Here is a 57671-nt window from a genome sequence, read left to right on the forward strand (position 1 = left end):
AATACCTGCCTGTCACGCAGGGGGTCGCGGGTTCGAGTCCCGTCCGTTCCGCCACCTATTTAAACTAAGCCTGCTATGTTAGCAGGCTTAGTAGTAAGAAATTTAGGGGCGTAGCTCAGTTGGTAGAGCACCGGTCTCCAAAACCGGGTGTCGCGAGTTCGAGTCTCTCCGCCCCTGCCATATAAAGGATCCTTTGCTTCGGCAAAGGATTTTTTTTGCCTGTCAGAAAGCAAATCCCTCCTTTTTTACCATCTTTGCGTTGCGTCCCTGCAACAATTCTCTTATTCCATCACATTGATTTTAAGCAGATCTTTGATTTGTCCTTGCTTGTCGCTGTTCTGAAGCCAGATGGCATACAGCGGTCTCTGAAGCAGGGCTGAATCCGCTACCGTATACAGGCCGGCTTTCTGGTTGGCCCAGCGTTGCGGCAGCCAGGTACAACCTTTTAGCGATGCGAGTTGCTGGCAGGCTATCTCAGCAGAACTGGTGGTGAGGATCGGTACATCATCAATGGCAATCAAACCTGCCTCATGCGGCTGGAAATCGGGCCCCCATTCGAGGCGCAGATAGTTCAGATCGCTTTTCATGGCCGAAGGCTCAGCAGCATAAAGCGCCAGGGTGAACTGCCCGAGGATCTGGCTGCTAAATTCATCCATTTTCGGGGCTTCGGTAGTGATGAGCAGATCCAGCTGTCGTTCATGTAACTGCTTCACCAGCGACTGTCGCTGCGCAATGCGGGCCTCAAACTGTAGCTGCCCATGAGAACGATACAACCGGCTCAGCCAGGGGCTTAGCATGCACTCCCATAGAGAGGCGCTGGCACCGATAGAGAACTCATTATGTTTTGAGGTATGTGCAACCTCTTTACGTGCGGCCTGCCAGGTGTTCATCAAGGTTTCTGCGTACGGCAGAAGTTTTTCACCTGCGGGGGTTAAGCGAATGTTGTTGCGATGGCGGGTGAAAAGGTTCACCCCAAGCTGATTTTCAAGCTGACGAATACGAAAGCTCACCGCCGACTGCGTCAGATAAAGCGCTTCTGCGGCGCGCCCAAAGTGGCGAGTTCTGCTCACTTCGAGGAAAGTTTTTAGCAAGTCCGTATCCACGGTTTTCTCCGCAAAATAATTTGTCGTTATGATTTAAATGTTTTGTTGGACGCTCTGTCAAGCGTAACTAATACTCCGCGCCATAAATAGCTCGGCCAAAGATATAGGAGCGTGTAGGATGGCGGAAAGCTTTACGACGACTAATCGTTTTTTCGACAATAAAAATTATCCACGCGGATTTTCTCGCCATGGTGATTTCACCATCAAAGAAGCACAACTGCTTGAGCGCCACGGTTATGCTTTCAATGAACTGGATTTGGGAAAACGCGAACCCTCCACTGAAGACGAAAAATCGTTTGTTGCCGTCTGCCGTGGCGAGCGTGAGCCGGTAACGGAAGCGGAGCGCGTATGGATCAAGTATATGGCACGTATCAAACGTCCAAAGCGTTTCCATACCCTGTCTGGTGGTAAACCACAGATGGAAGGTGCGGAAGACTACACCGAATCAGACGATTAAGAAGAAGGGGCTACGGCCCCTTTTTTCATGCCAGCATCTTTTGCAGGTGCATTAACAGACGGTCGATAGCGCGATAGCTCAGGGCTTCCTGCAGGTGCCTGCGTTCAATCTTTTCACTCTCTTCCAGATCAGCAATCGTGCGAGCCACCTTCAGTAGCCGTTGCCAGGCTCGTACCGACAGCCCAAATCGAGTAAGGGTCTCTTCCAGCCACCGGGCATCCTCTGCCATGAGCGGGCAAAATCTGCGAATCTCAGCATTATCCAGATGTGCATTGAGTTTATTCTGCCGTACCCGCTGCCGCTCCTGCGCGACGATCACTCTGTTTCGTACGGTGAGACTGGTTTCTCCTGCTCTGTGCGCCTGGCTTAGCAACCCTGGCGGTGGGAGCGGGATCTCAAGTGATAAATCGAAGCGATCGAGAAACGGGCCCGATAAGCGGCCCAGATAGCGCAGCGTCTGTTCGGGCGAACAACGATTATGGTTACCCTGATAGTGTCCCGTTGGGCTGGGGTTCATGGCGGCAATAAGCTGGAAGCGAGCCGGGTAACTGATCTTGGCGCGGGTACGGGAAATATTAATCTGCCCCGATTCGATAGGCTCGCGTAAGGCATCCAACACGCGCCGTTCAAACTCCGGTAGCTCGTCCAGAAAGAGAATGCCGTTATGCGCCAGCGAGATCTCGCCCGGGGCGGGGATTGCACCTCCGCCCACCATGGCCACGAGCGAGGCGCTGTGATGAGGTGCGCGAAAGGGACGCCGACACCACTGCTTATACATTGATGTGGCGTTGACCAGACTGACGATTGCCGCACTCTCCAATGCCTCATGGTTGCTAAGTGGCGGAAGCAGGCCATTGAGTCGGCTCGCAAGCATGGTTTTTCCGGTGCCGGGCGGACCAATCAGCAGCAGATTGTGCGCACCGGCCGCGGTGATCTCCAGCGCCCGTTTACCCTGCTCCTGGCCGATAATATCGCTGATATCCTGGTCGCTGTTTTCTACCACAAACGGCTCCTGAACGGGCGCAGCCAGCTCGTGGCGGCCCTCAAGAAAGGCACATACCTCCTGTAAGTGTTCTGCCACCAGGCAGCCTTTTTGTTCGATAAGGCTGACTTCGGCAGCGTTATCGTTGGCGACAATAATCTCTCTGCCTGCCTGAATGGCCGCCAGGGCACCCGATATCGCGCCAGGAACCCCTCTTAATGCGCCTGTGAGCGCCAGCTCACCTACAAACTCATATGCGCTTAGTCTGGAAGAGGAGAGCTGCTCAGAGGCGGCGAGAAGCGCAATGGCGATAGGTAAATCATATCGCCCGCCTTCCTTGGGTAAATCGGCTGGCGCCAGGTTAATGGTGATCTTTTTTGCCGGAAAGGTATAACCGCTATTGATGATTGCGCTACGTACCCGGTCCCGGGCTTCCTTGACGGTGGTTTCCGGCAGGCCGACCAGCGTTAAGCCCGGCAGGCCGTTACTGAGGTGAACTTCAACGGAAATGAGTGGCGCTTTAACGCCTAACGCAGCGCGGGTATAAACAACCGACAGTGACATAAGAGCCTCCTTGAAGCGCTACTATGTCACCGTGAGGTTTAGATTTTTATCGGCAAATCGCGTTTTTACGCGGCGTGTTCCTTAATATTTCCCCGAAATTGTAAACTTTTCATGGTCATGGAAGGCTGCTCGCAAAGCGTAATAAGCATGACTTCCTGACCTTTGCTGAGTAGCAAAAAAATGAAAATAATTCATTTTCTATTTTTGTCATAAAAAACAATGATTTTTATCTTAACTATTAGCGTAATAAGAAAATGAATTATAAAAAAATGTTGTTTTCGTCTCGATATCTGTGATAACTCTTTAGGTATTCCTTCGAACAAGATGCAAAAAGAACAGAAAATGACAGCCCTTCTACGAGTGATTAGCCTGGTCGTGATTAGCGTGGTGGTGATTATTATCCCACCGTGCGGGGCTGCACTTGGACGAGGAAAGGCTTAGTAATCAAGCCTTAACGAACTAAGACCCCCGCACCGAAAGGTCCGGGGGTTTTTTTATGACCTTAAAACATAAGCGAGGAGCAGACGATGAGTAGTAGCATAAAATTCTGTTTCTCTCGATTTACAGCGGGGAAGTAACTATGAATGGCGCACAGTGGGTAGTACATGCGTTGCGAGCGCAGGGAGTCGATACCATCTTCGGTTACCCGGGCGGCGCAATTATGCCGATTTACGATGCGTTGTATGACGGCGGCGTGGAACATCTGTTGTGCCGACATGAGCAGGGTGCGGCGATGGCGGCCATTGGCTATGCGCGTGCAACCGGGAAAACAGGCGTCTGCATGGCGACCTCCGGCCCGGGTGCAACCAATCTGATCACCGGGCTGGCTGACGCGCTGCTGGATTCCGTTCCCGTTGTGGCCATCACCGGCCAGGTCGCTTCTCCCTTCATCGGAACCGATGCTTTCCAGGAAGTGGACGTTCTCGGTTTGTCACTGGCTTGTACGAAACACAGCTTTCTCGTGCAATCCCTGGAAGAGCTGCCGCGCGTTATGGCGGAAGCCTTTGAGGTGGCAAACTCAGGCCGTCCTGGCCCGGTTCTGGTTGATATCCCGAAAGATATTCAGGTTGCGTTGGGCGATCTTGAACCGCACTTCTCCACCGTTGAGAATGACGAGGCGTTCCCGTTTGCCGAAGTCAGCGAGGCCAGCCAGATGCTGGCCCACGCGCAAAAGCCGATCCTGTATGTGGGCGGCGGGGTGGGGATGGCGCAGGCGGTTCCGGCCCTGCGTGCATTTATCGCGGCCACCCAAATGCCCGCAGCCTGCACGTTGAAAGGATTGGGCGCGGTGGATGCCGACTATCCATACTATCTCGGCATGCTGGGGATGCACGGCACCAAAGCTGCCAACCTCGCCGTGCAGGAGTGTGACCTGCTGATCGCCGTGGGCGCGCGTTTTGATGATCGCGTAACCGGCAAGCTGAATACCTTTGCACCAAATGCCAAAGTCGTTCATATGGATATCGACCCGGCAGAGATGAATAAGCTCCGTCAGGTACACGTGGCCTTGCAGGGCGATCTCAATGCGTTGCTGCCTGCGTTACAGCAGCCCTTAGCGATCGACGCGTGGCGTCAGCACGCGGCAGAAATGCGCCGCGAGCATGCCTGGCGTTACGACCATCCGGGCGACGCGATCTATGCTCCGTTACTGCTGAAGCAGCTGTCGGATCGCAAGCCGGCGGACAGCGTAGTGACCACCGACGTGGGTCAGCATCAGATGTGGTCAGCCCAGCATATGACCTACACGCGCCCGGAAAACTTCATCACCTCAAGCGGCTTAGGCACCATGGGCTTCGGTTTGCCGGCCGCGGTGGGTGCCCAGGTGGCGCGTCCGGACGATACGGTTATCTGTATCTCCGGTGATGGCTCCTTCATGATGAACGTCCAGGAGCTGGGCACCATCAAGCGTAAGCAGCTGCCGGTGAAAATCGTGCTGCTGGATAACCAACGTTTAGGCATGGTGCGCCAGTGGCAGCAGCTCTTCTTCCAGGAGCGTTACAGCGAAACAACCCTGACCGATAACCCCGATTTCCTCGTTCTGGCCAGCGCCTTCGGCATTCCTGGCCAGCACATCACCCGTAAAGACCAGGTTGAAGCGGCACTTGATGAAATGCTGTCAAGCAAGGGGCCTTACCTGCTTCATGTCTCAATCGACGAGCTTGAGAATGTCTGGCCGTTGGTGCCGCCCGGCGCCAGTAACTCACAAATGCTGGAGAAATTATCATGATGCAACATCAGGTCGCCGTACAGGCTCGCTTCAACCCCGAAACCTTAGAACGTGTCTTGCGCGTGGTGCGCCATCGTGGATTCCAGATCTGTTCGATGAACATGGAAACCGCCACCGACGCGCAGAACATAAATATTGAATTGACCGTTGCCAGTCAGCGCCCCGTCGAATTACTGTTTAGCCAGTTGAGCAAACTGGTCGACGTCGCCCGGGTCGATATCCAGCAGCGTGCCGCTACATCGCAAACACAACAAATTCGCGCCTGAGCGCAATAGGAATAAAAATGACGACGAAAAAAGATGATTTCATTTGGTCCAATGGTGAGATGATTCGCTGGGAGGACGCGAAAGTCCACGTGATGTCCCACGCGCTTCACTACGGTACGTCTGTTTTTGAAGGCATCCGTTGCTACGACTCACACAAAGGCCCGGTGGTGTTCCGTCATCGTGAACACATGCAGCGTCTGCGTGATTCAGCCAAAATTTATCGTTTCCCGGTTTCCCAGAGCGTTGACGAGCTGATGGAAGCATGCCGCGCCGTTCTGCGCAAAAACAACCTGACCAGCGCCTATATCCGTCCTCTGGTTTTCGTGGGCGATGTGGGGATGGGCGTTAACCCGCCAGCCGGTTATACCACCGATGTGATCATCGCCGCGTTCCCGTGGGGAGCCTACCTCGGCGCAGAAGCGCTGGAGCAGGGGATCGATGCGATGGTTTCCTCATGGAACCGTGTGGCACCCAACACTATCCCGACCGCAGCGAAAGCGGGCGGTAACTACCTCTCCTCCCTGTTGGTTGGCAGCGAAGCACGTCGCCACGGCTATCAGGAGGGTATTGCTCTGGATGTGAACGGCTACATCTCTGAAGGCGCAGGTGAGAACCTGTTCGAAGTGAAAGATGGCATTCTGTTCACCCCGCCATTCACCTCTTCAGCCCTGCCGGGCATCACTCGTGACGCCATCATCAAGCTGGCGCAGGATCTGGGTATCGAAGTGCGTGAGCAGGTACTGTCCCGCGAATCGCTGTATCTGGCGGATGAAGTCTTTATGTCCGGTACCGCAGCAGAAATTACGCCGGTACGCAGCGTTGACGGCATCCAGGTGGGCGAAGGCCGCCGTGGTCCAGTAACCAAGCGTATCCAGGAAGCATTCTTTGGCCTCTTTACCGGTGAAACCGAAGATAAATGGGGTTGGTTGGATCAGGTTAATCAATAAGCATAACTATGGGACGGCACGCACCGTCCCATTTACCAGATAGACGGGAGTAAATAACGCATGCCTAAGTACCGTTCCGCCACCACCACTCACGGCCGCAACATGGCGGGTGCCCGCGCGCTGTGGCGCGCCACCGGAATGACCGACGCCGACTTCGGGAAACCGATCATCGCCGTGGTCAACTCTTTTACCCAGTTTGTCCCGGGCCACGTGCATCTGCGCGATCTCGGGAAGCTGGTCGCCGAGCAGATTGAAGCCTCCGGCGGCGTGGCGAAAGAGTTCAACACCATCGCCGTGGATGACGGGATCGCAATGGGGCACGGGGGCATGCTTTATTCACTGCCGTCGCGCGAGCTGATTGCCGACTCGGTAGAGTACATGGTTAACGCCCACTGTGCCGATGCGATGGTCTGCATCTCCAACTGCGACAAAATCACCCCGGGGATGCTGATGGCCTCCCTGCGCCTGAACATTCCGGTGATCTTCGTCTCTGGCGGTCCAATGGAAGCGGGTAAAACCAAGCTCTCCGACAAAATCATCAAGCTCGACCTGGTCGATGCGATGATTCAGGGTGCCGACCCGAAAGTCTCCGACGAGCAGAGCGATCAGGTTGAACGTTCCGCCTGTCCGACCTGCGGCTCCTGTTCCGGGATGTTCACCGCCAACTCCATGAACTGCCTGACCGAAGCGCTGGGACTGTCGCAGCCGGGCAACGGCTCGCTGCTGGCGACCCACGCCGATCGTAAAGAGCTGTTTATCAATGCCGGTAAACGCATCGTTGAACTGACCAAACGCTACTACGAGCAGGATGATGCCAGCGCGCTGCCGCGCAATATCGCCAGCAAGGCGGCGTTTGAAAATGCCATGACCCTGGATATCGCCATGGGCGGTTCCACGAACACCGTTCTGCACCTGCTGGCCGCCGCCCAGGAAGCAGAGATCGACTTCACCATGAGTGATATCGACAAGCTGTCCCGCAAGGTGCCGCAGCTGTGTAAGGTTGCGCCGAGCACGCAGAAATACCACATGGAAGACGTTCACCGCGCCGGTGGCGTGCTGGGGATCCTCGGCGAGCTGGATCGCGCCGGGTTGATGAACCGCGAAGTGAAGAACGTGCTGGGCCTGACCCTGCCGCAGTCGCTGGATCAGTACGACGTGATGCTGACCAAAGATGAGTCGGTGAAAAAAATGTTCCGCGCCGGTCCGGCGGGCATTCGCACTACTCAGGCGTTCTCGCAGGATTGTCGCTGGGACACTCTGGATGACGATCGCGCCGAAGGCTGCATCCGTTCGCTGGAAAATGCCTACAGCAAAGATGGCGGCCTGGCGGTTCTGTACGGCAACTTCGCGGAAAACGGCTGTATCGTCAAAACCGCGGGCGTGGACGACAGCATCCTGAAATTTACCGGCCCGGCGAAAGTCTACGAAAGTCAGGACGACGCGGTTGAAGCCATCCTTGGCGGAAAAGTGGTTGCTGGCGATGTGGTGGTGATCCGCTACGAAGGGCCAAAAGGCGGCCCGGGGATGCAGGAGATGCTCTACCCGACCACCTTCCTGAAATCCATGGGCCTCGGTAAAGCCTGTGCGCTGATCACCGACGGCCGTTTCTCCGGCGGCACATCCGGTCTCTCTATCGGCCACGTTTCGCCGGAAGCAGCCAGCGGCGGCAACATTGCGATCATCGAAGATGGCGATCTGATCGAAATCGATATTCCGAATCGCGGTATTCAGCTGAAGCTGAGCCCCCAGGAGATCGCTGCCCGCCGTGAAGCGCAAGAAGCGCGCGGCGACAAAGCCTGGACGCCGAAAGATCGTCAGCGCGAAGTCTCCTTCGCCCTGCGCGCCTACGCCACCCTCGCCACCAGTGCGGATAAAGGCGCGGTGCGCGATAAATCCAAGCTTGGGGGCTAATGATGGCCGAATCCCAACCCTTATCGTCTGCCCCTGAGGGGGCAGAATATCTCCGGGCGGTGCTGCGTGCGCCGGTCTATGAAGCGGTGCAGGTCACGCCGCTGCAAAAAATGGACAAGCTGTCGTCGCGGCTGGATAACGTCATTCTGGTGAAGCGCGAAGACCGTCAGCCGGTGCATAGCTTCAAGCTGCGCGGCGCTTACGCGATGATGGCCGGGCTGACCGACGAACAAAAAGCGCGTGGTGTGATCACGGCGTCTGCGGGCAACCATGCCCAGGGCGTGGCGTTCTCTGCTGCGCGTCTGGGGCTGAAAGCCCTGATCGTGATGCCGGTTGCCACGGCGGATATCAAAGTCGATGCGGTGCGGGGATTTGGCGGCGAAGTGCTGCTCCACGGCGCCAATTTTGACGAAGCGAAAGCCAAAGCCATCGAGCTGGCGCAGCAGCAGGGCTTCACCTGGGTACCGCCGTTCGATCACCCGATGGTGATTGCCGGTCAGGGCACCCTGGCGCTGGAGCTGCTGCAGCAGGATGCGCATCTCGACCGCGTGTTCGTGCCGGTTGGCGGCGGTGGCCTGGCGGCAGGCGTGGCGGTGCTGATCAAGCAGCTGATGCCGCAGATCAAAGTCATTGCCGTAGAAGCGGAAGACTCTGCCTGCCTGAAGGCGGCGCTGGATGCCGGCCATCCGGTGGATCTCCCGCGCGTCGGGCTGTTTGCCGAAGGCGTGGCGGTAAAACGTATCGGGGATGAAACCTTCCGTCTGTGTCAGGAGTATCTTGACGACATCATCACCGTCGACAGCGATGCCATCTGCGCAGCGATGAAAGATCTGTTCGAGGATGTGCGTGCGGTGGCAGAACCCTCCGGCGCGCTGGCGCTGGCAGGGATGAAAAAATACATCGCGCAGCACAACATTCGCGGCGAACGTCTGGCCCATGTGCTGTCCGGCGCTAACGTTAACTTCCACGGCCTGCGCTACGTCTCTGAGCGTTGCGAGTTGGGGGAGCAACGTGAAGCCCTGCTGGCGGTGACCATCCCGGAAGAGAAGGGCAGCTTCCTCAAGTTCTGCCAGCTGCTGGGCGGTCGTTCAGTAACGGAGTTTAACTACCGTTTTGCCGATGCCAAAGATGCCTGCATTTTTGTCGGGGTGCGTCTGAGCCGCGGGCTGGAAGAGCGTAAAGAGATCCTCAACCTGCTGCACCAGGGTGGCTACAGCGTGGTTGATCTCTCCGACGATGAGATGGCGAAACTGCATGTGCGCTACATGGTGGGCGGGCGTCCGTCGAAGCCGCTCCAGGAGCGCCTGTTCAGCTTCGAGTTCCCGGAATCGCCGGGTGCGCTGCTGAAGTTCCTGCATACTCTTGGAACACACTGGAACATCTCCCTGTTCCACTACCGCAGCCACGGTACCGACTATGGTCGCGTGCTGGCGGCATTCGAGCTGGGCGAGCACGAGCCGGATTTCGAAACGCGACTCAACGAGCTGGGCTACGACTGTCATGACGAAACCCACAACCCGGCATTCAGGTTCTTCCTGGCAGGTTAATGGTTCGGCAATAAATTCCAGAACGCATCAATAAGCGGCTCATGCAGCCGCTTTTTTTGTGCGCAGACGCCAAGCTCAAACGGCGTTTTCTCGTCGCTGCGCTCCAGAATCATCACGCGATTGCGCACCGGTTCCGGGCTGTTCTCCAGCACCACTTCCGGCAGCAGCGCCACGCCGCAGCCGAGCGCCACCATCGACACCATCGCCTCATGGCCGCCGACCGTTGCGTAAATGGATGGATTGCTGATTTTCTGCCGACGGAACCACAGCTCGATGCGGCGGCGCACCGGCCCCTGGTCGGCCATGATAAAGGGCACCGTTGACCAGTCTGGTTTTTCCACCGAGACCTGATTACGCACCGGGCAGGGCAGCGCCGGGGCGATCAGCACCACTGCCAGATTTTCCAGCATCGAAAACGCCACCGCCCCCGGCAGGGTTTCCGGCTTGCCGGCAATCGCCAGATCCGCTTCGCCCGTTACCACCTTATCCATCGCATCGGCGGCATCGCCGGTGGTGAGTTTGATCTCAACCGACGGATGTTCAGCGCGGAAGCGATCGAGGATCGGCGGCAGGTGGCTATAGGCGGCGGTCACCGAGCAGAAGATATGGAGTTCACCGGACAGCGACGGCCCCTGCTGGTCGATGGTGTGGCGCAGTTGCTGATACTGCAGCAAGGTTTGCTGGGCAAACGTGCGCAACTCTTCTCCGGCTTCGGTGAGCGTCACCGTGCGGTTATCGCGCACAAAAAGGGGCTGGCCGAGATCCTCCTCAAGGCGCTGGATCTGACGCGAAAGCGTGGAGGGGCTGACGTGCATCGCTCGCGCGCTGCGGCCAAAATGGCGGCTTTCCGCCAGATGCAGGAACATTTTCAGATCGCGTAAATCCACCGATTCCACTCCAGAGTTTTATATTGCAGAAACTGCAACGTGACGTTGTGAATATATCAATTTCCGCAATAAATTTCCTGTCATATAGTAAGTTCATTCTCGCATAAGCGAACCGAACAATAAGCACGACAACACAACATCACGAGGTATCACCATGGCTAACTACTTCAACACACTGAATCTGCGCCAGCAGCTGGCGCAGCTGGGCAAATGCCGCTTCATGGCGCGCGACGAATTTGCCGATGGCGCAAGCTATCTTCAGGGTAAAAAAGTGGTCATCGTCGGCTGTGGCGCACAGGGGCTGAACCAGGGCCTGAACATGCGTGACTCCGGTCTGGATATCTCCTACGCCCTGCGCAAAGAAGCCATTGCTGAGAAACGTGCTTCCTGGCGTAAAGCGACCGAAAACGGCTTCAAAGTCGGTACTTATGAAGAGCTGATCCCGCAGGCGGATCTGGTGGTAAACCTGACGCCAGACAAACAGCACTCTGACGTTGTGCGTTCCGTACAGCCGCTGATGAAAGACGGCGCGGCGCTGGGTTACTCCCACGGCTTCAACATCGTTGAAGTAGGCGAGCAGATCCGTAAAGACATCACCGTGGTGATGGTAGCGCCGAAGTGCCCGGGTACCGAAGTGCGTGAAGAGTACAAACGTGGCTTCGGTGTACCGACGCTGATCGCGGTTCACCCGGAAAACGATCCGAAAGGCGAAGGCATGGCGATTGCCAAAGCATGGGCAGCAGCCACCGGCGGCCACCGTGCAGGCGTTCTGGAGTCTTCCTTCGTTGCGGAAGTGAAATCTGACCTGATGGGTGAGCAGACTATTCTGTGCGGCATGCTGCAGGCGGGTTCTCTGCTGTGCTTCGACAAGCTGGTGGAAGAGGGCACTGACCCGGCATACGCAGAAAAACTGATTCAGTTCGGCTGGGAAACCATCACCGAAGCGCTGAAGCAGGGCGGTATCACCCTGATGATGGACCGTCTGTCCAATCCGGCAAAACTGCGTGCATTCGCGCTGTCCGAGCAGCTGAAAACCATCATGGCGCCGCTGTTCCAGAAACATATGGACGACATCATCTCCGGTGAGTTCTCTTCCGGCATGATGGCTGACTGGGCGAACGACGACAAAAACCTGCTGACCTGGCGTGAAGAGACCGGTAAAACCGCATTCGAAACCGCCGCGCAGTTTGACGGCAAAATCAGCGAGCAGGAGTACTTCGATAAAGGCGTTCTGATGATTGCGATGGTAAAAGCGGGCGTTGAGCTGGCCTTCGAAACCATGGTGGATTCCGGCATCATCGAAGAGTCTGCGTACTACGAATCACTGCACGAGCTGCCGCTGATCGCGAACACCATCGCCCGTAAGCGTCTGTACGAGATGAACGTGGTGATCTCTGATACCGCAGAATACGGTAACTACCTGTTCTCTTACGCTTGCGTACCGCTGCTGAAAGAGTTCATGACTACCCTGCAGACTGGCGACCTGGGCAAAGCGATTACCGAAGGCGCGGTAGATAATGCCCAGCTGCGTGACGTGAACGAAGCGATTCGCAGCCACGAGATCGAGAAAGTGGGTCAGAAGCTGCGTGGTTACATGACCGATATGAAGCGTATTGCTGTAGCGGGTTAATAACCTTGTCGGGTGGCGCTTCGCTTACCCGACCTACAAATGTGCAAAATCGTAGGCCCGGTAAGCGTTAGCGCCACCGGGCTTTTTATTAGTTGCGGTATAACACCTTAATGATGTGGTAACCGAACTGGGTGTGCAGCGGGCCAGTTGGCTCCAGCACCGGGCAGGAGAACACCACTTTATCGAACGCCGGAACCATCTGGCCCTGACGGAATTCACCTAAGTGGCCGCCTTTTTTACCGGATGGGCAGGTAGAGTGCTTTTTCGCCAGCTTCTCGAAGTCGCCGCCGTTCTTGATCTGCTCCAGAAGCTCCAGAGCCAGTTTCTCTTCTTTTACCAGGATGTGCATTGCTGCCGCTGTTTTTGCCATGATCGTGCCTTGAGGGGTTGAGTAAAATCGGGGCGCAATATACCACGCGTTAGCTGCGGTACAGCACCTTAATGATATGGTAGCCAAATTTGGTTTTCACCGGGCCGTAAGGCTTCAGCAGCGGACAGCTAAAGACCGCCTGATCGAAAGGCCCCACCATGGCACCCTGCTTGAATTCCCCTAAATCGCCGCCGTTACGCCCGGAAGGGCATTTTGAGTAGCGCTTCGCCAGATGATCGAAGCTGATGCCGCGTTCCAGTTTGGCGAGGATTTCCTGCGCCAGCTTCTCTTCTTTGACCAGAATGTGCAGGGCCGCTGCGGTCTTTTTCATGGTTCTGCTCTCGGGTTTATCGCGTTTTCTTCACTTTATCATTAGCCGGTAAATCTGCGCCCGGCTTTCTGCTACAATCCCCACCCCGTTCGAAGATTGAGCAATATTCCCATGCGTTTAAACCCTGGACAACAACAAGCGGTCGAATTCGTTACTGGACCATGCCTGGTGCTGGCAGGGGCCGGTTCCGGTAAAACCCGCGTCATCACCAACAAGATTGCCCACCTGATCCGCGGTTGCGGCTATCAGGCTCGCCATATCGCGGCGGTGACCTTTACCAACAAAGCGGCGCGCGAAATGAAAGAGCGTGTCGGGCAGACGTTAGGGCGTAAAGAGGCGCGCGGCCTGATGATCTCCACCTTCCATACCCTGGGGCTGGATATCATTAAACGCGAATATGCAGCGTTGGGGATGAAGTCGAACTTCTCCCTGTTCGACGATACCGATCAGGTGGCGTTGCTGAAAGAGCTGACCGAAGGGCTGATCGAAGACGACAAAACGGTGCTGCAGCAGTTGATCTCCACGATCTCTAACTGGAAAAACGATCTGATGGACCCTGCCCAGGCCGCTGCGAGCGCCAAAGGGGAGCGGGATCGGATCTTCGCCCACTGCTATAGCCTGTACAACGATCATCTCAAAGCCTGTAACGTGCTCGATTTCGACGATCTGATCCTGCTGCCTACGCTGCTGTTGCAGCGTAATGAAGAGGTGCGCGAGCGCTGGCAGAACAAGATCCGCTACCTGCTGGTGGATGAATATCAGGACACCAACACCAGCCAGTATGAGCTGGTGAAACTGCTGGTGGGGCAGCGGGCGCGTTTTACCGTGGTGGGCGACGACGACCAGTCGATCTACTCCTGGCGCGGTGCCCGTCCGCAGAACCTGGTTCTGCTGAGCAAAGACTTCCCGGCGCTGCAGGTGATCAAGCTGGAGCAGAACTACCGCTCATCCGGGCGTATTCTGAAGGCGGCAAATATCCTGATCGCCAACAACCCGCACGTCTTTGAAAAGCGCCTCTTCTCCGAGCTGGGCTATGGTACTGAGCTTAAAGTGCTGAGCGCCAATAACGAAGATCATGAAGCCGAACGCGTGGCGGGGGAGCTGATTGCCCACCACTTCGTGAATAAGACCAACTACAAAGATTACGCCATTCTCTATCGCGGTAATCACCAGTCGCGCGTCTTTGAAAAGATGCTGATGCAGAACCGCATTCCGTACAAAATTTCCGGCGGCACCTCGTTCTTCTCGCGGCCGGAAATCAAGGATCTGCTCGCCTACCTGCGCGTGCTGACCAATCCGGATGATGACAGCGCTTTCCTGCGGATCGTGAATACGCCGAAGCGTGAGATTGGTCCGGCGACGCTGCAAAAACTGGGCGAGTGGGCGATGACCCGCAATAAGAGCCTGCTGAACGCCAGCTTTGATATGGGCCTGAGCCAGACCTTAACCGGGCGTGGCTATGAATCGCTGACCCGCTTTACCCACTGGCTGCGCGAGATCCAGCAGCTGACCGAGCGGGAGCCGATCGCGGCGGTGCGCGATCTGATCCGCGGCATCGACTATGAATCCTGGCTGTATGAAACCTCCGCCAGCCCGAAAGCGGCAGAGATGCGGATGAAGAACGTTAATACACTTTTCACCTGGATGACTGAAATGCTGGAAGGTTCCGACATTGACGAGCCGATGACCCTGACCCAGGTCGTTACCCGCTTTACCTTGCGCGACATGATGGAACGCGGCGAAAGCGAAGAAGAGGCGGATCAGGTACAGCTCATGACCCTTCACGCTTCGAAAGGACTGGAGTTCCCCTATGTCTACCTGGTGGGGATGGAAGAGGGCATCCTGCCGCACCAGAGCAGCATTGATGAAGACAACGTCGATGAAGAGCGACGTCTGGCCTATGTGGGCATCACACGGGCGCAGAAAGAGTTGACCTTCACGCTGTGTAAAGAGCGTCGTCAGTACGGGGAGCTGGTGCGTCCGGAGCCGAGCCGCTTCCTGCTGGAATTACCGCAGGATGATGTGCTCTGGGAGCAGGAGCGCAAAGTGATTACCGCCGAAGAGCGGATGCATAAAGGGCAGGCCAGTATTGCCAATATTCGGGCGATGATGGAGAAAGCAAAAAACCGCTAGTCTGAAGGCCCGGCAAGCGTGGTGCGCCGGGCGTTTAATCGGGGTTATTGTGCTTCAAGGTTCCAGTGCACATAGCTCTGCCACTGACACTCCTGCACCAGCATTTCTGCACCCAGCGGATGATTATCCAGCCATTTTTCCGGCAGGTTCAGCGTCAGCTTTTCACCTTCCGCCGTCAGGGTCATGGCGGGCAGCAAATCGTCGCGCCGACGGCTGGCAAAGAGAATCGCCAGACGCAGCAGACGACAGAGATGTTCCGCCACGCGCGGCGGCACCGCATTTTGCTGATGGAGCGAAGAGAGATCGACAGGGTTGGTCTGGTTTAACAGCAGCGTGGCCAACAGCTTCTTCTGCGCCGGGGTATAGCCGGGCAGATCGAGATTGCGTACCAGGTAGGCGGCATGCAGCGGTGCCTGTTTGAAATCGACGCTCAGGCCGATCTCGTGCAGCTGGCAGGCGCTAACCAGCAGTTCGCGGCTGACAGGCTCAAGATGCCACTCGCTTTCGACCTGATCGAGGAAACTGACCGCCAGGTTCGCCACCCGATGCGCCTGTTCGATATCGACCATAAAGCGGCGCTGGATATTGCGCAGCGTATGGTTACGAATGTCCTGATCGACGGCCAGATGCAGCATGCCGTAGACCAGGCCTTCCCGTAGCGCACCGCCCGCAAGGGTCATGCACTGAATATTCAGTTCGGTGAAAATGGCAATCAGGATCGCCAGCCCACTGGGGAAAACCAGGGCGCGCTCAAGGGTCAACCCTTCAATTTCGAGCTCTTCCAGACGACCACAGAGGATAGCGCGCTGCTTCAACTGCTGCAGTTTCGCCAGCGTAATACGCTCATCCATCCCCTGCGCCATCATGATTTCCTGCAGCGCCTGGACGGTGCCGGACGCGCCAACGCACACTTTCCAGCCGTGATAACGCAGCTCATCCGCCACCGGACGCAGCACCTCGCGTGCGGCTTTTTCCGCATCATCGAAGTTCTCTTGCGCCAGATTGCGATCGGTAAAGTAGCGTTCAAGCCAGGTGACACAGCCCATCGACAGGCTATTCAGGGAAGTTGCCTGAGCACCGATACCGGTGACCAGTTCGGTGCTTGCGCCACCAATATCCACCACCAGGCGACGTTCATCGCCGCCCGTGGTGTGCGCCACGCCCTGATAAATCAGGCGGGCTTCTTCTTCACCGCTGATCACCTGCACCGGGCAGCCGAGGATCTTCTGCGCGGTGGCAATAAACTCCCCGGCATTCACCGCCAGCCGCAGGGTTGCGGTGGCGACAACACGGATTTGCTGGGGGGGAATATCCTGTAGGCGTTCGGCAAAGAGACGCAGGCATTGCCAGCCGCGCTCCATAGCTTCAGGAGAGAGGTGATTATCCGCACTCAGGCCCGCCGCGAGACGGACCTTGCGCTTAATACGCGTCAGCGTCTGTATGCTTCCCGCCACCTCGCGTACAACCAGCATATGAAAACTATTCGAACCTAAATCAATAGCTGCATAGAGCGAGGTGGACCGGAGCATAGTTTTTAGCCTGAACGACGACGATTACGCGGTGCGCTGTTACGGCGCGGACCATTGCCGGAACGGGCGCGGGTCAGGCGCTTCGCTGGCGGCAGTTCGCTTAACAGCGCTTCCGGGTTGTATTTGCTCTGCGGAATCGAGTGCCCGATATAGGTCTCAATCGCCGGCAGGTTCAGCGCGTACTCTTCACAGGCGAGGCTGATAGAGTGACCGCTGGCACCTGCACGACCGGTACGGCCGATACGGTGAACGTAATCTTCGCAATCATCCGGCAGGTCGTAGTTAAAGACGTGCGTCACCGCCGGGATGTGCAGACCGCGTGCGGCGACGTCCGTTGCGACCAGAATATCCAGGTCACCACGGGTGAAATCTTCAAGGATGCGCAGGCGTTTTTTCTGCGCGACGTCGCCGGTCAACAGACCCACACGGTGTCCATCCGCAGCCAAGTGGCCCCAGATATCTTCACAGCGGTGTTTGGTGTTGGCGAAAACGATGGCGCGATCTGGCCACTCTTCTTCGATCAGCGTTTGCAGTAAACGCATTTTTTCTTCGTTCGACGGGTAGAAGAGCTCTTCTTTAATACGGTGGCCGGTTTTCTGTTCCGGTTCCACTTCAACGTATTCGGCGTTGTTCATCTGTTCGAACGCCAGCTCGCGAACGCGATAAGACAGCGTAGCCGAGAACAGCATGTTCAGACGCTGGTTAGCGGCTGGCATACGGCGGAACAGCCAGCGGATATCTTTAATAAAGCCCAGATCGTACATGCGATCGGCTTCATCCAGCACCACAACCTGGATCGCGCCGAGGTTAATGTGGTTCTGTTTGGCGTAATCGATCAGACGGCCGGTGGTGCCGATCAGAATGTCGACACCGCTTTCCAGCACTTTCAACTGTTTGTCGTAACCGTCACCGCCGTAGGCCAGGCCGAGTTTCAGGCCGGTGGTTTGCGCCAGCGGCTCTGCGTCAGCGTGGATCTGTACCGCCAGTTCTCGCGTCGGGGCCATGATCAGCGCGCGCGGCTGGTTAACTTTGCGGTCAGCAATTGCCGGATGAGAAAGTAAATAATGAAACGTTGACGTTAAAAACGCCATCGTTTTGCCGGTACCGGTTTGCGCCTGCCCTGCAACATCGCGACCTGCCAGCGTTAGCGGGAGGGCGAGAGCCTGAATAGGCGTGCAGTTATGAAACCCTTTATTTTCAAGGGCTTCGATGACTTTTGGGTGCAGGGCGAAGTCGGAAAACTTCTGTTCTGTTAAATGTGTTTTGCTCATAGTGTGGTAGAATATCAGCTATCTATTGCTTTACGAAAGCGTATCCGGTGAAATAAAGTCAACCTTTAGTTGGTTAATGCTACATCAACAGGTCGTTGATGGAAGCGAGATCAACGCACCAGGCTTATTCCTGTGGAGTTATATATGAGCGATAAAATTATTCACCTGACTGACGACAGTTTTGACACGGACGTACTTAAAGCTGACGGGCTGACCCTCGTCGATTTCTGGGCTGAATGGTGTGGTCCTTGCAAAATGATCGCCCCGATTCTGGATGAGATCGCTGACGAATATCAGGGCAAACTGACCGTAGCGAAACTGAACATCGACCAGAACCCGGGCACCGCACCTAAGTACGGCATCCGTGGTATCCCAACCCTGCTGCTGTTCAAAAACGGTGAAGTTGCGGCGACCAAAGTGGGCGCACTGTCCAAAGGTCAACTGAAAGAGTTCCTGGACGCCAACCTGGCGTAAGGTTCTCGTCTGTGCGTCCAGGGTTTCTAAATTGTTTGGATCTCTGGACGCCCGGCTTGAGTCGTGCTAAGTTACCTATGACTTCGTTTTAAACATACCTTGTTGTTTGAATCTTGTTTTACCCGATACTTCCCGTTGTTTCCTTTTAAACAGTGCGTGAAGTGGATAGATTCCGGGCTTGTCACTCAATCCGTCTTGTCGTTTCAGTTCTGTGCTTTCCCTGTGACCAGACAGCGAACAGACATGAGTTGATGGCCGCTAACAGGCATGGATGACCCTGCCATACCATTCACAAATTAAGTTCGAGTATCACCCCGAGTTTAAGAACCCACACCATTATGAATCTTACCGAATTAAAGAATACGCCGGTTTCTGAGCTGATCACTCTCGGCGAAAATATGGGGCTGGAAAACCAGGCTCGTATGCGCAAGCAGGACATTATTTTTGCCATCCTGAAGCAGCACGCAAAGAGTGGCGAAGATATCTTTGGCGACGGTGTGCTGGAGATATTGCAGGACGGATTTGGTTTCCTCCGCTCTGCAGACAGCTCCTACCTCGCCGGTCCTGATGATATCTACGTTTCCCCCAGCCAAATCCGCCGTTTCAACCTCCGCACTGGTGACACCATTTCAGGTAAGATTCGTCCTCCTAAAGAGGGTGAACGCTACTTTGCGCTGTTGAAAGTTAACGAAGTTAACTACGACAAACCAGAAAACTCGCGCAATAAGATCCTGTTTGAAAACTTAACGCCGCTGCACGCGAACTCTCGCCTGCGCATGGAGCGTGGTAACGGTTCTACCGAAGACCTGACGGCTCGCGTTCTGGATCTGGCGTCTCCGATTGGTCGTGGCCAGCGTGGTCTGATTGTGGCACCGCCGAAAGCCGGTAAAACCATGCTGCTGCAGAACATCGCCCAGAGCATCGCTTACAACCACCCAGACTGCGTGCTGATGGTGCTGCTGATTGACGAACGTCCGGAAGAAGTGACCGAGATGCAGCGTCTGGTGAAAGGTGAAGTTGTCGCCTCTACCTTCGACGAACCAGCATCCCGCCACGTTCAGGTTGCGGAAATGGTTATCGAGAAGGCGAAGCGTCTGGTTGAGCATAAAAAAGACGTTATCATCCTGCTCGACTCCATTACCCGTCTGGCGCGTGCCTACAACACCGTAGTACCGGCTTCCGGTAAAGTATTGACCGGTGGTGTGGATGCCAACGCCCTGCACCGTCCGAAGCGTTTCTTCGGTGCTGCGCGTAACGTGGAAGAGGGCGGTAGCCTGACCATCATCGCCACCGCGCTGATCGACACCGGTTCGAAGATGGATGAAGTTATCTACGAAGAGTTTAAAGGTACAGGCAACATGGAACTGCACCTCTCTCGTAAAATCGCTGAAAAACGCGTCTTCCCGGCTATCGACTACAACCGTTCCGGTACCCGTAAAGAAGAGCTGCTCACCACTCAGGAAGAGCTGCAGAAAATGTGGATCCTGCGCAAAATTATCCATCCAATGGGTGAAATCGACGCAATGGAGTTCCTCATTAACAAACTGGCGATGACCAAAACTAACGACGATTTCTTCGATATGATGAAGCGCTCGTAAAGCAAATAAAGCGCCAAAACGCCACGTTTTTACGTGGCGTTTTTCTTTTCTGACTTATACGCTGTAACAGGGCGCTGTAGAATTATTCTGCCGGAGACGAAAATCGGAATGTTCGTCAAAGCAGGTAAGTAATTGTATGAAAAATATACAAAGGGACTTGGATGAGGCCTGCTTTTTCCTTCTGGAGCCGAGCCTTCAAGGTTATACTTCCGGGATTAACATTTGTTGAGAGTATCCATAGTGAATCTACTCACCGCGGTGACTGAGCTAATCAGTATTTTTCTTTTCACCACCTGCTTTTTATTTCTCGCCCGCAAGGCGGCGAAAAGAGTCGGTCTGGTGGATAAGCCCAATTATCGTAAACGCCATCAAGGCTTGATTCCGTTGGTTGGCGGGATCTCTGTTTATGCGGGCATCTGCTTCACCTTCAGTATTGCGGATTACTATATTCCGCATGCGGCGCTCTATCTGTCATGTGCCGGTGTGCTGGTGCTGGTAGGGGCGCTGGACGACAGGTTCGATATTAGCGTGAAATTCCGCGCTGCGGTTCAGGCGGCGATCGGCGTCATCATGATGGTCGTCGGGAAACTCTATCTCAGCAGCCTGGGCTACATCTTTGGCACCTGGGAGATGGTACTGGGGCCGTTCGGCTACTTCCTGACGCTGTTTGCCGTGTGGGCGGCGATAAACGCCTTTAACATGGTGGACGGCATCGACGGCCTGCTGGGCGGTCTCTCCAGCGTTTCGTTCGCCGCTATCGGCATCATCCTGTGGTTCGACGGTCAATACAGCCTGTCGATGTGGTGCTTTGCGATGATTGCCGCCATTCTGCCTTATATCCTCCTTAACCTCGGGGTGCTGGGGCGTCGCTATAAAGTCTTTATGGGCGATGCCGGGAGTACGCTGATTGGTTTTACCGTTATCTGGATCCTGCTGGAAACTACTCAGGGTAATACCCACCCGATCAGTCCGGTGACGGCTCTGTGGATTATTGCCATTCCGCTAATGGATATGGTGGCGATCATGTACCGCCGTCTGCGTAAAGGGATGAGCCCGTTCTCGCCAGACCGTCAACATATTCACCATCTCATTATGCGCGCCGGTTTCACCTCTCGTCAGGCATTTGTCTTAATTACCCTGGCCGCTGCGCTGCTGGCGGGTATTGGTGTCGCCGCAGAATACGCACATTTCATCCCTGAATGGGTAATGTTGGTATTATTCTTGCTCGCATTTTTCCTGTACGGCTATTGTATTAAGCGTGCATGGAAAGTGGCGCGATTCATTAAACGCGTGAAACGCCGGATGCGTCGAAATAATGGCAATAACCCAACTTTAACCAAGTAAATCGGGACTGTAATGACTCAACCGTTGGCGGGAGCAAAATCAGTGGTAACTGAGAATGAGCTGGATGTTCGTGGCTTGTTCCGCGTGTTGTGGGCGGGCAAGTTTTGGATTGCAGGAATTGCGCTGGGCTTTGCACTTATCGCTCTGGCCTATACCTTTTTCGCCAGACAAGAGTGGAGCGCGACGGCGATTACCGACCGTCCGACGGTGAACATGCTCGGGGGTTTTTACTCCCAGCAACAGTTTTTGCGTAACCTGGATGTGAAAGCGAACCCGACCTCCGGTGAGCAACCCTCGGTGATGGACGAGTCCTACAAAGAGTTCATCATGCAGCTCGCCTCCTGGGATACGCGTCGTGATTTCTGGAACCAGACCGACTATTTCAAACAGCGGATGGTAGGCAACAGCAAGGCGGATGCCGCCCTGCTGGATGAGCTGATCAACAATATCCAGTTCATGGCGGGCGACCCGCTACGCAACATCAACGACAGCGTCAAACTGATCGCAGAAACCGCGCCGGATGCCAACAACCTGCTGCGTCAGTACGTGGCTTTCGCCAGCCAGCGAGCGGCAAGCCATCTGAATGATGAACTGAAAGGGGCCTGGGCGGCGCGCACCGTGCAGATGAAAGCGCAGGTCAAACGTCAGGAAGAAGTGGCGCAAGCGATCTTCACTCGCCGGGTTCATAATATTGAACAGGCGCTGAAGATTGCGGAGAAGAGCAATATCTCCCGCAGCGAAACCGACGTGCCGGCAGATGAACTGCCAGATTCTGAAATGTTCCTGCTGGGCCGCCCGATGCTGCAGGCGCGCCTGGAAAACCTGCAGGCCGTCGGGCCGGATGTCGACCTCGACTACGACCAAAACCGCGCCATGCTCACAACCCTCAACGTAGGTCCGACCCTGGACCCACGTTTTCAGACCTATCGTTATTTGCGAACACCTGAAGAACCTGTAAAACGCGATAGTCCACGTCGCGCATTCCTGATGATTATGTGGGGGATTGTGGGTGCTTTAATTGGCGCTGGCGTGGCATTAACCCGTCGTCGCAAGATTTAAGAACGCCATCTACGATGAAGGCTTATGGCCTTCATCGCCTAATCGAAGAGAATCGATGTGAAAGTACTCACTGTCTTTGGTACGAGGCCGGAAGCCATTAAGATGGCGCCTCTGGTTCATGCGCTTGCAAGCGACCCTTATTTTGAGGCGAAAGTTTGCGTTACCGCGCAGCATCGGGAGATGCTGGATCAGGTCCTTAACCTCTTTTCTATTGTTCCCGATTACGATCTTAATATTATGAAGCCGGGACAAGGATTAACCGAAATTACCTGCCGTATTCTGGAAGGGTTAAAACCCATTCTGGAGTCGTTTAAGCCTGATGTCGTGCTGGTGCACGGCGATACGACAACCACTATCGCCACCAGCCTGGCGGCGTTTTACCAGCGTATTCCAGTGGGGCATGTCGAAGCCGGATTGCGTACCGGCGATCTCTCCTCACCCTGGCCTGAAGAGGCGAACCGTACTCTGACCGGGCATCTGGCGATGTATCACTTCGCGCCGACGGAGAACTCCCGTCAGAACCTGCTGCGCGAGAACGTCAACGACCAGCATATCTTTGTCACCGGCAACACGGTGATCGACGCCCTGATCTGGGTGCGTGACCGGGTGCTGGCAAGCGATACCCTGCGCGGGGAGCTGGCCGAGCGATATCCGTTCCTGGCGAATGGCAAAAAGATGATCCTGGTAACCGGGCACCGTCGGGAAAGCTTTGGCCAGGGCTTCGAGCAGATCTGTCATGCACTGGCGGAAATCGCAGCACTTAATGAAGATGTGCAGATTGTCTATCCGGTGCACCTGAATCCTAACGTCAGTGAGCCGGTCAATCGCATCCTGGGGCACGTCAAAAACGTCATACTTATTGAGCCGCAGGACTATCTGCCTTTCGTCTGGCTGATGAACCATGCCTGGCTGATCCTGACCGACTCTGGCGGTATTCAGGAAGAGGCGCCTTCGCTGGGTAAACCGGTGCTGGTGATGCGTGAAACCACCGAGCGCCCGGAAGCGGTCAAAGCCGGAACCGTACGGCTGGTGGGCACCGATTCACGACTGATCGTGAAAGAGGTGACGCGCCTGCTGCACGACGATAAAGAGTATCAGGCCATGAGCCGGGCCCATAATCCCTATGGTGACGGACAGGCCTGTGACCGTATTTTGCACGCACTTAAACACAATCGGGTATCGCTATGAGTTTTAAGACCATTTCTGTCATTGGGCTTGGCTACATTGGGCTGCCAACGGCGGCGGCATTTGCCTCCCGTCAAACACAGGTAGTGGGTGTGGACATCAACCAGCATGCGGTTGCGACCATCAACAGAGGTGAAATTCACATTGTTGAGCCGGATCTCGACAAGGTGGTGAAGACGGCCGTTGAGGGAGGATACCTGAAGGCCAGCACCACGCCGGTAGCCGCCGATGCCTATCTGATTGCCGTGCCGACGCCGTTCAAAGGCGACCATGAGCCGGATATGGTGTATGTCGAAGCGGCCGCGAAATCCATCGCCCCGGTGCTGAAAAAAGGTGCCCTGGTGATCCTCGAGTCGACCTCCCCGGTGGGCGCTACCGAGCAGATGGCGCAGTGGCTGGCCGAGGCGCGCCCGGATCTGACCTTCCCGCAGCAGGCGGGCGAGCAGGCTGATATCAACGTCGCCTACTGCCCGGAGCGCGTGCTGCCGGGGCAGGTCATGGTCGAACTGATTAAAAACGATCGCGTTATTGGCGGCATGACGCCAGTCTGTTCCGCCCGTGCCAGCGAGCTGTACAACATCTTCCTGGAAGGCGAATGCGTGGTGACCAACTCCCGTACCGCCGAGATGTGCAAGCTGACGGAAAACAGCTTCCGCGACGTCAATATCGCGTTTGCCAATGAGCTGTCGCTGATTTGCGCCGATCAGGGGATCAACGTCTGGGAATTGATTCGTCTGGCGAACCGCCACCCGCGCGTCAATATCCTGCAACCCGGCCCGGGCGTAGGCGGCCACTGTATCGCGGTCGACCCGTGGTTTATCGTGGCGCAGAACCCGCAGCAGGCGCGTCTGATCCGTACGGCCCGCGAAGTGAACGACAGTAAACCGCACTGGGTACTGAACCAGGTGAAAGCCACGGTGGCGGATTGCCTGACTCAGAGCGGCAAGCGGGCGAACGAGGTGACCATCGCCTGTTTCGGTCTCGCCTTTAAGCCGAACATCGACGATCTGCGTGAAAGCCCGGCGATGGAAATTGCCGAGATGATTGCCGACTGGCACAGCGGCGAAACGCAGGTGGTTGAACCCAATATTCATGAGCTGCCGAAAAAACTGGCCGGCCACTGCACCCTGACAAGCGTTGATGATGCGCTGGCAACCGCGGATGTGCTGGTGCTGCTGGTGGACCATAACGCCTTTAAAGCGATCCCGGGTGATGCCGTGCGTCAGGCGTTTATCGTGGATACCAAAGGTGTCTGGCGTTGAGTCAGCTGCGTGGCGCGTTACAGCCGCTGGACTGGGAAAGTCAATTCTTTGCCCTGCCCACGGCCCTTGTGCGCCTGTCTGATGACGCTCCGTTGCTGTCGACCGAAGATGTAGCCGCCTGGCAACGCGTACAGGCCAAAATTCCGGCCGCCCGCGCCGACTGGCTGGATGCGCTCCAGCAACTGGGGTTCAGGCTCGTCGAAGGTGAAGCCGATCTCGCGATTAAGGTGACGCAGCACGTCTGCTCAGGGGCGGAGATCGCCACAGAGCAAGATATCCCGGCGCTGCGCCAGCTGGCCGCACAGGCGTTCGGGCAGAGCCGCTTTCGTGCCCCGTGGTACGCCCCGGACGACAGCGGCCGCTTTTACGCTCAATGGATCGAAAATGCGGTAAAAGGCACCTTTGACCATCTCTGCCTGGTGTTCCGCGCGCCGGATAGCGCCATCCGGGGTTTTGTTTCCCTGCGTAAACTGAATGACACCGACGCGCGTATCGGCCTGCTGGCCGGGCGCGGCATGGGCGAGCAGTTAATGCAGGCGGCGCTGGGCTGGGCTCAGCAACAGCAGCTTTCAACTTTGCGGGTGGCGACCCAGATGGGCAACACCGCCGCGCTTAAACGTTATATCGCAAGCGGTGGCAACATCGAAACGACCGCTTACTGGCTATACAGGTGACAAGATGATCCCATTTAATGCGCCTCCCGTGGTGGGCACCGAACTCGATTACATGCAGTCTGCGATGGGCAGCGGCAAACTTTGTGGCGATGGTGGCTATACGCGCCGTTGCCAGCAGTGGATGGAGCAGCGTTTTCAGAGCGCGAAGGTCCTGCTGACCCCGTCCTGCACCGCCTCGCTGGAGATGGCAGCCCTGCTGCTGGACATCGGCCCTGGCGATGAAGTGATTATGCCGAGCTACACCTTCGTTTCGACCGCCAATGCCTTCGTGCTGCGCGGAGCAAAAATTGTCTTCGTGGATATCCGTCCGGATACCATGAACATCGATGAGAAGCTGATTGAAGCGGCGATCACCGACAAGACCCGTGCCATCGTGCCGGTACACTATGCCGGCGTGGCGTGCGAGATGGACACCATCATGGCGATCGCCAAAAAGCACAACCTGTATGTGGTAGAAGATGCCGCGCAGGGGGTGATGTCCACCTACAAAGGCCGCGCGCTGGGTACCATCGGTCATATTGGCTGCTTTAGCTTCCACGAAACCAAAAACTACACCGCAGGCGGTGAAGGTGGCGCGACCCTGATTAACGATCGCGCTCTGGTGGAGCGCGCGGAGATCATCCGCGAGAAAGGCACCAACCGCAGCCAGTTCTTCCGCGGGCAGGTGGATAAGTACACCTGGCGCGATATCGGCTCCAGCTACCTGATGGCGGATCTGCAGGCCGCATACCTGTGGGCACAGCTGGAGGCGGCTGACCGCATCAACCAGCAGCGTCTGGCGCTGTGGCAGACCTATTACGATGCGCTGGCCCCGCTGGCGCGCAAAGGCCGTATCGAGCTGCCGACCATCCCGACGGACTGCGTGCATAACGCGCATATGTTCTACATCAAGCTGCGGGATAACGACGATCGCAGTGAACTGATCGCGTACCTGAAAGAGGCGGAGATCCTGGCGGTGTTCCACTACATTCCGCTGCACTCCAGCCCGGCAGGGGAAGCCTTTGGTCAGTTCGTGGGTGAAGATCGCTTCACCACCAAAGAAAGTGAGCGGTTACTCCGCTTGCCGCTGTTCTATAACCTCGCTGCGGTCAACCAGCGCACGGTGATTAATACCCTGCTGAGTTATTTCGGCTGATATGTCTCTGGCGAAAGCATCGGTGTGGACCGCCGCGTCCACACTCGTCAAGATCGGCGCGGGACTGCTGGTCGTCAAACTGCTGGCCGTCTCATTTGGTCCGGCGGGCGTCGGGCAGGCGGGTAACTTCCGTCAGCTGGTCACCGTGCTGGGCGTACTGGCCGGGGCGGGGATCTTTAACGGCGTGACCAAGTACGTGGCGCAATATCATGACGATAAGGCGCAACTACGCACGGTGGTCGGAACCTCATCCGCGATGGTGCTGGGCTTTTCCACCCTGCTGGCGGTCATCTTTTTACTGGCGGCCGCGCCCATCAGCCAGGGGCTGTTTGGTCACACGGGCTATCAGGGTCTGGTGCGGCTGGTGGCGCTGGTGCAGATGGGTATCGCCTGGGCTAACCTGTTGCTGGCACTAATGAAGGGCTTCCGCGATGCCGCCGGTAACGCGCTGGCGCTGATTGTCGGCAGCGTGATTGGGGTGATTGCCTATTACGCCTGCTATCGTCTCGGCGGCTACGAAGGCGCGCTGCTGGGGCTGGCGCTGGTGCCCGCGCTGGTGGTGATCCCGGCGGCGGTGATGCTGATGCGCAGAGGCACGATCCCGCTGCACTATCTCAGGCCGAAATGGGACAACGTCCTCGCAGGACAACTGGGCAAATTTACCCTGATGGCGCTCATCACCTCCGTCACCCTGCCGGTGGCCTATGTGATGATGCGAAATCTGCTGGCGGCGCACTACAGCTGGGATGAGGTGGGGATCTGGCAAGGGGTCAGCAGCATCTCCGATGCCTACCTGCAGTTTATTACCGCCTCCTTTAGCGTCTACCTGCTGCCCACTCTGTCACGCCTGACCGGGCGTCAGGAGATCACCCGCGAGATACTGCGTTCCCTGCGCTTTGTCTTACCGGCGGTGGCTGTGGCCAGCTTTACCGTCTGGTTGCTGCGCGATGTTGCCATCTGGCTGCTGTTCTCCGACAAATTTACCGCAATGCGCGATCTGTTTGCCTGGCAGCTGGTGGGCGATGTGCTGAAAGTAGGCGCTTACGTCTTTGGCTATCTGGTGATCGCCAAAGCCTCGCTGCGGCTCTATATTCTCGCGGAAATCAGCCAGTTCACCTTGCTGACGGCATTTTCGCACTGGCTGATCCCTACGCACGGCGCGCTGGGGGCGGCTCAGGCCTATATGGCTACCTACATCGTCTATTTTGCTGCCTGTTGCGGCGTCTTTTTACTTTGGCATAAACGCGCATGACTGCACTGATTCACGTCCTGGGATCGGATATCCCACATCATAACCAGACCGTACTGCGGTTCTTTAACGATGAGCTGGCACCCGGCAGCGCCCTGGCGCGCGAATTTATGGTGGTGGGGAAGGATTCCGGCCTGAGCGCCGCCTGCCCGGCGCTACAGCTGACCTTCTGGCCGGACAAAGCCTCGCTTGCCAAAGCGGTGATGGCGAAAGCCAAAGCCGATCGCCAGCAGCGTTTCTTTTTCCATGGGCAGTTTAATACCGGCCTGTGGCTGGCGCTGCTGAGCGGCGGCATCAGGCCTGCGCAGTTTAACTGGCATATCTGGGGGGCGGATCTGTATGAAGTCTCTCAGGGCTGGAAATTCCGTCTCTTCTATCCGCTGCGTCGCATGGCGCAGGGGCGGGTGGGCTGCATCTTTGCCACCCGCGGCGATCTGAACTACTTTGCCCAACGTCACCCGAACGTCCGCGGCGAGCTGCTCTATTTTCCGACCCGCATGGATCCGGCCCTGAATGGGTTAGCCAGCGATGTGAAGCGCGAGGGCAAGCTGACGATACTGGTGGGCAATTCCGGGGATCGCAGTAATGAACATATTGCCGCTCTGAAGGCGGTGCATCAGCAATTTGGCGATACGGTCAACGTGATCGTGCCCATGGGCTATCCTGCTAATAACGCGGCGTACATCGATGAAGTCCGTCAGAGCGGGCTGGCGCTGTTCAGTGCGGAGAATCTGCAGATCCTCAGCGATAAGCTGGCCTTTGACGACTACCTCGCCTTGCTGCGCCAGTGCGATCTTGGCTACTTCATCTTCGCGCGCCAGCAGGGGATTGGCACGCTGTGTCTGCTGATCCAGGCGGGCGTGCCCTGCGTGCTTAACCGCGATAACCCGTTCTGGCAGGACATGGCGGAGCAGCACATTCCGGTGCTGTTTACCACGGATGACCTGAATGAAGAGGTCGTCCGTGAAGCACAGCGGCAGCTGACGCAGGTGGATAAAAACGCCATTGATTTCTTCAGCCCGAACTACCTTACGCCGTGGCACCAGGCGCTGCGGATCGCCTCAGGGGAGAAAGCATGAGCCAGTTGCAATTTAGCGGCCTGTTGATCATCTGGCTTCTGAGCGCGCTGTTTATCGCCACCCTGACCTGGTTCGAGTTCCGGCGGGTGCGCTTTAACTTCAACGTCTTCTTCTCGCTGCTGTTTCTGCTGACCTTTTACTTTGGCTTCCCGCTGACCAGCGTACTGGTGTTCCGCTTCGATGTGGCCGTCGTACCGCCGGAGATCCTGATGCAGGCCCTGCTGTCGGCTACCTGCTTCTATGGAGTGTACTACGTCGCCTATAAGACGCGGCTGAAGCCCGCCCGTACTGACGCTGAGCGACGACCGCTGTTTACCATGAACCGGGTCGAGACGCATTTGACCTGGGTGATGCTGATGGGGATTGCGCTGATTACCGTCGGTATCTTCTTCATGCACAATGGTTTTTTGCTGTTTAAGCTGCACTCCTATAGCCAGATATTCTCCAGCGAAGTCTCCGGGGTGGCGCTTAAGCGCTTCTTCTACTTCTTCATTCCGGCGATGCTGGTGGTCTATTTTCTGCGCCAGGATGCCCGGGCATGGCTGTTTTTCCTCGTCAGCACCGTGGCGTTTGGCCTGCTGACCTACATGATTGTCGGCGGCACGCGCGCCAACATTATCATCGCCTTTGCCATCTTCCTGTTTATTGGCATCATTCGCGGCTGGATCTCGCTGTGGATGCTGGCTGCGGCGGGGGTGATGGGGATTGTCGGCATGTTCTGGCTGGCGCTGAAACGCTATGGCATGGACGTCAGCGGCGATGAGGCGTTTTACACCTTCCTGTACCTCACCCGCGATACCTTCTCGCCCTGGGAGAACCTGGCCCTGCTGCTGCAAAACTACGACAAAATCGACTTCCAGGGGCTGGCACCCATCGTGCGCGATTTTTATGTCTTTATCCCCACCTGGCTGTGGCCGGACAGGCCGGGCGTGGTTCTGAACACCGCCAACTACTTTACCTGGGAAGTGCTGAACAACCACTCCGGGCTGGCGATCTCACCGACGCTGATCGGCTCGCTGGTAGTCATGGGCGGCGGCTGGTTCATCCTGCCGGGGGCGATTGCCGTGGGGCTGATTATCAAGTGGTTCGACTGGCTCTATACGCTGGGCAATCAGGAGACCAATCGCTATAAAGCAGCGATTTTGCATAGTTTCTGTTTCGGTGCCATTTTCAATATGATCGTGCTGGCGCGAGAGGGGCTGGATTCGTTCGTCTCCCGCGTGGTCTTTTTCATGGTGGTTTTTGGCGCCTGCCTGCTGATGGCGAAGCTGCTGTACTGGTTGTTCGACAGCGCCGGGTTAGTGCATAAGCGCGAGCCGGCACGCGGCAGGACGCTTTCGCGAGTCTGAGTAAGGATAATAATGACTGATAATACCTCTGCGCCGCAGTATGAGCTTCGGGGCCTGAAGCTGATCGGCTGGCGTGATATGCGACATGCGCTGGACTACCTGTGTGCCGGTAATGGGATCAGAACCGGCACGCTGGTGGCCATCAATGCAGAAAAAATGCTTACCATTGAGGATAACGCCCAGGTGCGCGATCTCATTGAGGCAGCAGAATTTAAATACGCTGACGGTATCAGCGTGGTGCGTTCTGTGCGGAAGAAATACCCGGATGCGAACATCTCCCGCGTGGCCGGTGCCGACCTCTGGGAAGCCCTGATGGTCCGGGCAGGCGCAGACGGCACGCCGGTGTTCCTCATCGGCGGAAAACCGCAGATTCTGGCGCAAACCGAGCAGAAGCTGCGTGCCCAGTGGCAGGTGAATATCGTCGGTAGCCAGGACGGTTATTTCAGCGCCGATGAGCAGCAGGCGCTGTTTGCCCGCATTCGTGACAGCGGGGCGAAGATTATTACCGTGGCGATGGGCTCCCCGCGCCAGGAGATCCTGATGCGCGACTGCCGTCAGGTCTACCCGGACGCGCTCTATATGGGCGTGGGCGGCACCTATGACGTCTTTACCGGCCATGTGAAGCGTGCGCCAAAGGTATGGCAGAACCTGGGGCTGGAGTGGCTGTATCGCCTGTTATCACAGCCCAGCCGCATCACTCGCCAGCTGCGTCTGCTGCGTTATCTCGGCTGGCACTACTCCGGTCGGCTTTAAACTGTTATTTGCAGCGCGATCTGCTGTTCGCGCTGCAACCTGCCTGCAAACCTGCTGCTTTTCTGTGCAATACATTCATTTTTTTAACGCATCATTTGCCATTTCATAAAATTTAAGAAACCATTCCTCCCCGCACGAGCGTACCAGGCTGTTTTTGCATCAACCCTTAACATAAAGGGTCCATGCCGCACAGCCTGTGATAGCACATCTGTACCTATAACAATAACCGGCTCAGGCCGGGAGAGTCGCAAGCACAACCGAGGATTTATGGCAGAGAAAAAACCGGAGCTACAGCGTGGGCTGGAAGCTCGTCATATAGAACTTATCGCCCTTGGCGGGACCATTGGCGTCGGCCTGTTTATGGGCTCCGCCAGCACCCTGAAATGGGCAGGACCATCGGTCCTGCTGGCGTATATCATTGCCGGGCTGTTCGTCTTCTTTATCATGCGCTCGATGGGCGAAATGCTGTTCCTTGAACCGGTTGCCGGTTCGTTCGCCGTCTACGCTCACCGCTACATGAGCCCGTTCTTTGGTTATCTCACGGCCTGGTCCTATTGGTTTATGTGGATGGCGGTAGGGATATCGGAGATCACCGCCATCGGGGTCTACGTGCAGTTCTGGTTCCCGGAGATGGCGCAATGGATACCTGCGCTGATCGCCGTGGGGCTGGTGGCGCTGGCTAATCTCGCGGCCGTGCGTCTGTACGGTGAGATCGAATTCTGGTTCGCGATGATCAAAGTCACCACCATCATCGTGATGATTGTTATCGGGGTCGGGGTGATCTTCTTCGGCTTTGGCAACGGTGGGCAGGCTATTGGCTTTGGCAACCTGACCGGGCACGGCGGATTCTTTGCCGGCGGCTGGAAGGGCTTCCTGACCGCGCTCTGTATCGTAGTGGCCTCCTATCAGGGCGTTGAGCTGATCGGTATTACCGCCGGTGAAGCTAAAAACCCGCAGGTGACCCTGCGCAGTGCGGTAGGCAAGGTGCTGTGGCGTATCCTGATTTTCTACGTGGGCGCGATTTTCGTCATCGTCACCATCTTCCCGTGGAATGAGATTGGCAGCAACGGCAGTCCGTTTGTGCTGACCTTCGCCAAAATCGGTATTACCGCGGCGGCAGGCATTATCAACTTTGTGGTGCTGACGGCGGCGCTGTCCGGCTGTAACAGCGGCATGTACAGCTGCGGGCGTATGCTTTATGCCCTGGCGAAAAACCGCCAGCTTCCGGCGGCGGTAGGTAAGGTCTCCCGCGCGGGGGTACCGGTGGCGGGCGTTGCCATCTCGATTGTCATTCTGCTGGTGGGGTCATGCCTGAACTACATCATCCCGAACCCGCAGCGTGTCTTTGTCTACGTATACAGCGCCAGCGTTCTCCCGGGCATGGTGCCGTGGTTTGTGATCCTGATTAGCCAGCTGCGTTTCCGTCAGGCACATAAAAAAGCGATCGCCAGCCATCCGTTCCGCTCCATTCTGTTCCCGTGGGCGAACTATATGACCATGGCCTTCCTGATCTGCGTCCTGATCGGCATGTACTTCAACGAAGATACCCGCATGTCACTGTATGTCGGGATGATATTTATCGCTGCCGTAAGCCTCGGATATAAGCTTTTTGGCCTAGGTCGACACGTCGAAAGGGCAAAAACGCAGTAATATGCGGCAAAGTGCGCAAACTGTAATCAAACGCGCATTTATTTTAAAAAAGCACTAGACAGCAGAGCGAGACCTCCGTAATATCCAGCCCCGCAACGGCGCTAAGCGCCCGTAGCTCAGCTGGATAGAGCGCTGCCCTCCGGAGGCAGAGGTCTCAGGTTCGAATCCTGTCGGGCGCACCATTTTACCCGGTGCTGGAGCTGCGGTGGTCTGTTAAGTAGGCAGAACCGCGTGGAAGTAAAGAATTAAGTAGTGGTGGCTATAGCTCAGTTGGTAGAGCCCTGGATTGTGATTCCAGTTGTCGTGGGTTCGAATCCCATTAGCCACCCCATTATTTGAAAAGTTGTGAATTGCGAAGGTGGCGGAATTGGTAGACGCGCTAGCTTCAGGTGTTAGTGTCCTTAGGATGTGGGGGTTCGAGTCCCCCCCCTCGCACCACGACTTTTAATGAATTGAACTAAAAATTCAAAAAGCAGTACAACGGCGAGTAGCGCAGCTTGGTAGCGCAACTGGTTTGGGACCAGTGGGTCGGAGGTTCGAATCCTCTCTCGCCGACCAATTTTGAACCCCGCTTCGGCGGGGTTTTTTGTTTTCTGCTATTCTTCCCTTGTTGCTGATTGCCGACAGCGATATTCAGTTATGTCGTGAATAAGTGACACTTAACTTCCTGAAAAATAAAAATATATCCCTTTCCGTGCCGGGGTGTCGTTTTCAGGAGACACTTTGCCCGCGATCCCGTTGGAATTTGCCGTCCGTAACCTGCCCAACTGGCATAATTTCCTTTTATCTTAAAAAGTTGGAGATCGGACAACTTCCCTGTGCAAACCTGGCATGTTGCGTGCAATAATATACGTGTAGATGCTCATTCCATCTCTTATGTTCGCCTTAGTGCCTCATAAACCCCGGAATGATGCAGAGCCATTTACGGTGCTTATCGTCCACTGACAGATGTCGCTTCGGCCTCATCAAACACCATGGGCACAACGTTGAGTGAAGCACCACAAGTTGTCGAACAGACCTGTTTAACGCCTGCTTTTTAGCAGGCGTTTTTTTATGCCTTATTTGCAGTAGCGCGTCAGGATCGCCACCACCATCAGCAAGGCACAGCCCGACACGCCGTACAGCGCCTGCAGCGGCCCCAGCACGTCAGCAACCAGCGCCGTGAGGCAGGTAAAGAGTGATGCGCTGGCGGTTTGCCATCGCCACGCCTTGCCGCTGGCAGAGGAGACCTGGCCGATCGGAAAGCTGCTCAACAGGCTAAACGTGCCCACCGCAAAAACAATGTTCGAGGCCAGATGGGCGATAAACACCGCCCCCAGCGCTTGCATCCCCGACAGCAGCGGGACCGTCCCGTAGGCGAGTAAAAAGAGCCCAAGGCAGGTCAGCAGGAGGCGGTTGCGCCCGGCGTAGCGTGGCAGGCTCTCTCTTTTCAGCAGCAGCGGGCCGCACAGCTGTCCCATGCTGCGGGCAAAGAGTAAGGGCAGGGCCAGCCCGGCGGCGGCATCCGGTTCGATCTGCTGCGCCAGGGCAGGCAGTAGCGCCATGGCGGGCGATCCCACAGCGGCAAGGGCGGGGAGCAGCAACAGGCTGCGTTTTTGCAGCGGAGCCAGCGCCTGCCAGCGTACCGCCACCGGTCTTTCGGTTTCTGCTGCCTGCTCAGGTGCCAGAGACGGTAACGCGCTGCCGGCAAGAAGCAGCATCAGCAAGGAGCCCACAAAGGTCAGCGCGTCGATCCCCAGCAGGGCCATAGCAGGCACATGATGGAATAGCATCATACCCAGCCCGGTGCCCAGCAACACTTGCGACGCAAAAATCATCGTCTCCAGGCATGTCGCCGCAGGCAGCTCGGCTTCGGATAATCCCCGTCGGAACAACAGGGTCAGCGCGGGCCAGCTCATGCCCGCCAGAAACGCCTCGGTGGACTGAACCGCCAGCAGCGCCACTATGCTGTGATACTGAATACCCAGCAGGGGAAACAGCAGGGCGATCAGGCCCAGCCATTCGGTCAGAACCAGCAGGCGGATGGGCGAAAAGCGCATACAGAGCTTCTCCCCGACGAGACTGCCCAGGAATCCCGGTAGCATGGCAAACAGGTATGCCATAGTCAGTAAAGAGGGGGGGCCCCGCCAGTCCAGCAGCAGGCCAAAGACCATCACCTGGGTTAAGCCATTCCCCACAGAGGTGAACAGAAAAGCGCAGGCCAGCAGGCGCAGCCAGCGATGGCAGCGGAGCGCGCAAAAAAGCGCATACAAAAGCGTGTTCATGAAACGATCCTTTCAAAAACGATGTCGTCCACGCCGCAAAGGCGTGTGCAGGAAAAATGTTTATTGAAAGGAAGTCGTTACATTGGCGGAGGCGGTCTCATGAAGAAGATGCAAACAATGTAGCAAATAAAAAAGGAGGCCGTCAGGCCTCCTTTGCAATTACTGCTGCGGGGGATTGTTCTGCAACGTCAGCAGCAGGCCATCACGACGCATCGCGGCGGCTTCTTCAGGCAGATGTAGCTTGTCCAGGGTATCCGCCAGCCAGGCGTAATCGAACGCATCCGGGCGCTGTTTTAACGCGGCGCGGAAGGCGAGGCTGGCCTCTTTCCATTCGCCATGTCTGGCCAGCGACTGACCGAGGGTGCTCCACAGCAGCGGCCGATCGCCCACGGTTTTGATCTGCTGGCGAAGCATTTTCTCAATCTGCTCCGGATTATTGGTTTTCAGACGCGGGATCACCATGACCAGCCGATCGTCATACTGGCGCTTCAGGCCATCAAGGATGATGCTCTGCGCGGTATCGTGATCGTCACACTCAATCAGGTGTTCCGCCATTGCCACCTGCAATGGCACCTGCTGGCGCGTTTTGCGGCTCTGATTTTTCCACCAGGCTTTCAGGCCATCGCTGCCCTGATCGGCACGCGCCTGGTCCATCAGACCAATCCAGGCCTGACGTTGCAGGTTGTCGCGCTGCTCATCATCACCCACCTCAGCTTTCGCCATTGACGGAATGATGTCCAGCAGCGAGCCCCATGCGCCGGTGCGAATATAGGCCTGCTCTGCCAGACGCAGAACTTCCGGATGACGCGGGGCGATCTCCAGCAGACGATCGACGCCGTGGCGGGCGGCATGGTTTTCGTTCCGCGCCAGCTGCAGACGTACCCGGGTGATCTCCACCGGGATCGGATCGTTTTCGGCCAGCTCGGAGGCGCGCTCCAGATGCTGATTAGCGCGCACTTCGTCGCCGCGCTGCTGGGCGGCTTCGGCAGCCAGCAGATAGTTAACTACGGGTTGTTCAGCGTGATCGGCGTTCTTCGACATCAGCTTCTCAACCTGCTGATAGTCACCTTCGGCCAGCTTCAGCAGCGCCTGTTCGGTCTGCTTGCGGGCGCGGCGGCGCTTGCGGCCGACAAACCAGCTGCGGGTATGCGCCCCGGTACGGAAGATGCGGCGCAGGATCCATTCGATCGCCAGAAACGCCACCATCACCAGGATCAGAATGATCACCAGCCCGGTGACGCTGGTTTCGATATTGTAGTTATCGGTCTGGATCAGCACGTAACCCTGATGACCCGCCAGCATAGGACCAAGCACGATCCCGGCGAGCAACAGTGCGAAGAGTAATAAGACTTTTAACATAATTACTCTCCTTGCGGCGCGCTGTCAGGGGCCGGAGCAGCAGCGGGAGCTTGCTCTGCGGCCACGCCCGGCTGTGCCAGCAGGTTGCGCACGCGCGTCTGCATCAGCTTCTCCAGAATCGGCTGGCTTTCCAGCTTATCCGGCACGTTCATGGTGATATTCTGCTGGCTCAGCTTATCCACGTCTTCGAGGAACGCCGTGGTGGTGGCATCGTCGGTATCGTAGTAAGCCCGCACCCAGGTCGAGACGTTATCCAGCGCCTGCTTGTAGGTCTCTTCCTGATGGCGAGGCACCGCCTGAGCGGCCACCAGCAGGCGAGAGCGCAGGTTTTCGCGCAGGTAGACGTCCTGATTCGGAGCTAACAGCGGTACGGTGGTCTCGTCGCGACGGCGTACGGTGATAAAGCTGTCCATAAAGTTCTGCCAGCTTTTCTGCAGGTTGACGCGCCACTCGCTCAGCGAGCTGGAGAGTTCGCTGCTGTCGGAATCCATCGGGGAGTCGTCGTCGTTATTGTCAGCCAGACGCAGGTTATCAATCTGGTTCGACAGCTGATTCACTTTCAGAATGATGCCGTCGTAGTCCACCTGCGAAACGGTCGCCAGGCTGGCGATATCTTCGGTGAGGGCGCGACGGGCAGCGATCAGGCTCGGATCGTTCATGTCGCCCAGGCTGGCGTCGGCGCTTTTCAGCAGCGCGGCGGCGGTGGTGACATCCTGATCGCTCCACAGCTTACGCCCGGCCAGTTTGACCAGGAAATCCGCCTGCGCCAGCAGCCAGGTTTTGGCGTCGGTGCCGGAAATGGCTGCGACTTTCTGCTGCATCTCATCAAGCTGCTTCGTCAGCTCGGCCTGCTGACGGTTCGCGTCGGCCAGCTGGGCTGCCTGCTGCTTGATCACTCCATCCAGCTCGGTTTTCTGCGCCTGCTGTGCCTGTTGCAGGGCGGTGACCTGGGCCACCAGCGCGTCGCTGGTGGCGGTCTGATGAGTGGCTTGTTTCTTCACCAGGCCGTACAGGCCGATGCCTGCGGCCAGCGCAATGGCGATGGCAATCGCGCTTAACGCCAGACTGGTTTTATTGCTGCCATGCTTTTTCTCTGTCGTTTCTGGCTGTGGCGTGGTGTCCACAGTCTCCCTGGTCTCTTCAACCACGGCGGAGGATTTTTCTTGTTCCGTCATTATGGCTTCCCATTATGAGAGTTATTGTAATGCGCGCAGCAGCGCATCGTTGTCGGCGTTATCAGCGATCCGAATATCTTGCCAGCCCAGTTCCCGGGCGAGGTTCGCCAGACGCTCACTGACGACCAGAAGCCGACAGCGGAGTAACCAGTTATCACGATACCATTGTGGGATCAGCGACCAGAGCTGTTGCAGCATTTCGCCGCTGGTCACCACCAGAGTGGTCACGCCGCGGGACTGCCAGCGCATCGCCTCTTCTGCACCGTCATAATATTTATTACAACGTTGATAACATTCGCAAAATGTCACTTCTGCTCCGCGCTCACGCAGCGTGTCGCCCAGCAGTTCTCGTCCACCGTTGCCGCGCAAAATCAGAATGCGCTTTCCCACAACAGTTTGTAATTCAGGTAATTGTAGCAACACTTCGCTGGTTTCCCGATCCAGCGGATAGCGGATGTCTTTGCCACTCTCGGTATGCAGCGCCAGGGCGGTGGTTCTGCCGATGGCAAAATAGCGTGGCGCATCCGGCCAGCGCTGGCCGTCCTGTTGCAGCCGGGCGTGGGCAAACTCCACGGCATGTTGTGACAGAGCAAACAGCATGTCATCGGCCTGCAGCGCGGCAAGATGGCCGGCGAGCAGGGGCAGTTCCCGGCCCGGGGAGAACTCAATCAGCGGAAAGCTCCACGCCACCTGCCCCAGTGTGCGCAGACGGCTCACTAACTCATCTCCAGCGGGAGAAGGGCGGGTGACGAGAATACTCATGCCGGGGGTTCTCCATTATAGACTTCCGCGAGAATTTCACGGGCGCCGTTATCAAGCAGCTCTTCAGCCAGCGAAATACCCAGCTGTTCTGCATCCTGGGGGTTACCACGGCGTTCGCCGCGCACCATCTGCGAACCGTCCGGCGCGCCAACCAGCGCACGCAGCCACAGTTCGCCATTAATTAATTCAGCATAGCTGCCAATCGGCACCTGACATCCCCCTTCAAGGCGGGTATTCATGGCGCGCTCCGCCTTGACGCGGATGACCGTCTCATCGTGATTGAGCGGTGCCAGCAGCGCATGGGTGCGTGTATCGTCGAGTCGGCACTCAATGCCCACCGCGCCCTGGCCGACGGCCGGCAGCGATTGTTCCGGTGGCAACGCCACCTTAATGCGCGACTCCAGATCCAGGCGTTTCAGGCCGGCTACCGCCAGGATGATGGCGTCATATTCGCCATTATCCAGCTTGCCGAGACGGGTACCGACGTTGCCGCGCAGCGAGCGGATCACCAGGTCCGGGCGGGACTCGGCCAGCTGACACTGGCGGCGTAAACTTGACGTGCCAACGATGCTGCCCTGGGGCAGCGCGTCCAGCGAGTCATAGCGGTTTGAAACAAAGGCGTCACGCGGATCTTCGCGCTCGCAGATGGTGACCAGCCCCAGCCCCTCAGGGAAATCAACCGGGACGTCCTTCATGGAGTGGACCGCAATATCGGCGCGATCCTCAAGCAGTGCCAGCTCCAGCTCTTTCACAAACAGGCCTTTGCCGCCTACTTTCGCCAGCGGTGTATCAAGAATGACATCGCCGCGCGTCACCATCGGCACCAGCTCAACCCGCAAGCCTTCATGGCAGGCTTCGAGGCGCTGCTTAACATAATGTGCCTGCCAGAGCGCGAGGGGGCTTTGGCGTGTGGCAATTCTTAAAACATTGTCTAACATGCTTGTTACCGTCTTAATCATCTACTGACCATCCTAACATTGTTGTCCTGGGAGTGTCAGGTTTACGGACGTTGAGGGGTTCAGGACAGGGCAGCGAGAGAGGTTGCCTGCTGCCGTATTCAGGAATTTACACGTACAGAACGGTGCTACACTTGTATGTAGCGCATCTTTCTTTACGGTCAAACGGCAAGGTGTTAAATTGATCACGTTTTAGACCATTTTTTCGTCTCCGAGACCATAAAGATAAGGGCGAAAAAGGGCGACGGTTACTTTCGAAATACTGCGAACGCGTAATTCTCGGTCCTGGTGAGGATTAGCGCCTTCTGAACATCAGGCGATACGTCTTGTACCTCTATATTGAGACTCTGAAACAGAGACTGGATGCCATCAACCAACTGCGTGTCGATCGCGCGCTTGCTGCGATGGGTCCTGCTTTCCAGCAGGTTTACAGTCTTCTGCCGACATTGTTGCACTATCACCACCCACTGATGCCGGGTTACCTCGACGGTAACGTTCCCAAGGGCATCTGCCTTTTCACGCCTGATGAAACCCAAGAACACTACCTGAAAGAGCTGGAACTCTACCGTGGCATGCCGCCGCAGGAGTCGCCGAAAGGTGAACTGCCGATCACCGGCGTTTACACCATGGGCAGTACCTCTTCGGTAGGGCAGAGCTGTTCTTCGGACCTCGATATCTGGGTCTGCCATCAATCCTGGCTCGATAACGACGAGCGCCAGCTGCTACAGCGTAAATGCAGCCTGCTGGAGAGCTGGGCGGCCTCGCTCGGCGTGGAGGTGAGCTTCTTCCTGATTGATGAAAACCGTTTCCGCCATAATGAAAGCGGCAGTCTGGGTGGTGAAGACTGCGGCTCGACGCAGCACATCTTGTTGCTGGATGAGTTTTACCGTACCGCCGTGCGCCTGGCCGGGAAGCGTATTCTCTGGAGTATGGTGCCGTGCGATGAAGAAGAGCATTACGACGATTACGTCATGAAGCTCTACGCCCAGGGGGTCCTGACGCCAAACGAGTGGCTGGATCTGGGCGGCTTAAGCTCCCTCTCTGCCGAAGAGTATTTCGGCGCGAGCCTGTGGCAGCTGTATAAAAGTATCGATTCCCCGTACAAAGCGGTGCTGAAAACCCTGCTGCTTGAAGCCTACTCGTGGGAATACCCGACGCCGCGCCTGCTGGCGAAAGACATCAAACAGCGTCTGCATGATGGCGAGATCGTCTCTTTCGGTCTTGATGCTTACTGCATGATGCTCGAACGCGTCACCGAATACCTGAAAGCCATCGACGATCCGACCCGTCTCGATCTGGTCCGTCGATGTTTCTATCTCAAAGTCTGTGAGAAGCTCAGCCGCGAACGCGCATGCGTCGGCTGGCGTCGTGAAGTGGTCAGTCAGTTAGTCAAAGAGTGGGGGTGGGACGAAGAGCGTCTGTCGATGCTCGATAACCGCGCCAACTGGAAGATCGATCAGGTGCGTGAAGCGCACAACGAACTGCTCGATGCCATGATGCAGAGCTACCGTAACCTGATCCGCTTTGCCCGTCGTAACAACCTCAGCGTTTCCGCCAGCCCGCAGGATATCGGTGTTCTGACCCGTAAGCTGTATGCCGCGTTTGAAGCCCTGCCGGGTAAAGTGACGCTGGTAAACCCGCAGATTTCGCCGGACCTGTCTGAACCGAACCTGACCTTTATCTATGTGCCGCCGGGTCGCGCCAACCGCACCGGGTGGTATCTGTACAACCGTGCGCCGAGCATGGACTCGATCATCAGCCATCAGCCGCTGGAGTATAACCGCTACCTGAACAAGCTGGTGGCCTGGGCCTGGTTTAACGGCCTGCTGACGTCACGTACCCGCCTGTTTATTAAGGGCAATGAGATCGTCGATCTTGCCAAACTGCAGGAGATGGTGGCGGATGTGTCGCACCACTTCCCGCTGCGGCTGCCTGCCCCGACGCCGAAAGCGCTCTACAGCCCGTGCGAAATCCGCCATCTGGCGATTATAGTCAACCTCGAATATGACCCGACGGCGGCGTTCCGCAATCAGGTGGTACATTTCGATTTCCGTAAGCTGGACGTATTTAGCTTTGGCGAGCAGCAAAACTGCCTGGTGGGCAGCGTCGATCTGCTCTACCGCAACTCGTGGAACGAAGTGCGTACGCTGCACTTCAACGGCGAGCAGGCGATGATCGAAGCGCTGAAAACCATTCTCGGCAAGATGCACCAGGATGCTGCTCCGCCGGACAGCGTTGAGGTGTTCTGCTATAGCCAGCATCTGCGCGGCCTGATCCGTACCCGCGTGCAGCAGCTGGTCTCCGAGTGTATCGATCTGCGTCTCTCTAGCACCCGTCAGGAAACGGGGCGCTTTAAGGCGCTGCGCGTCTCCGGGCAGACCTGGGGCTTGTTCTTTGAGCGCCTGAACGTGTCGGTGCAGAAGCTGGAAAATGCCATTGAGTTCTACGGTGCGATTTCGCACAACAAGCTGCACGGCCTGTCGGTTCAGGTTGAAACCAACCACGTCAAACTGCCGCAGGTGGTGGATGGCTTTGCCAGCGAAGGGATTATTCAGTTCTTCTTTGAAGAGTCGGGCGACGACGCCGGTTTCAATATCTACATCCTTGATGAAACCAACCGCGCCGAAGTGTATCACCACTGTGAAGGCAGCAAAGAGGAGCTGGTGCGCGACGTGAGCCGCTTCTACTCGTCCTCACATGACCGCTTCACCTACGGTTCAAGTTTTATCAACTTCAACCTGCCGCAGTTCTATCAGATTGTGAAGGTCGATGGCCGTGCACAGGTGATCCCGTTCCGCACCCAGGCGATTACCACCGCCGTGCCTGCCAGCCAGGACGCCAACACCCCGCTGTTGCAGCAGTATTTCTCCTGAGCCGCTGTGCCGGATGCGCTTTGCTTATCCGGCCTACGGTTCGAGCCGTTGTAGGCCCGGTAAGCGCAGCGCCACCGGGCAATAAACCTTAGCTGAATCTCACTTCTTCACTCGCCTGCGCGGTCGCGGCCTGTTCCAGCAGATCCCAGAACGCTTCACCGCTGCGATCGCAAATCCACTCGTCGCCCTTGAGGTCGAAATGGTAGCCGCCCTGTTTGGTGGCCAGCCACACCTGGTGAAGCGGTTCCTGACGGTTGATAATGATCTTGCTGCCGTTTTCGAAACTGATGGTCAGCACGCCGCCGTTGATTTCACAATCGATATCGCTGTCGCCATCCCAGTCGTCAAGACGTTCTTCGATGGTTTGCCACAGGTTATCGGCAAGGCGATGGAATTCACTGTCATTCATGGTTCTGTTCCTGTTTTTCGTGATGGCGGCAGTATAACGCTAAATAATTCCGGTTGCAGGTTAGCGGCAAACTCTTGCTTTTGTGCCTTCTCCTGCGATGATAGAAAACAGAAAGCATGAACTTACAGGCAACCTGATAATGAAAAACGTTTTTGGAACGCTTGCCGTTCTCCTCGCACTGTTTAGCCTGAGTGGCTGTGGTCTGAAAGGACCGCTCTATTTCCCACCGGCAGATAAAACCGCGCCGCCACCGACCAAAAAAGCGCAAAGCCCTGTACAAACCACCCAGCCAGATCGTAACGATCGCGGCGACAATGGCGGCCCAAGCCAGGTAAATTACTGACGCGCGTTGCGAACCGCGCAATGGAGTAAATAATGCAGTTCTCTAAAATGCATGGCCTTGGCAATGATTTTATGGTCGTCGACGCGGTAACGCAGAATGTCTTCTTTTCTCCGGAGCTGATTCGCCGTCTGGCCGATCGGCACCTTGGCGTCGGGTTTGATCAGCTGCTGGTGGTTGAACCGCCTTACGATCCTGATCTCGATTTTCACTACCGCATTTTTAATGCGGACGGCAGCGAAGTCTCCCAGTGTGGCAACGGCGCACGCTGTTTTGCCCGCTTTGTCCGTCTGAAAGGACTGACCAACAAGCGCGATATTCGCGTCAGCACCGCCAATGGGCGGATGGTGCTGAGCGTCACCGATGACGAACTGGTGCGGGTCAACATGGGCGAGCCGAACTTCGAGCCGTCGCAGGTGCCGTTCCGCGCCAACAAAGCGGAAAAGACCTATATCATGCGCGCCGCAGAACAGACAGTCTTGTGCGGCGTGGTTTCCATGGGCAACCCGCACTGCGTGATTCAGGTTGATGACGTCGCGACCGCGCCCGTTGAGACGCTCGGTCCGGTGCTGGAAAGCCATGAGCGTTTCCCTGAGCGCGCCAATATAGGATTTATGCAGGTCATCACTCGCGATCACATCCGTCTGCGCGTCTATGAACGCGGGGCAGGTGAAACACAGGCGTGCGGCAGCGGTGCCTGTGCGGCCGTCGCGGTGGGGATTGCGCAGGGTTTACTGGCGGAAGACGTTCGCGTGGATTTACCAGGCGGCCGTCTTGATATCGCCTGGAAAGGCCCGGGTCAGCCGCTGTACATGACGGGCCCGGCGACACAAGTCTACGACGGGTTTATCCATCTATGAAACAACCAGGAGAAGAACTGCAGGAAACGCTGACGGAGATGGACGACCGGGCGGTTGTTGATTATCTGCTGCGCCATCCTGAGTTTTTCATTCGCAATGCCCGCGTGGTTGAAGAGATGCGCGTGCCGCATCCGATCCGCGGTACGGTCTCGTTGGTCGAATGGCATATGGCGCGCGCGCGCAACCATATCAACCATCTGGAAGAGAACATCTCCCTGCTGATGGAGCAGGCCACCAGCAATGAAGGTCTGTTCTATCGTCTGCTGCATCTGCAGTCGCGTCTGGCCTCGGCCAGCAGCCTCGACGAATTTCTGCTCCGCCTGCATCGCTGGGCACGCGAGCTGGGGCTGGCAGGGGCAACCCTGCGCCTGTTCCCGGATCGCTGGCGCATTAGCCCGCCCTCCAGCTTTACCCATCTGGCGCTATCGCGTCAGGCGTTTGAGCCGTTGCGCATTCAGCGCATGGGGCGTGAGAACCACTATCTTGGGCCGCTGAATGGCCCGGAGCTGCTGGTGGTTCTGCCGGAGGCCAAAGCTATCGGTTCGGTGGCGATGTCGCTGATGGGACGCGATGGCGATCTCGGCGTGATGTTATTCACCAGCCGCGATCCGCAGCACTATCAGCAGGGACAAGGGACGCAGCTGATCCAGGAGATCGCGCAGATGCTGCCCGAGCTGCTGGAACGCTGGATTGAACGCGTATGACGGATGCTCTGCTGGCCCCTGCCGTCACGCGTTTTCTGCGCTATCTGGGCGTTGAGCGCCAGCTCAGCCCGATCACCCTGGTCAACTATCAGCGTCAGCTTGATGCCATCATGCAGCTGGCCGACGAGATCGGCCTGAAGAGCTGGCAGCAGTGTGATGCCGCCACGGTGCGAACCTTTGCCGTGCGCAGCCGCCGAAAAGGGCTTGGCCCTGCCAGCCTCGCGCTGCGGCTTTCCGCACTGCGCAGCTTCTTCGACTGGCTGGTGAGCCAGGGCGAGCTCAACGCCAACCCGGCCAAAGGGATCGCCGCGCCGAAAGCGCCGCGCCATCTGCCCAAAAATATCGATGTCGATGACGTGAACCGCCTGCTGGATATCGATCTCAACGATCCGCTGGCGGTACGCGATCGGGCGATGCTGGAGGTGATGTACGGCGCGGGGCTACGTCTTTCCGAGCTGGTGAACCTCGATATCAAACACCTCGATCTGGACACCGGTGAAGTGTGGGTGATGGGCAAAGGCAGCAAAGAGCGCCGCCTGCCCATTGGCCGCAACGCCGTGGCGTGGATTGAACACTGGCTCGATCTGCGCGGCCTGTTCGGCACCGAAGAGGATGCGCTGTTCCTTTCGAAGCTCGGCAAGCGCATCTCCGCGCGTAACGTGCAAAAACGTTTTGCCGAGTGGGGGATCAAGCAGGGGCTGAACAGCCATGTTCATCCGCATAAACTGCGCCACTCATTCGCTACGCACATGCTGGAATCCAGCGGCGATCTGCGCGGCGTACAGGAGCTGCTGGGCCACGCCAATTTGTCCACTACTCAGATCTATACCCATCTCGATTTTCAACACCTTGCCTCGGTGTACGACGCGGCGCATCCACGCGCCAAACGGGGGAAATAATGCGTTTTTATCGTCCATTAGGCCACATCTCAGCACTGACGTTCGACCTTGATGACACCCTTTACGACAACCGCGAAGTGATCCTGCGAACCGAGCAGGAAGCGCTGGCGTTTGTGCAAAACTACCATCCCGCGTTGAAGACGCTGGAAAACAAAGAGTTCCACCGCCTGCGTCAGGCGTTGCGGCAAACCGAGCCGGACATCTATCACGACGTCACCGAGTGGCGTCGCCGTGCCGTTGAGCAGGCGATGCTCAATGCTGGCCTGACCGCCAACGAAGCCGCGCTAGGTGCAGACGCCTCGATGGCGCACTTCGCCCAATGGCGCAGCCGCATCGACGTGCCGCAGGAGACCCACGACACCCTGGCGAAGCTGGGCGAGAAGTGGCCGCTGGTGGCCATCACCAACGGCAATGCCCAGCCAGAGCTGTTCGGCCTGGGTGACTATTTCGAGTTTGTGCTGCGCGCGGGCCCGCACGGGCGCTCGAAGCCGTTCAACGATATGTACCACCTGGCGGCGGAGAAGCTCGACCTGCCGCTGGGGGAGATCCTGCACGTGGGTGATGACCTGACTACCGACGTGGCGGGGGCTATCCGCTGCGGGATGCAGGCCTGCTGGATCAAGCCGGAAAATGCCGATCTGATGCAGACCGCCGACAGCCGCCTGCTGCCGCACATCGAAATTTCACGGTTGGCATCCCTCACCACGCTGATATAATCACCAGTAGTATTGTATAAATTACCAGGGTTTTGCAGTTGTAGGCCCGGTAAGCGAAGCGCCTCCGGGCGTTTTGCCGTGTTCCTGATTACTACGTGACGGTGCCAATGGACGTTTCTTACCTGCTCGACAGCCTTAATGACAAACAGCGTGACGCGGTTGCCGCGACGCGCACCAATATGCTGGTGCTGGCAGGGGCGGGCAGTGGTAAGACACGCGTGCTGGTACACCGTATCGCCTGGCTGCAGAGCGTGGAGAACTGCTCGCCGTACTCCATTATGGCGGTGACCTTTACCAACAAAGCCGCGGCGGAGATGCGTCACCGTATCGCCCAGCTGATGGGTACCAGCCAGGGCGGCATGTGGGTCGGCACCTTCCACGGGCTGGCGCACCGCCTGCTGCGCGCGCACCATCTTGACGCCAACCTGCCGCAGGATTTCCAGATCCTCGACAGCGAAGACCAGCTGCGCCTGCTGAAGCGCCTGATCAAGGCCATGAACCTCGACGAGAAGCAGTGGCCGCCGCGTCAGGCGATGTGGTACATCAACAGCCAGAAAGACGAAGGGCTGCGCCCGCACCACATCCAGAGCTTTGGCAACCCAATTGAGCAGACCTGGCAGAAAGTTTATCAGGCCTATCAGGAGGCCTGCGATCGCGCCGGGCTGGTGGATTTCGCCGAACTGCTGCTGCGCGCCCATGAGCTGTGGCTCAACAAGCCGCATATCCAGCAGCACTACCGCGAACGCTTTACCAACATCCTGGTCGACGAATTCCAGGATACCAACAACATTCAGTACGCGTGGATCCGCCTGCTGGCGGGTGACTCCAGCAAGGTGATGATCGTCGGCGACGACGACCAGTCAATCTACGGCTGGCGTGGCGCCCAGGTGGAGAACATCCAGCGCTTCCTCAAGGACTTCCCGGGTGCCGAGACCATCCGCCTGGAGCAGAACTACCGCTCCACCAACAACATTCTGAGCGCGGCCAACGCCCTGATTGAAAACAACAATGGACGTCTGGGTAAAAAGCTGTGGACCGAGGGCATCGACGGCGAGCCGATCTCGCTTTACTGCGCTTTTAACGAGCTGGACGAAGCCCGCTTCGTGGTTAACCGCATCAAAACCTGGCAGGACAACGGCGGTGCGCTGGAGAAGTGCGCCATTCTCTACCGCAGCAACGCCCAATCGCGCGTGCTGGAAGAGGCGCTGCTGCAGGCCAGCATGCCGTACCGTATCTATGGCGGGATGCGCTTCTTCGAACGTCAGGAAATCAAAGACGCGCTGTCTTATCTGCGCCTGATTGCCAACCGTAACGACGACGCGGCCTTTGAGCGCGTGGTCAACACCCCGACGCGCGGCATCGGCGATCGCACCCTCGACGTGGTGCGCCAGACCTCCCGCGATCGCCAGCTAACCCTGTGGCAGGCGTGTCGCGAGCTGCTGCAAGAGAAGGCCCTCGCCGGACGTGCGGCCAGTGCCCTACAGCGCTTCCTGGAGCTGATCGAAGCCCTGGCGCAGGAAACCGCCGACATGCCGCTGCACGTTCAGACCGACCGGGTGATCAAAGACTCCGGCCTGCGCATGATGTACGAGCAGGAGAAGGGCGAGAAGGGCCAGACCCGTATCGAGAACTTAGAGGAGCTGGTGACGGCAACGCGCCAGTTCAGCTACAACGACGAAGAAGAAGATCTGATGCCGCTGCAGGCGTTCCTGTCCCATGCCGCGCTGGAAGCAGGCGAAGGGCAGGCCGACACCTGGCAGGACGCGGTCCAGCTGATGACCCTGCACTCTGCCAAAGGGCTGGAGTTTCCGCAGGTGTTTATCGTCGGCATGGAAGAGGGGATGTTCCCGAGCCAGATGTCGCTGGATGAGGGCGGTCGTCTGGAAGAAGAACGCCGTCTGGCCTATGTCGGCGTGACCCGCGCGATGCAGAAGCTGACCCTGACCTATGCGGAAACCCGTCGCCTGTACGGCAAAGAGGTTTACCACCGCCCGTCGCGTTTTGTCGGTGAACTGCCGGAAGAGTGCGTGGAAGAGGTCCGTCTGCGGGCCAGCATCAGCCGTCCGGTCAGCCATCAGCGCCTGGGTGCGCCGATCTCGGAAAACGACAGCGGATTCAAACTCGGCCAGCGTGTGCGCCACGCCAAATTTGGTGAAGGCACGATTGTGAACCTGGAAGGCAGCGGGGAACACAGCCGCCTGCAGGTGGCGTTCCAGGGACAGGGGATCAAATGGCTGGTGGCCGCTTACGCCCGGCTGGAAGCAGTGTAACTTTCCGAAAAATATCACTATTTTTTATTAAGCTGCCAGGCTTAAACGCTGAAGGGCATTTAAAGTTCTTCAGCGTTTCGTTGCGTGTTGACGCCGCTGTGACTGCTGGCGTAACATGCGCGCACGATTACGCTAAGAGGACATTCGCCTTGGACACACCCAGTAGATGCTGGCTCAATTCCCTGTCATCCAGGAACAACTCCTAAGGCTATCTCCTCACGCTGATGCCCTTAGTGGTTGTCAGCGACACTTCTTCCCGTCGCGCTGAGTCAGGCTGTTTAATGGTCTGAAACCCAATTTGTTTCTGTGTGCCCACCGAACTGTCCGATTTTTTTTGCATTGGGAGTCCCGGTCATGCTGAGCGCATTTCAACTGGAAAAGAACCGACTGATTCGGCTTGAAGCTGAAGAGTCACAACCCCTCATTGATGCCGTTTGGGTGGATCTGGTCGAGCCGGACGACGACGAACGCCTGCGCGTACAATCTGAGCTCGGACAAAGCCTGGCTACCCGCCCGGAACTGGAAGACATCGAGGCGTCGGCCCGTTTCTTCGAAGACGAAGACGGTCTGCACATCCACTCCTTTTTCTTCTTCGAAGATGCGGAAGATCACGCCGGTAACTCCACCGTCGCATTCACCATCCGCGATGGCCGCCTGTTTACCCTGCGTGAGCGTGAACTGCCCGCGTTCCGTCTCTACCGCATGCGCGCCCGTAGCCAGGCGATGGTGGACGGTAATGCCTATGAGCTGCTGCTCGACCTGTTCGAAACAAAAATCGAACAGCTGGCGGACGAGATTGAGAACATCTACAGCGATCTGGAAGAGCTGAGCCGGGTGATCATGGAAGGCCATCAGGGCGATGAGTACGACGAAGCATTGTCGACCCTGGCAGAGCTGGAAGATATCGGCTGGAAGGTGCGTCTGTGTCTGATGGATACTCAGCGCGCCCTGAACTTCCTGGTGCGCAAGGCGCGTCTGCCGGGCGGTCAGCTGGAGCAGGCGCGTGAGATCCTGCGCGATATCGAATCCCTGCTGCCGCACAACGAATCTCTGTTCCAGAAGGTGAACTTCCTGATGCAGGCGGCGATGGGCTTTATCAACATCGAGCAGAACCGCATCATCAAGATCTTCTCGGTGGTCTCGGTGGTGTTCCTGCCGCCTACGCTGGTGGCCTCCAGCTATGGGATGAACTTTGAGTTTATGCCGGAGCTGAAATGGAGCTTTGGTTATCCGGGAGCGATTGTCTTTATGGTGCTCGCCGGTCTCGCGCCGTATCTCTACTTTAAGCGCCGTAACTGGCTGTAATTGTTGTGCCCGGTGGCGCTACGCTTACCGGGCCTACAAGTCCTTTAGGCCGGATAAGGCACCGCCGCCATCCGGCAAAAAAGCACTACAGCCCTTTGCGCGTCCTGCGCTGGGTATAAATGGCATCCGCCACAAACACCGCCAGCGCCACCCAGATAAAGGCGAACGTCACCATTTTATCCGCGCCCGGCACTTCGCCGTAGAACAGCACCGCCAGCAGGAACATCAGCGTTGGGCCGATGTACTGGAAGAAGCCCAGCGTCGACAGGCGCAGACGCGTTGCCGCACCGGTGAAGCACAGCAGGGGGATAGTGGTGACCACACCGGCTGCCATCAGCATCACGTTCAACGTCCAGGGGTTACTGCCCATATGGCTGGTGCTGCTGTCGGCAATGCCGAACAGGTAAATCGCGGCCACTGGCAGCAGCCACAGGGTTTCAAACAGCATCCCGGTTTGCGCCTCCACGGCGATTTTCTTGCGTACCAGGCCATAGAAGGCGAAGCTGAACGCCAGCCCGAGGGCGATGACCGGCAGCGAGCCAAAGGTCCACAGCTGAACCAGCACGCCGCAGAGGGCGAGGAACACCGCCAGCCACTGCATCCGGCGGAAGCGCTCGCCGAGGAACAGCATTCCCAGCACGATATTCACCAGCGGGTTAATGAAGTAGCCGAGGCTCGCCTCCAGCATGTGATGGTTGTTGACCGACCAGATAAACAGCAGCCAGTTACCGCCAATCAATACGGCAGACAGCGCCAGCAGGAATATCTTTTTCGGCGTCTGCAGGAGAGTTTTCACCCCTGACCACTGACGGCTTACGCTCATCAGCGCCACCATAAAGAAAAACGACCAGATTACGCGGTGGGTAAGAATTTCGTCAGCGGGAACGTAGTGAATCAGCTTGAAGTAGGCGGGGGCGATACCCCAAATAAAATAGGCGGCAAGCGCGAGTAATACGCCCTGCCGCGTCTGTTTAGCATCCATCAGGAAAATCCGTTACAAAAAAGTAACGCAATTTTACCCGATTTTACCTTCTCAACCCACCATATAAGTGGCGGTTGCGCTGGCGATATAAACCTGATCTTCGTTGTGCAGCTCAACGCGCGCGACCGCAACTTTATTTCCCGCCCGCAGCAGGCTGCTGGTGGCGGTAAAGCGATTCCCGCGACCGGGGCGCAGATAATCGACGCGCAGATCGATGGTGCCCATCCGCGACAGGCGCTGGCGCAGCTCGTCTTCGTTGATGGTGTCGTGGCGGGTCAGGGTGCTGCCGACGCAGACCAGACCGGCGGCAACGTCGAGGGCAGAAGCGATCACCCCACCGTGGAGAATGCTTTGCGCCCAGTTGCCGACCATCATGGGCTGGTTGCTAAAGCTCAGTTGGGCAAAATCTTTCTCGTAGCGCTCCAGCTCGAGCCCCAGCGCACGGTTGAACGGCATATGGTAGACGAAGATCTCACCGACAAGCTTCAGGGCTTCGTCGGCAGTAAGCGTGGCAGACATAGCGCGTCACATCCTTAATGTTAAAAGGCTGTTGATTTTATGCCTCATCAATGTGAATTTCTACTTTCAGAACCCGGATACGCGCAGTTAATCATTAATTCTGTAAAATGAGATAACCATAACTATCCATTAAAACTATTTCTCAGGAGAGCATCACCGATGCGGAGATATCAGGCCGGGTTCCTGGCAGCAGTTACGCTGCCCTCTGTGGCATTTGCGCAGGACGCGGTAACTCAGGAGGTGCCTGCCGTGCGCGGCAGCATCATCGCTAACCTTTTGGAAGAGCACGATAATCCTTTTACGCTCTATCCCTATGACAGCAATTACCTTATCTATACCGCCACCAGCGACCTGAATAAAGAGGCGATCCGCACCTATGACTGGGCAGACGATTCGCAAAAAGATGAGGTGAAGTTTCAGCTGAGCCTCGCCTTCCCGTTATGGCGCGGCATTCTGGGGCCGAATTCGATTCTGGGCGGCTCCTACACGCAGAAGTCGTGGTGGCAGCTGTCGAACAGCGATGAATCCTCGCCGTTTCGTGAAACCAACTATGAGCCGCAGCTGTTCCTCGGTTTTGCCACCGATTACTCGCTGGCGGGCTGGACGCTGCGGGACGTGGAGTTTGGCTATAACCATCAATCTAACGGTCGCTCAGACCCGACATCACGCAGCTGGAACCGCCTCTATACCCGCCTGATGGCGCAGAACGGTAACTGGCTGGTGGAAGTGAAGCCCTGGTATGTCGTGGGCAACACCGACGATAACCCGGATATCACCAAATACATGGGCTACTACCAACTGCGGGTAGGCTACCAGCTGGGCGAAGCGGTGCTCAGCGTGAAGGGGCAGTACAACTGGAACACCGGCTATGGCGGCGCGGAGATGGGCGTCAGCTATCCGCTGACCAAGCATGTTCGTGTCTATACCCAGGTCTACAGCGGCTACGGCGAATCGCTGATCGACTACAACTTCAACCAGACACGCGTCGGCGTGGGCGTGATGCTGAACGATCTTTTCTAGCCTCCTCGAATGTTTTTGTCTTAAACGTTGAAGTTTCTCTCGCAGGCGCTGAAAATAGCGCCTGTTTTTATTTCAGGCAAATGGGGTTGATGTGGTGCAGGCGGAAGTCGTAAATCAGGAGTTGCTGGCTAAACAGGTTTTGCACGAAACCTTTGGCTACCAGCAGTTCCGCCCGGGCCAGGAAACCATTATTAACACCGCCCTTGCGGGCCGTGATTGTCTGGTGGTCATGCCGACCGGCGGCGGGAAATCGCTGTGCTATCAGGTTCCCGCGCTGGTGTTGAACGGCCTGACGGTGGTGGTGTCACCGCTGATCTCGCTGATGAAAGATCAGGTCGACCAGCTGCTGGCCAACGGCGTGGCGGCGGCCTGTATCAACTCCACCCAAACCCGCGAGCAGCAGCAGGAAGTGATGGCCGGGTGCCGCACCGGGCAGGTGCGCCTGCTGTATATCGCTCCGGAACGCCTGATGCTGGATAACTTCCTTGAGCATCTGGCGCACTGGAATCCGGTGCTGCTGGCGGTGGATGAAGCGCACTGTATTTCCCAGTGGGGCCATGATTTCCGTCCGGAGTATGCTGCCCTCGGCCATCTGCGCCAGCGTTTCCCCGAGCTGCCGTTTATGGCGCTCACCGCCACCGCCGACGACACCACCCGCCAGGATATTGTGCGCCTGCTGGGGCTTAACGATCCGCTGATCCAGGTCAGCAGCTTCGACCGCCCCAATATCCGCTACATGTTGATGGAAAAATTCAAGCCGCTGGATCAGCTGCTGCGCTATGTCCAGGAGCAGCGCGGCAAGTCGGGCATTATCTACTGCAACAGCCGGGCGAAGGTGGAAGACACCGCCGCGCGTCTGCAGAGCCGGGGCTTCAGCGCCGCGGCCTATCATGCCGGGCTGGAAAACCACATTCGCGCCGAGGTGCAGGAGAAATTCCAGCGCGACGACCTGCAAATCGTGGTAGCAACCGTCGCCTTTGGCATGGGCATTAACAAACCGAACGTGCGCTTTGTGGTGCACTTCGACATTCCGCGCAATATCGAATCCTACTATCAGGAGACGGGCCGCGCCGGGCGTGACGGCCTGCCCGCCGAGGCGATGCTGTTCTACGATCCGGCCGATATGGCCTGGCTGCGCCGCTGCCTGGAAGAGAAGCCGCAGGGACCATTGCAGGATATTGAGCGCCACAAGCTCAATGCGATGGGGGCCTTTGCCGAAGCGCAAACCTGCCGCCGCCTGGTGCTGCTTAACTATTTTGGCGAGGGCCGCCAGGAGTCGTGCGGTAACTGCGATATCTGCCTCGATCCGCCGAAGCAGTATGACGGGCTGATGGACGCGCGTAAGGCGCTCTCCACCATTGGCCGCGTTAACCAGCGCTTCGGCATGGGCTATGTGGTGGAAGTGCTGCGCGGCGCCAACAATCAGCGTATCCGCGAGATGGGCCATGACAAGCTGCCGGTCTACGGTATTGGGCGCGATCAGAGTCATGAGCACTGGGTGAGCGTCATCCGTCAGCTGATCCACCTCGGCTTTGCAACCCAGAACATCGCCCAGCACTCCGCGCTGCAGCTCACCGAAGCCGCCCGCCCGGTGCTGCGCGGCGTCGTGGAGCTACAGCTCGCCGTTCCGCGCGTGGTGGCGCTGAAACCGCGGGTGATGCAAAAATCTTACGGCGGCAACTACGACCGCAAGCTGTTCGCCAAGCTGCGTAAGCTGCGCAAAGCCATCGCCGATGAAGAAAATATCCCGCCGTACGTTGTGTTTAACGATGCGACGCTGATTGAGATGGCCGAGCAGATGCCGCTCAGCGCCAGCGAAATGCTCAGCGTTAACGGCGTCGGCACGCGTAAGCTGGAGCGTTTTGGTAAAGAGTTTATGGCGCTGATCCGTTCCCATACGGATGGTGATGATGAGGAGTAGTCAGCCCGACAAAAAAGTGCCAGGATGATGACTCCCTGAACTATTCCCCCGCGAGTTAATTATGTTAACCCTGTTTCTGACCGTGGCGCTGGTGCATATTGTGGCGCTGATGAGCCCTGGCCCTGACTTTTTCTTCGTCTCCCAAACGGCGGTAAGCCGCTCCCGCAAAGAGGCGATGATGGGCGTGCTGGGTATTACCCTTGGCGTCATGGTCTGGGCTGCCGTGGCGCTGCTGGGCCTGAATCTGATCCTCGATAAGATGGCGTGGCTGCACAACATCATTATGGTCGGCGGTGGCCTGTATCTGTGCTGGATGGGCTATCAGATGCTGCGTGGGGCGTTTAAGAAAGAGGACACCGAGGCGCCTGAGCCCAAAATGGAGCTGGCGGCCAGCGGACGTAGTTTTGTGAAAGGGCTGCTGACCAACCTCGCCAATCCAAAAGCGATTATCTATTTCGGCTCGGTATTTTCATTGTTCGTGGGTGAAGACGTCGGGGCGGGTGCGCGCTGGGGAATTTTCCTGCTGATCGTGCTGGAAACTTTCGCCTGGTTCACCGTGGTGGCGAGCCTGTTTGCGCTTCCGTCGATGCGTCGCGGATATCAGCGTCTGGCGAAGTGGATTGACGGCGTGGCCGGCGCGTTATTCGCCGGCTTCGGCATTCACCTGATCCTGTCGCGTTAAGCGTGCCTTGCTGATGCCAGCAGCGCACCGACCAGCATAAACAGCGAACCGAACACTTTATTCAGGGCCTTCATCTGACGAGGCCCTTTAATCCATGTCGCAATCCGCGTTGCCAGCGTCGCATAGCCAATCATCACAATAATATCGACCACAATAGTGGTTACGCCGAGCACCACGTACTGCATGATTTGAGGCTGATGCGGCACGATAAACTGCGGAAACAGAGCGGCCAGAAAGACGATGCTTTTCGGGTTGGTCAGGTTCACAAACACCGCGCGCTTAAACAGGCGGCCCCGGCTTTGCGTCTGAGCGAGGGTGTTCAGGTCGAGGGCACCCGCGGCTCGCCACTGCTGGATCCCGAGCCAGATAAGGTAGGCCGCGCCGGCCCACTTCAGCACTTCAAAAGCCAGCACCGAGCGGGAGAAGAGCGTTCCCAGCCCCACGCCGACCAGCACGATATGAATCCCCAGCCCGGTCTGCAATCCGGCAATGGATGCCGCCGCGCCGCGATAGCCATGGTTCATGGCAGTGGTCATGGTGTTGATGGCACCGGAGCCCGGTGAAAGGCTGAGGATGATGGATGTCAGCAGGTAAGCGAACCACCACTCGAAGGTCATTTGAAACTCCCGAATCGTCTATTTTTATGCCACAATACGCTAATGTTGCGTCATTTTACGACCTGTCACGAAAAAACGATATTCCTTGGCTTACAGGGGTGTAAACCCGATGTTTCAGCAGAATAGGGACTGGGAAACGCGAGAAAAGGCATTTGCTGCTTTCTCCATGGGGCCGTTAACGGATTTCTGGCGCCAGCGCGAAGAGGGCGGATTCACAGGCGTCGATAATGTTCCTGTACGCTTTGTTCGTTTTCAGGCCGAAACTCATGATTCGGTGATAGCGATCTGTCCCGGGCGGATCGAAAGTTACGTCAAGTATGCCGAGCTGGCATACGATCTCTTCCGGCTGGGTTATGACGTGCTGATAATCGACCATCGTGGTCAGGGGCGCTCCGGGCGCATGTTGTCCGACACGCACCGCGGCCATGTGGGTCAGTTCAGCGATTACGTCGATGACTTTGCCGCCTTCTGGCAGCAGGAAGTGCAGCCCGGTCGGTGGCGAAAACGGTTTATCCTGGCGCACTCGATGGGCGGCGCGATCGCCACGCTGTTTTTACAGCGCCATCCGCAGCACCAGTGCGATGCCATTGCCCTGAGCGCTCCGATGTTTGGCATCGTCATGCGCTTCCCGGACTGGATGGTACGCCATATTCTCGACTGGGCTGAGGGCCATCAGCGCATTCGTGAAGGCTATGCCATTGGCACCGGGCGCTGGCGCGCGCTACCCTTTACCATTAACGTGTTAACCCACAGTCGGCAGCGTTATCGCCGCAACCTGCGCTTTTATGCGGATGAACCGCGTTTACGCGTCGGCGGGCCTACTTATCACTGGGTTCGCGAAGGGATTCTGGCAGGTGAAAAGGCGCTGGCGGGGGCCGGTCAGGACGATACCCCCACGCTTATCCTTCAGGCAGAAGAGGAGCGGGTAGTGGATAACCGCATGCACGACCGCTTCTGTGAACTGCGGGCCGCAGCCGGTCACCCTTGCGAAGGGGGTAAACCGCTGGTTATAAACGGCGCGTACCATGAGATCCTTTTCGAAAAGGACGCCATGCGCTCAGTCGCACTCAACGCCATCGTCGACTTTTTCGGCAGGCATAACTGATATTCACCAGAGGTTAAATTTTTCTATGTACCAGGTTGTCGCGTCTGATTTAGATGGCACGCTGCTCTCCCCCGACCACACTTTATCGCCTTACGCGAAAGAGACCTTAAAACTCCTGACCGCCCGTGGCGTGAACTTTGTCTTCGCCACCGGCCGCCACCACGTTGATGTGGGGCAGATCCGCGATAATCTGGAGATCAAATCCTACATGATCACCTCCAACGGTGCCCGCGTTCACGATCTGGACGGGAATCTGATCTTCACCCATAACCTCGATCGCGATATCGCCACCGATCTGTTCGGTATCGTGCATAACAACCCCGATATCATCACCAACGTCTATCGCGATGATGAATGGTTTATGAACCGTCACCGCCCGGACGAGATGCGTTTCTTCAAAGAGGCGGTCTTCAACTACTCGCTGTATGAGCCGGGTCTGCTGGAGCCGGAAGGCATCAGTAAGGTGTTCTTCACCACCGACAGCCACGAAGCGCTGCTGCCGCTGGAGCAGGCGATCAACGCTCGCTGGGGCGATCGCGTTAACGTCAGCTTCTCCACGCTTACCTGCCTGGAAGTGATGGCGGGCGGCGTCTCCAAGGGGCATGCCCTGGAAGCGGTGGCCAAACGTCTGGGCTTTAACCTGCAGGACTGCATCGCCTTTGGCGACGGCATGAACGATGCCGAAATGCTCTCCATGGCGGGTAAAGGCTGCATCATGGAAAACGCCCACCAGCGCCTGAAAGACCTGCACCCGGAGCTGGAAGTGATCGGCACCAACGGTGACAACGCGGTACCAAAATACCTGCGTAAGCTGTTCCTTGAATAATCTTCATCCGGTTATTTAACGTTCAGTTGTCAACCTTAGAGTTCGCTACAATGCCTGTCCATCTTCCAGAGAGACAAGCATTGTGGCGCTACTCATCATCACCACTATCCTGTGGGCCTTCTCCTTTAGCCTGATCGGTGA

54 protein-coding genes and 5 tRNA genes (1 of these 59 running past the window's edge) are annotated in these 57671 nt (G+C 57.1%); 43 read left to right on the plus strand and 16 right to left on the minus strand.

The window, feature by feature from the left end; genetic code table 11:
* The first annotated feature begins 104 nt into the window (after positions 1-104).
* Positions 105-180 (plus strand) — tRNA-Trp (locus V7Q49_RS20840).
* Between the two features lie 101 nt (positions 181-281).
* Here V7Q49_RS20840 and hdfR read toward each other — a convergent pair.
* Positions 282-1103, minus strand: a complete 822-nt coding sequence (hdfR, locus tag V7Q49_RS20845; protein ID WP_333854824.1) for an HTH-type transcriptional regulator HdfR — start codon at positions 1101-1103, stop codon at positions 282-284.
* A 118-nt stretch (positions 1104-1221) separates the two neighbouring features.
* On the opposite strand from hdfR, the gene V7Q49_RS20850 reads away from it, so the two are divergent.
* Positions 1222-1560 carry a DUF413 domain-containing protein gene (locus tag V7Q49_RS20850; RefSeq protein ID WP_142487543.1) on the plus strand — a complete coding sequence of 113 codons (339 nt, stop codon included), beginning with the start codon at positions 1222-1224 and terminating at the stop codon, positions 1558-1560.
* A 25-nt stretch (positions 1561-1585) separates the two neighbouring features.
* On the opposite strand, the gene V7Q49_RS20855 is transcribed toward V7Q49_RS20850, so the two are convergent.
* The gene (locus tag V7Q49_RS20855; protein ID WP_333854825.1) at positions 1586-3106 is read right to left on the minus strand and encodes a YifB family Mg chelatase-like AAA ATPase; all 1521 of its coding nucleotides are present in this window, start codon (positions 3104-3106) and stop codon (positions 1586-1588) included.
* Positions 3107-3448: 342 nt separating this feature from the next.
* Here V7Q49_RS20855 and ilvL point away from each other — a divergent pair, with 342 nt between their 5' ends.
* The 7 genes from ilvL to ilvA all read left to right on the plus strand — a co-directional run bounded on the left by ilvL (position 3449) and on the right by ilvA (position 10004).
* On the plus strand, positions 3449-3547 hold the full coding sequence (ilvL, locus tag V7Q49_RS20860; RefSeq protein WP_001311244.1) for an ilv operon leader peptide: 99 nt from the start codon (positions 3449-3451) through the stop codon (positions 3545-3547).
* Between the two features lie 86 nt (positions 3548-3633).
* The gene (gene ilvX, locus V7Q49_RS23590; protein WP_442913088.1) at positions 3634-3684 is read left to right on the plus strand and encodes a peptide IlvX; all 51 of its coding nucleotides are present in this window, start codon (positions 3634-3636) and stop codon (positions 3682-3684) included.
* 2 nt (positions 3685-3686) lie between these two features.
* The gene (gene ilvG, locus V7Q49_RS20865; protein WP_333854826.1) at positions 3687-5333 is read left to right on the plus strand and encodes an acetolactate synthase 2 catalytic subunit; all 1647 of its coding nucleotides are present in this window, start codon (positions 3687-3689) and stop codon (positions 5331-5333) included.
* Positions 5330-5599, plus strand: coding sequence for an acetolactate synthase 2 small subunit (gene ilvM / locus V7Q49_RS20870; protein WP_032615208.1), 270 nt, complete (start codon positions 5330-5332; stop codon positions 5597-5599). The genes ilvG and ilvM overlap by 4 nt, the downstream gene beginning before the upstream one ends.
* A 17-nt stretch (positions 5600-5616) precedes the next feature.
* Entirely contained in the window at positions 5617-6546 is a 930-nt protein-coding gene (gene ilvE / locus V7Q49_RS20875; RefSeq protein WP_333854827.1) for a branched-chain-amino-acid transaminase, read from the plus strand.
* A gap of 60 nt (positions 6547-6606) precedes the next feature.
* Positions 6607-8457: a dihydroxy-acid dehydratase gene (ilvD, locus tag V7Q49_RS20880; RefSeq protein ID WP_333854828.1), complete on the plus strand. Its 1851-nt coding sequence runs from the start codon at positions 6607-6609 to the stop codon at positions 8455-8457.
* Positions 8458-8459: 2 nt separating this feature from the next.
* The gene (gene ilvA / locus V7Q49_RS20885) at positions 8460-10004 is read left to right on the plus strand and encodes a threonine ammonia-lyase, biosynthetic (RefSeq protein WP_333854927.1); all 1545 of its coding nucleotides are present in this window, start codon (positions 8460-8462) and stop codon (positions 10002-10004) included.
* Here ilvA and ilvY read toward each other — a convergent pair.
* Positions 10001-10891: an HTH-type transcriptional activator IlvY gene (gene ilvY, locus V7Q49_RS20890; RefSeq protein ID WP_333854829.1), complete on the minus strand. Its 891-nt coding sequence runs from the start codon at positions 10889-10891 to the stop codon at positions 10001-10003. The two genes, ilvA and ilvY, sit on opposite strands and share 4 nt — an antisense overlap.
* 154 nt (positions 10892-11045) lie before the next feature.
* Between ilvY and ilvC the strand changes: the two genes are divergently transcribed.
* Complete coding sequence (gene ilvC / locus V7Q49_RS20895; RefSeq protein ID WP_032615195.1) at positions 11046-12521, plus strand: ketol-acid reductoisomerase; 1476 nt, start codon at positions 11046-11048, stop codon at positions 12519-12521.
* 88 nt (positions 12522-12609) lie between these two features.
* Here ilvC and ppiC (V7Q49_RS20900) read toward each other — a convergent pair whose 3' ends face one another.
* Together ppiC (V7Q49_RS20900) and ppiC (V7Q49_RS20905) are read right to left on the minus strand one after the other, a co-directional pair.
* Positions 12610-12891 (minus strand): peptidylprolyl isomerase PpiC, encoded by a 282-nt coding sequence (gene ppiC, locus V7Q49_RS20900; protein ID WP_032615193.1) that lies wholly within the window; start codon positions 12889-12891, stop codon positions 12610-12612.
* A 49-nt stretch (positions 12892-12940) separates the two neighbouring features.
* On the minus strand, positions 12941-13222 hold the full coding sequence (gene ppiC, locus V7Q49_RS20905; protein ID WP_106995953.1) for a peptidylprolyl isomerase PpiC: 282 nt from the start codon (positions 13220-13222) through the stop codon (positions 12941-12943).
* Between the two features lie 111 nt (positions 13223-13333).
* Between ppiC (V7Q49_RS20905) and rep the strand changes: the two genes are divergently transcribed.
* Positions 13334-15355, plus strand: a complete 2022-nt coding sequence (gene rep, locus V7Q49_RS20910; protein WP_333854830.1) for a DNA helicase Rep — start codon at positions 13334-13336, stop codon at positions 15353-15355.
* Between the two features lie 44 nt (positions 15356-15399).
* Here the strand turns inward: rep and gppA are convergent, their stop codons facing one another.
* Positions 15400-16884 carry a guanosine-5'-triphosphate,3'-diphosphate diphosphatase gene (gene gppA / locus V7Q49_RS20915; protein WP_333854831.1) on the minus strand — a complete coding sequence of 495 codons (1485 nt, stop codon included), beginning with the start codon at positions 16882-16884 and terminating at the stop codon, positions 15400-15402.
* Between the two features lie 5 nt (positions 16885-16889).
* Positions 16890-18155, minus strand: a complete 1266-nt coding sequence (gene rhlB, locus V7Q49_RS20920) for an ATP-dependent RNA helicase RhlB (protein ID WP_333854832.1) — start codon at positions 18153-18155, stop codon at positions 16890-16892.
* Between the two features lie 144 nt (positions 18156-18299).
* Between rhlB and trxA the strand changes: the two genes are divergently transcribed.
* The 17 genes from trxA (at position 18300) to V7Q49_RS21005 (ending at position 33524) form a co-directional block, all read left to right on the plus strand.
* The gene (trxA, locus tag V7Q49_RS20925) at positions 18300-18629 is read left to right on the plus strand and encodes a thioredoxin TrxA (protein WP_004386384.1); all 330 of its coding nucleotides are present in this window, start codon (positions 18300-18302) and stop codon (positions 18627-18629) included.
* Between the two features lie 338 nt (positions 18630-18967).
* On the plus strand, positions 18968-20227 hold the full coding sequence (gene rho, locus V7Q49_RS20930; RefSeq protein WP_001054528.1) for a transcription termination factor Rho: 1260 nt from the start codon (positions 18968-18970) through the stop codon (positions 20225-20227).
* Between the two features lie 240 nt (positions 20228-20467).
* On the plus strand, positions 20468-21571 hold the full coding sequence (gene wecA / locus V7Q49_RS20935) for a UDP-N-acetylglucosamine--undecaprenyl-phosphate N-acetylglucosaminephosphotransferase (RefSeq protein WP_106995949.1): 1104 nt from the start codon (positions 20468-20470) through the stop codon (positions 21569-21571).
* Positions 21572-21583: 12 nt separating this feature from the next.
* Positions 21584-22630 carry an ECA polysaccharide chain length modulation protein gene (wzzE, locus tag V7Q49_RS20940; protein WP_333854833.1) on the plus strand — a complete coding sequence of 349 codons (1047 nt, stop codon included), beginning with the start codon at positions 21584-21586 and terminating at the stop codon, positions 22628-22630.
* Between the two features lie 57 nt (positions 22631-22687).
* Positions 22688-23818 (plus strand): non-hydrolyzing UDP-N-acetylglucosamine 2-epimerase, encoded by a 1131-nt coding sequence (wecB, locus tag V7Q49_RS20945; RefSeq protein ID WP_333854834.1) that lies wholly within the window; start codon positions 22688-22690, stop codon positions 23816-23818.
* Positions 23815-25077: a UDP-N-acetyl-D-mannosamine dehydrogenase gene (wecC, locus tag V7Q49_RS20950; RefSeq protein WP_333854835.1), complete on the plus strand. Its 1263-nt coding sequence runs from the start codon at positions 23815-23817 to the stop codon at positions 25075-25077. The genes wecB and wecC overlap by 4 nt, the downstream gene beginning before the upstream one ends.
* Entirely contained in the window at positions 25074-25751 is a 678-nt protein-coding gene (gene rffC, locus V7Q49_RS20955) for a dTDP-4-amino-4,6-dideoxy-D-galactose acyltransferase (protein WP_333854836.1), read from the plus strand. The genes wecC and rffC overlap by 4 nt, the downstream gene beginning before the upstream one ends.
* 4 nt (positions 25752-25755) lie before the next feature.
* Positions 25756-26886 (plus strand): dTDP-4-amino-4,6-dideoxygalactose transaminase, encoded by a 1131-nt coding sequence (rffA, locus tag V7Q49_RS20960; RefSeq protein ID WP_333854837.1) that lies wholly within the window; start codon positions 25756-25758, stop codon positions 26884-26886.
* Between the two features lies 1 nt (position 26887).
* Positions 26888-28138, plus strand: a complete 1251-nt coding sequence (gene wzxE, locus V7Q49_RS20965; protein ID WP_333854838.1) for a lipid III flippase WzxE — start codon at positions 26888-26890, stop codon at positions 28136-28138.
* Positions 28135-29214 (plus strand): TDP-N-acetylfucosamine:lipid II N-acetylfucosaminyltransferase, encoded by a 1080-nt coding sequence (locus tag V7Q49_RS20970; RefSeq protein WP_333854840.1) that lies wholly within the window; start codon positions 28135-28137, stop codon positions 29212-29214. The genes wzxE and V7Q49_RS20970 overlap by 4 nt, the downstream gene beginning before the upstream one ends.
* Positions 29211-30563 (plus strand): ECA oligosaccharide polymerase, encoded by a 1353-nt coding sequence (gene wzyE / locus V7Q49_RS20975; RefSeq protein ID WP_333854842.1) that lies wholly within the window; start codon positions 29211-29213, stop codon positions 30561-30563. The genes V7Q49_RS20970 and wzyE overlap by 4 nt, the downstream gene beginning before the upstream one ends.
* 12 nt (positions 30564-30575) lie before the next feature.
* Entirely contained in the window at positions 30576-31316 is a 741-nt protein-coding gene (gene wecG, locus V7Q49_RS20980) for a lipopolysaccharide N-acetylmannosaminouronosyltransferase (RefSeq protein WP_333854844.1), read from the plus strand.
* 267 nt (positions 31317-31583) lie between these two features.
* Positions 31584-32966, plus strand: coding sequence for a bifunctional threonine/serine APC transporter ThrP (thrP, locus tag V7Q49_RS20985; protein ID WP_333854846.1), 1383 nt, complete (start codon positions 31584-31586; stop codon positions 32964-32966).
* A gap of 105 nt (positions 32967-33071) precedes the next feature.
* A tRNA-Arg gene (locus tag V7Q49_RS20990) sits at positions 33072-33148 on the plus strand.
* A gap of 73 nt (positions 33149-33221) precedes the next feature.
* Positions 33222-33297, plus strand: a tRNA-His gene (locus V7Q49_RS20995).
* A 21-nt stretch (positions 33298-33318) separates the two neighbouring features.
* A tRNA-Leu gene (locus tag V7Q49_RS21000) sits at positions 33319-33404 on the plus strand.
* A gap of 43 nt (positions 33405-33447) precedes the next feature.
* Positions 33448-33524: transfer RNA gene (locus V7Q49_RS21005), tRNA-Pro, on the plus strand.
* Positions 33525-34024: 500 nt separating this feature from the next.
* Here the strand turns inward: V7Q49_RS21005 and V7Q49_RS21010 are convergent.
* The 5 genes from V7Q49_RS21010 to hemC all read right to left on the minus strand — a co-directional run bounded on the left by V7Q49_RS21010 (position 34025) and on the right by hemC (position 39464).
* On the minus strand, positions 34025-35230 hold the full coding sequence (locus tag V7Q49_RS21010) for an MFS transporter (RefSeq protein ID WP_333854848.1): 1206 nt from the start codon (positions 35228-35230) through the stop codon (positions 34025-34027).
* A gap of 159 nt (positions 35231-35389) precedes the next feature.
* A complete protein-coding gene (hemY, locus tag V7Q49_RS21015) occupies positions 35390-36589 on the minus strand; it encodes a protoheme IX biogenesis protein HemY (protein WP_333854850.1) in 1200 nt (399 codons plus the stop codon).
* Between the two features lie 2 nt (positions 36590-36591).
* Positions 36592-37764, minus strand: a complete 1173-nt coding sequence (hemX, locus tag V7Q49_RS21020) for a uroporphyrinogen-III C-methyltransferase (RefSeq protein ID WP_333854852.1) — start codon at positions 37762-37764, stop codon at positions 36592-36594.
* A 21-nt stretch (positions 37765-37785) separates the two neighbouring features.
* Positions 37786-38526, minus strand: coding sequence for a uroporphyrinogen-III synthase (gene hemD, locus V7Q49_RS21025; RefSeq protein WP_333854854.1), 741 nt, complete (start codon positions 38524-38526; stop codon positions 37786-37788).
* Complete coding sequence (hemC, locus tag V7Q49_RS21030; protein WP_333854856.1) at positions 38523-39464, minus strand: hydroxymethylbilane synthase; 942 nt, start codon at positions 39462-39464, stop codon at positions 38523-38525. The genes hemD and hemC overlap by 4 nt, the downstream gene beginning before the upstream one ends.
* A 344-nt stretch (positions 39465-39808) precedes the next feature.
* Here hemC and cyaA point away from each other — a divergent pair, with 344 nt between their 5' ends.
* A complete protein-coding gene (gene cyaA / locus V7Q49_RS21035; protein WP_333854858.1) occupies positions 39809-42355 on the plus strand; it encodes a class I adenylate cyclase in 2547 nt (848 codons plus the stop codon).
* Positions 42356-42443: 88 nt separating this feature from the next.
* Here the strand turns inward: cyaA and cyaY are convergent, their stop codons facing one another.
* Complete coding sequence (gene cyaY, locus V7Q49_RS21040) at positions 42444-42764, minus strand: iron donor protein CyaY (RefSeq protein WP_333854860.1); 321 nt, start codon at positions 42762-42764, stop codon at positions 42444-42446.
* 139 nt (positions 42765-42903) lie between these two features.
* Here cyaY and lptM point away from each other — a divergent pair, with 139 nt between their 5' ends.
* From lptM to corA, 8 genes are all read left to right on the plus strand, one after another.
* Positions 42904-43107 (plus strand): LPS translocon maturation chaperone LptM, encoded by a 204-nt coding sequence (gene lptM, locus V7Q49_RS21045; protein ID WP_333854862.1) that lies wholly within the window; start codon positions 42904-42906, stop codon positions 43105-43107.
* Positions 43108-43139: 32 nt separating this feature from the next.
* Positions 43140-43964: a diaminopimelate epimerase gene (dapF, locus tag V7Q49_RS21050; protein WP_333854864.1), complete on the plus strand. Its 825-nt coding sequence runs from the start codon at positions 43140-43142 to the stop codon at positions 43962-43964.
* Positions 43961-44668, plus strand: coding sequence for a DUF484 domain-containing protein (locus tag V7Q49_RS21055; RefSeq protein ID WP_333854866.1), 708 nt, complete (start codon positions 43961-43963; stop codon positions 44666-44668). Before dapF ends, V7Q49_RS21055 begins: the two co-directional genes overlap by 4 nt.
* On the plus strand, positions 44665-45567 hold the full coding sequence (xerC, locus tag V7Q49_RS21060; protein WP_333854868.1) for a tyrosine recombinase XerC: 903 nt from the start codon (positions 44665-44667) through the stop codon (positions 45565-45567). Before V7Q49_RS21055 ends, xerC begins: the two co-directional genes overlap by 4 nt.
* Entirely contained in the window at positions 45567-46283 is a 717-nt protein-coding gene (yigB, locus tag V7Q49_RS21065; protein ID WP_333854870.1) for a 5-amino-6-(5-phospho-D-ribitylamino)uracil phosphatase YigB, read from the plus strand. Before xerC ends, yigB begins: the two co-directional genes overlap by 1 nt.
* Positions 46284-46390: 107 nt before the next feature.
* On the plus strand, positions 46391-48553 hold the full coding sequence (uvrD, locus tag V7Q49_RS21070; protein ID WP_333854872.1) for a DNA helicase II: 2163 nt from the start codon (positions 46391-46393) through the stop codon (positions 48551-48553).
* The gene (ysgD, locus tag V7Q49_RS23595) at positions 48514-48759 is read left to right on the plus strand and encodes a YsgD/CorL family protein (protein WP_442913087.1); all 246 of its coding nucleotides are present in this window, start codon (positions 48514-48516) and stop codon (positions 48757-48759) included. Before uvrD ends, ysgD begins: the two co-directional genes overlap by 40 nt.
* A gap of 148 nt (positions 48760-48907) precedes the next feature.
* The gene (gene corA / locus V7Q49_RS21075; protein WP_032615131.1) at positions 48908-49858 is read left to right on the plus strand and encodes a magnesium/cobalt transporter CorA; all 951 of its coding nucleotides are present in this window, start codon (positions 48908-48910) and stop codon (positions 49856-49858) included.
* An 85-nt stretch (positions 49859-49943) separates the two neighbouring features.
* Here corA and rarD read toward each other — a convergent pair whose 3' ends face one another.
* Entirely contained in the window at positions 49944-50840 is an 897-nt protein-coding gene (gene rarD, locus V7Q49_RS21080) for an EamA family transporter RarD (RefSeq protein WP_333854873.1), read from the minus strand.
* A gap of 51 nt (positions 50841-50891) precedes the next feature.
* Positions 50892-51359 carry an acyl-CoA thioesterase YigI gene (yigI, locus tag V7Q49_RS21085; protein WP_333854875.1) on the minus strand — a complete coding sequence of 156 codons (468 nt, stop codon included), beginning with the start codon at positions 51357-51359 and terminating at the stop codon, positions 50892-50894.
* Positions 51360-51518: 159 nt separating this feature from the next.
* On the opposite strand from yigI, the gene pldA reads away from it, so the two are divergent.
* The 3 genes from pldA to rhtC all read left to right on the plus strand — a co-directional run bounded on the left by pldA (position 51519) and on the right by rhtC (position 54982).
* Complete coding sequence (pldA, locus tag V7Q49_RS21090; RefSeq protein ID WP_333854877.1) at positions 51519-52379, plus strand: phospholipase A; 861 nt, start codon at positions 51519-51521, stop codon at positions 52377-52379.
* 91 nt (positions 52380-52470) lie between these two features.
* Complete coding sequence (gene recQ / locus V7Q49_RS21095; protein ID WP_333854879.1) at positions 52471-54300, plus strand: ATP-dependent DNA helicase RecQ; 1830 nt, start codon at positions 52471-52473, stop codon at positions 54298-54300.
* A 61-nt stretch (positions 54301-54361) separates the two neighbouring features.
* Entirely contained in the window at positions 54362-54982 is a 621-nt protein-coding gene (gene rhtC / locus V7Q49_RS21100; protein ID WP_333854881.1) for a threonine export protein RhtC, read from the plus strand.
* On the opposite strand, the gene rhtB is transcribed toward rhtC, so the two are convergent.
* Positions 54979-55599 (minus strand): homoserine/homoserine lactone efflux protein, encoded by a 621-nt coding sequence (rhtB, locus tag V7Q49_RS21105; protein WP_333854883.1) that lies wholly within the window; start codon positions 55597-55599, stop codon positions 54979-54981. The genes rhtC and rhtB overlap by 4 nt on opposite strands.
* Positions 55600-55708: 109 nt before the next feature.
* On the opposite strand from rhtB, the gene pldB reads away from it, so the two are divergent.
* The 3 genes from pldB to V7Q49_RS21120 all read left to right on the plus strand — a co-directional run.
* Positions 55709-56704 carry a lysophospholipase L2 gene (gene pldB / locus V7Q49_RS21110; protein WP_333854885.1) on the plus strand — a complete coding sequence of 332 codons (996 nt, stop codon included), beginning with the start codon at positions 55709-55711 and terminating at the stop codon, positions 56702-56704.
* Positions 56705-56729: 25 nt separating this feature from the next.
* Positions 56730-57530 (plus strand): sugar/pyridoxal phosphate phosphatase YigL, encoded by an 801-nt coding sequence (gene yigL, locus V7Q49_RS21115; RefSeq protein ID WP_333854887.1) that lies wholly within the window; start codon positions 56730-56732, stop codon positions 57528-57530.
* A gap of 82 nt (positions 57531-57612) precedes the next feature.
* Positions 57613-57671, plus strand: partial view of a carboxylate/amino acid/amine transporter gene (locus V7Q49_RS21120; protein WP_333854889.1) — the 5' portion only. 841 nt of this gene lie beyond the right edge of the window; the window shows 59 of its 900 coding nt (coding positions 1-59); it begins with the start codon at positions 57613-57615; its stop codon lies off the right edge, out of view.

Origin of the sequence: Leclercia sp., assembly GCF_036780805.1 — a bacterium.
Classification (GTDB): Bacteria; Pseudomonadota; Gammaproteobacteria; order Enterobacterales; family Enterobacteriaceae; genus Enterobacter.

Coding starts and splice junctions, on each gene's coding strand:
- V7Q49_RS20850 (WP_142487543.1), top strand. CDS start 1,222: ATGGCGGAAAGCTTTACGACGACTAATCGTTTTTTCGACAATAAAAAT.
- V7Q49_RS20855 (WP_333854825.1), bottom strand. CDS start 3,106: ATGTCACTGTCGGTTGTTTATACCCGCGCTGCGTTAGGCGTTAAAGCG.
- ilvL (WP_001311244.1), top strand. CDS start 3,449: ATGACAGCCCTTCTACGAGTGATTAGCCTGGTCGTGATTAGCGTGGTG.
- ilvG (WP_333854826.1), top strand. CDS start 3,687: ATGAATGGCGCACAGTGGGTAGTACATGCGTTGCGAGCGCAGGGAGTC.
- ilvM (WP_032615208.1), top strand. CDS start 5,330: ATGATGCAACATCAGGTCGCCGTACAGGCTCGCTTCAACCCCGAAACC.
- ilvE (WP_333854827.1), top strand. CDS start 5,617: ATGACGACGAAAAAAGATGATTTCATTTGGTCCAATGGTGAGATGATT.
- ilvD (WP_333854828.1), top strand. CDS start 6,607: ATGCCTAAGTACCGTTCCGCCACCACCACTCACGGCCGCAACATGGCG.
- ilvA (WP_333854927.1), top strand. CDS start 8,460: ATGGCCGAATCCCAACCCTTATCGTCTGCCCCTGAGGGGGCAGAATAT.
- ilvC (WP_032615195.1), top strand. CDS start 11,046: ATGGCTAACTACTTCAACACACTGAATCTGCGCCAGCAGCTGGCGCAG.
- ppiC (WP_032615193.1), bottom strand. CDS start 12,891: ATGGCAAAAACAGCGGCAGCAATGCACATCCTGGTAAAAGAAGAGAAA.
- ppiC (WP_106995953.1), bottom strand. CDS start 13,222: ATGAAAAAGACCGCAGCGGCCCTGCACATTCTGGTCAAAGAAGAGAAG.
- rep (WP_333854830.1), top strand. CDS start 13,334: ATGCGTTTAAACCCTGGACAACAACAAGCGGTCGAATTCGTTACTGGA.
- gppA (WP_333854831.1), bottom strand. CDS start 16,884: ATGCTCCGGTCCACCTCGCTCTATGCAGCTATTGATTTAGGTTCGAAT.
- rhlB (WP_333854832.1), bottom strand. CDS start 18,155: ATGAGCAAAACACATTTAACAGAACAGAAGTTTTCCGACTTCGCCCTG.
- trxA (WP_004386384.1), top strand. CDS start 18,300: ATGAGCGATAAAATTATTCACCTGACTGACGACAGTTTTGACACGGAC.
- rho (WP_001054528.1), top strand. CDS start 18,968: ATGAATCTTACCGAATTAAAGAATACGCCGGTTTCTGAGCTGATCACT.
- wzzE (WP_333854833.1), top strand. CDS start 21,584: ATGACTCAACCGTTGGCGGGAGCAAAATCAGTGGTAACTGAGAATGAG.
- wecC (WP_333854835.1), top strand. CDS start 23,815: ATGAGTTTTAAGACCATTTCTGTCATTGGGCTTGGCTACATTGGGCTG.
- rffA (WP_333854837.1), top strand. CDS start 25,756: ATGATCCCATTTAATGCGCCTCCCGTGGTGGGCACCGAACTCGATTAC.
- wzxE (WP_333854838.1), top strand. CDS start 26,888: ATGTCTCTGGCGAAAGCATCGGTGTGGACCGCCGCGTCCACACTCGTC.
- V7Q49_RS20970 (WP_333854840.1), top strand. CDS start 28,135: ATGACTGCACTGATTCACGTCCTGGGATCGGATATCCCACATCATAAC.
- wzyE (WP_333854842.1), top strand. CDS start 29,211: ATGAGCCAGTTGCAATTTAGCGGCCTGTTGATCATCTGGCTTCTGAGC.
- wecG (WP_333854844.1), top strand. CDS start 30,576: ATGACTGATAATACCTCTGCGCCGCAGTATGAGCTTCGGGGCCTGAAG.
- thrP (WP_333854846.1), top strand. CDS start 31,584: ATGGCAGAGAAAAAACCGGAGCTACAGCGTGGGCTGGAAGCTCGTCAT.
- V7Q49_RS21010 (WP_333854848.1), bottom strand. CDS start 35,230: ATGAACACGCTTTTGTATGCGCTTTTTTGCGCGCTCCGCTGCCATCGC.
- hemY (WP_333854850.1), bottom strand. CDS start 36,589: ATGTTAAAAGTCTTATTACTCTTCGCACTGTTGCTCGCCGGGATCGTG.
- hemX (WP_333854852.1), bottom strand. CDS start 37,764: ATGACGGAACAAGAAAAATCCTCCGCCGTGGTTGAAGAGACCAGGGAG.
- hemD (WP_333854854.1), bottom strand. CDS start 38,526: ATGAGTATTCTCGTCACCCGCCCTTCTCCCGCTGGAGATGAGTTAGTG.
- hemC (WP_333854856.1), bottom strand. CDS start 39,464: ATGTTAGACAATGTTTTAAGAATTGCCACACGCCAAAGCCCCCTCGCG.
- cyaY (WP_333854860.1), bottom strand. CDS start 42,764: ATGAATGACAGTGAATTCCATCGCCTTGCCGATAACCTGTGGCAAACC.
- lptM (WP_333854862.1), top strand. CDS start 42,904: ATGAAAAACGTTTTTGGAACGCTTGCCGTTCTCCTCGCACTGTTTAGC.
- dapF (WP_333854864.1), top strand. CDS start 43,140: ATGCAGTTCTCTAAAATGCATGGCCTTGGCAATGATTTTATGGTCGTC.
- V7Q49_RS21055 (WP_333854866.1), top strand. CDS start 43,961: ATGAAACAACCAGGAGAAGAACTGCAGGAAACGCTGACGGAGATGGAC.
- xerC (WP_333854868.1), top strand. CDS start 44,665: ATGACGGATGCTCTGCTGGCCCCTGCCGTCACGCGTTTTCTGCGCTAT.
- yigB (WP_333854870.1), top strand. CDS start 45,567: ATGCGTTTTTATCGTCCATTAGGCCACATCTCAGCACTGACGTTCGAC.
- uvrD (WP_333854872.1), top strand. CDS start 46,391: ATGGACGTTTCTTACCTGCTCGACAGCCTTAATGACAAACAGCGTGAC.
- ysgD (WP_442913087.1), top strand. CDS start 48,514: ATGGCTGGTGGCCGCTTACGCCCGGCTGGAAGCAGTGTAACTTTCCGA.
- corA (WP_032615131.1), top strand. CDS start 48,908: ATGCTGAGCGCATTTCAACTGGAAAAGAACCGACTGATTCGGCTTGAA.
- rarD (WP_333854873.1), bottom strand. CDS start 50,840: ATGGATGCTAAACAGACGCGGCAGGGCGTATTACTCGCGCTTGCCGCC.
- yigI (WP_333854875.1), bottom strand. CDS start 51,359: ATGTCTGCCACGCTTACTGCCGACGAAGCCCTGAAGCTTGTCGGTGAG.
- pldA (WP_333854877.1), top strand. CDS start 51,519: ATGCGGAGATATCAGGCCGGGTTCCTGGCAGCAGTTACGCTGCCCTCT.
- rhtC (WP_333854881.1), top strand. CDS start 54,362: ATGTTAACCCTGTTTCTGACCGTGGCGCTGGTGCATATTGTGGCGCTG.
- rhtB (WP_333854883.1), bottom strand. CDS start 55,599: ATGACCTTCGAGTGGTGGTTCGCTTACCTGCTGACATCCATCATCCTC.
- pldB (WP_333854885.1), top strand. CDS start 55,709: ATGTTTCAGCAGAATAGGGACTGGGAAACGCGAGAAAAGGCATTTGCT.
- yigL (WP_333854887.1), top strand. CDS start 56,730: ATGTACCAGGTTGTCGCGTCTGATTTAGATGGCACGCTGCTCTCCCCC.